This window comes from Streptomyces sp. NPDC037401 (genome assembly GCF_055602345.1).
The window spans coordinates 1-57,671 of the sequence record NZ_JBVJWO010000040.1; the positions used below are offsets into that span (position 1 = coordinate 1).

Sequence of the window (57,671 nt, forward strand, 5' to 3'; positions counted from 1 at the left end):
CCCCCCCCCCCCCCCCCCCCCCCCCCCCCCCCCCCCCCCCCCCCCCCCCCCCCCCCCCCCCCCCCCCCCCCCCCCCCCCCCCCCCCCCCCCCACGGCGCCGGCGCGCATTCCTCCGCCCGGCTCTGTTTATCCCGCAAGTGCGGGTCGCTAGCATCGAATTCATGCTCGGCAGCGGCTTTTCCGTCCGCTGCGCCGATAGCTCCCTCAATCGCCATGGCTCATCCGGTTTGCGGCTGCGTTGAGGCAAAAAATCATCTGTAAAAGAAAGGCGGAGGCGCCATGTACGACGTGATTGTCATCGGTGCCCGTTGTGCGGGCTCGCCGACGGCCATGCTATTCGCGCAGCAGGGTTACCGCGTTCTGCTCCTGGAAAAGGCGCGGTTCCCCCAGGACACGCTGTCCTCGCACTACCTCCACATGGAGGGCGTCGCGCTGCTCAACCGCTGGGGGCTGCTCGACAAGCTCCGTGACGCGGGCTGCAAGCCGATCACCAAGCAGGTCTACGAGGGTCCCGGCGTCCGCATCGAGGGCTTCTCCCTCCCGATCGACGGCCTGACGGCCACGTACGCGCCGCGGCGCTTCGTGCTCGACCCGATCCTCGCCGAGGGCGCCGTCGAGGCCGGCGTCGACTTCCGCGAGGGCTGCGCCGTCAACGACCTGCTGTGGGAGGACGACCGGGTCGTCGGCGTGCGCTACACGCTGCCCGGCGGAGCCGAGGCGACGGAACGGGCGCGCCTGGTCGTCGGCGCGGACGGCATGCGCTCGCTGGTGGCGCGCAAGGTCGGCGCCGAGAACGTCATCGAGCACCCGCGGCTGACCTGCACGTACTACAGCTACTGGGCCGGCGTTCCCTCGGACTTCGAGCTGTACGAGCAGCCGGGCCACTGGATCGGCGTCATCCCCACCAACAACGACCTCACGCTGCTCATGGCCTACTTCCCGCAGGCCGACTTCGGCCAGGTCCGCAAGGCCGTCGAGCCCGCCTACCTCGAGGCCTTCCGCACGACGTCTCCCGAGCTGTGGGAGCGCATGCAGGCGGGCGAGCGCGTGGAGCAGCTGTACGGCACCGGCCACCAGGACAACTACTTCCGCAAGGCCCACGGCCCCGGGTGGGCGCTGGTCGGCGACGCGGTCAACCACAAGGACTCCATCACCGCCCGCGGCATCACGGAGGCCTTCGTCCAGGCCCGGAACCTCACCGAGTTCATCGGGGACGGTCTGCACGACGACGCCAAGCTCCGCTCGGCGCTGCGGCGCTACGAGAGCGAACTGAGCAACGACGCCCTCAGCCACTACCAGGGCGCGCTCAACGTCGCCGAGCTCAAGCCCGAGGGCCGGGTCGACATGCTGAAGAAGCTGGTCGGCCACCAGGAGCACATCGACCGCTACTTCTCGACCCTGTCGGGAGCGTGCTCCATCGACGACTTCTACAACGACGAACTCCTGACCCTGCTCGACCAGAGCTGAGTCACAGCCCACCCCGCTCCCTGGTTTGCCGATTTTGGAGAAACAATGATCCCGTTGTCGTTCGCCCAGCGTCGGCTGTGGTTCGTGGACCGGTTCGAAGGCCCTTCGCCGACCTACAACGGCGCTTTCGCCCTGCGGCTGACCGGTGAGCTGAACGTGGGTGCGCTGGAGACGGCGCTCCGCGACGTCGTCGACAGGCACGAAGTCCTCCGTACGGTGATCGTCGAGGACGAACACGGCGTCCCGCACCAGCAGGTGCTGGACTCCGGTGAGAAGACGGTCGGCCTGCCGGTCATCGAGGTCGCCCCGCAGGAGCGGGCGGCCGCGGTCGACCGGGCGGCCAAGGAGACCTTCGACCTGGCCGCCGACGCGCCGATCCGCGCCACGCTGCTGCGCACCGCACCGACCGAGCACACCCTCGTGCTCGTGGTGCACCACATCGCCCTGGACGGCGAGTCCCTCGGGCCGCTGCTCCGCGACCTCACCGAGGCGTACGAGGCGCGCCGGGACGGGAACTCCCCGGTGTGGGAGCCGCTCCCGGTGCAGTACGCGGACTACACGCTGTGGCAGCAGGACGTGCTCGGCGACGAGTCCGACCCGGACAGTCTCGCCGCCCGCCAGCTGGCGTACTGGCGCGAGGCCCTGGCCGACATGGCGCAGCCGCTGGCCCTGCCGACGGACCGCCCGCGCCCGCAGCGCACGAGCTCCGCCGGCGACCTGGTCCAGTTCCCGATCGGCGCCGAGCTGCTCGCGGCCGTGGAGGAGCTGGCCGCGGAGCAGGACATCACCGTCTCCATGGTCATGCAGTCGGCACTGGCGGTGCTCCTGCACCACCTCGGGTGCGGCGACGACATACCGCTCGGCGCGCCGATCGCGGGCCGCACCGACGAGGAACTGCGGGACCTCGTCGGCTTCTTCGTCAACACCTGGGTGCTGCGCGTCGACCTCTCCGGCAACCCGACCTTCCTCCAGCTCCTCGACCGGGTGCGGGACCGCGCGCTCGCCGCGTACGACAACCAGGACATGCCGTTCGAGCGGCTCGTGGAGCTGCTGAACCCGGACCGGTCCATCGCCTACCACCCGTTCTTCCAGGTGATGCTCGCCTGGCAGGAGCCGGTGGGGACCCTGCCGTTCGCCGGCCTCGAGGTCGAGTCCGAGACCCTCGAGACCGGCACGGCCAAGTTCGACCTGTTCTTCAACATGATCCCGGACACCGCGGGCGGCGCGGGTGTCCGTCTGGAGTACGCCACCGACCTGTTCGAGAAGGACACGGTCGAGGCCCTCGGCAGCCGGTTCGTGCGCGTACTGAGCGAGCTGGTGGCCGACTCGGGCCGCACCATCGGCGGGATCGACGTGCTCGACGACGCCGAGCGGGACCGGCTGCTCACCGAGTTCAACGGCACCACCGCGACGGTGTCCGAGCTGACGGTCCCCGAGCTGTTCGAAGCCCAGGCGGCCCGGACGCCGGACGCCCAGGCGATCGTGTGCGACGGCCGGACCCTGACCTACCGGGAGCTCGACGACCGGGCGAACGCCGTCGCGTGGGAGCTGGTCCGGCGCGGCGCCGGCCCGGAGGACCTGGTGGTCCTCGCGCTGCCGCGCACCGAGGACCTCGTGGTCGGCCTGCTCGGCATCCTCAAGTCCGGCGCCGGCTACGTGCCGATGGACCCGCAGTACATCGCCGGACGCGCGGAGACCGTGCTGTCCGAGGCACGCCCGCGTTTCGTGGTCACCGACACCGCCACGGCGCAGGAGCTGCCGCAGAACGACATGTCGAGCGTCAACCTCGACCTGCGCGCCGAGTGGGAGACGCCCGCGGGGGCGCCGGACAACTCCGGCCGCACCTCGCCGCTGGGTCCGGACAACCTGGCGTACGTGATGTACACCTCCGGCTCCACGGGCAAGCCGAAGGGCGCGGCGATCACCCACCGCAGCGTCGTCAACGGCGTGCAGGAGCTGGTGCGCGTCCTCGACGCGCCGGCCGGGTGGAAGATGCTCGCCGGCACCTCCGTGAACTTCGACGTCTCCGTCTTCGAGCTGCTGACCACCCTGTCCACCGGCGGCACGGCCGAGGTCGTGCCGAACGCCCTGGCGCTCGCCGAGCGGGACGCCTGGGACGGCCAGGTCATCAGCGGCGTCCCGTCGGTCCTCGGCGAACTGGCCGGTCACCTGGAGAAGGCGACCGACGTGCGCACGGTCGTGTTCGCGGGCGACGTGCTCCCGGGCCGGCTGGTGCGCCAGGTCCGCGAGGCCCTGCCGGGCGTGCAGATCGTCAACTCCTACGGCCAGAGCGAGAGCTTCTACGCCACCACCTTCTCCCTCGCGGGCTCCGCGGAGTGGGCGGAGGGCGACGTCGCACCCATCGGCACACCGCTGGGCAACATGCGCGCCTACGTGCTGGGCCCGGGCCTGACCCCGGTGCCGCAGGGCGTGATCGGCGAGCTGTACGTGGTCGGCACCTGCCTCGGCCGCGGCTACCACGGCCGTCCGGGCCTGACCTCCGAGCGCTACGTGGCGAACCCGTTCGGCACCGGCGAGCGGATGTACCGCACGGGCGACCTCGCCCGCTGGAACGCTCAGGGCGAGCTGGAGTGCGTCGGCCGCGGCGACGGCCAGGTGAAGGTCCGCGGCTTCCGCATCGAGACGGCCGAGGTCGAGGCGGCGCTCACCGCGCACCCCGGCATCACCGAGGCCGTGGTGATCAGCCGCGACGTGCCCTCGGGCGGCAAGCGGCTCGTCGCCTACGTCGTCCACGTCGGCGAGGGCGCCGTCGGCGACGACGGCGCCGGCGGTATCGGCGACGTCGACGTGCAGGCCGGCGCTTCGGCCGCCGAGCTGCGCAAGTTCGTCGCGGCGCGGCTGCCCGACTACATGGTCCCGTCCGCCTTCGTGGCCATCGGCAAGCTGCCGCTCGGCCCGACCGGCAAGCTCGACCGCTCGGCCCTGCCCGAGCCGGAGTACCTGGGCGAGGCGTACCGCGAGCCGCGCACCGAGGCCGAGAAGATCATCACCGCGGCGTACGCGGACGTGCTCGGCGTGGACCGCGTCGGCGTCGACGACGACTTCTTCGCCGTGGGCGGCGACAGCCTGCGCTCGATCCAGGTCGTGGCGCGCACCCGCTCCCGGGGCCTGAACGTCACCACGCGCGAGATCTTCGAGTGCCGTACGGCGGCCCGGCTGGCCGAGGTGGCCGCCGACCGCCGGGACGAGGTGCCCGCGCTCGTGGAGCTCGAGGGCGGCGGCGTCGGCCCGATGGCGCTGCAGCCGGTGGCGCAGCACGTGTTCGAGCACGGCGGCGGGATCAACCGCTTCGCCATGTCGATGGTGCTGGAGCTGCCCACGGGCATCGACGAGACCCGGCTGGCCGCGACGCTGGACGCCGTGCTCGACCGGCACGACCTCCTGCGCGCGCAGCTGGTGCGCGGCCCGGAGTCCTCCGTCGTCGTGCGTCCGCAGGGCGCCGTGCGGGCGGCGGACCTGATCCGCCGCGTTCCCGTCGCCGGCGGGTGGGACGACCCCGCCGCGCTGGAGACGGCGAAGGCGGAGCTGGAAGCCGCGGCCGACCGGCTCGACCCGGAGGCCGGCACCGTCGCCGACTTCGTCTGGTTCGCCGCGGACTCGGGCGCCGGCAGGCTGCTCGTGGTGCTGCACCACCTGGTGGTGGACGGCGTCTCCTGGCGCATCCTCATGTCGGACTTCGCCGAGGCGTGGCAGCAGGTCCGATCCGGCGGGACCCCCGAGCTGCCCGAGGTCGGCACGTCGGCCCGCCGCTGGGCGGCGGCGCTGGAGTCCGAGGCCCTCTCCCCGGAGCGGGAAGACGAGCTCGACTACTGGCGCGACGTGCTCGAGTCGCCCAACCTCCCCCTGGGCGAGCGGGCGTTCGACCCGGCCGTGGACGTGATGTCCACCCTCGACACCGTGCGCGTGCAGCTGCCCGCCGACGTCACCGAGGCCGTGCTGACCAGGCTTCCCGCCGCGTTCAAGGGCACCGGCACCGACGTGCTGCTCGCCGCGCTCGCCCTCGCGGTGAACCGCTGGCGCGGTGACGACCGCTCGACGCTGGTCCGGCTCGAAGGACACGGCCGCGAGGAGGACGCCGTCCCCGGCGCCGACCTCTCCCGCACCGTCGGATGGTTCACCAGCATGTACCCGGCCAAGGTCGCGGTGCAGGGCGTGGACCTGGCCGACGTGCTGGCCGGCGGCCCCGCGGCCGCGAAGGCGGTCAAGCTGGTCAAGGAGCAGCTGCGCGGGGTCCCGGACAAGGGCCTCGGGTACGGCCTCCTGCGCTGGCTGAACCCGGAGACCGCGCCGCAGCTCGAGGAGTACGCGGCGCCGCAGATCGGCTTCAACTACCTCGGCCGGATCTCCGACGCCGATGTGCCCGAGCACCTGCGCGCCGAGGGATGGGTCCCGGCGGACTGGTCCTCGGAGCTGATCCCGATGCCCGACCCGGACCTGCCCGCGCTGTCCGCGCTGGAGGTCAACTCGGTCGTCACGGACACCGCTGACGGCGGGCGGCTGCAGGCGGTCTTCATGTTCCCCACCGGGGTCCTCTCCCGCGAGCGGACCGCCGAACTGGCCGAGCTGTGGGTCGAGGTGCTGCACGGCATGGCCGCGTACGCCGCACGCCCCGACGCCGGCGGGCTCACCCCCTCGGACGCCCCGCTCGTCACGGTGAACCAGGACGAGATCGACGACTGGGAGGAGCGCTACGGCCGCCTGGTCCAGGTGTGGCCGCAGGCCCCCGGCCAGTCCGGCATCCAGTTCCAGGCCGCACTCGCCGACGGCACCTTCGACGTCTACCACATGCAGTTCCTGATGCACCTGACCGGGCACGTGGACCCGGCGCGGATGCGGGCGGCCGGGCAGGCGCTCCTCGAGCGGTACCCGAACCTGCGCTCCGCGTTCGTGACCGGCGCCGACGGCGACCCGGTCCAGATCGTGGCGGAAGACGTCGCCGTGCCGTGGCAGCACATCGACCTCACCCACCTCGGCGAGGCCGAGCAGGACGCGGCGGTCGACAAGGCCCTGGCCGACGACCGGACCGAGCAGCTCGACCCCTCCCGGCCGCCGCTGTTCCGCCTGGCCCTGCTCACCTGCGGGCCGCAGAAGGCCAAGCTCATCATCACGGCGCACCACACCCTGTTCGACGGCTGGTCGTCACCGCTGGTGATCAAGGACCTGGTCCGGCTGTACGCCGCCACCGAGGAGCTCGCCCCGGTCCGCAGCTACGGCGACTACCTGGGCTGGCTGTCCAAGCAGGACCGGGACGCGTCGGCCGCCCGCTGGAAGGACGAGCTCGACGGCTTCGAGCAGCCCACCCTCATCGCCGCGGACCTCCCCGAGAAGGGCGAGGCGTCCCGCCTCGGCCGCGTCGAGGTCCCGCTGTCGATCGACAAGGGGCGCGAACTCGCCCGGCGCGCCGCGGAACTCGGCGTCACCCTGAACACGCTCCTCCAGGGCGCGTGGGCGGTCCTGCTCTCGAAGCTGACCGGACAGGACGACGTGGTCTTCGGCGCCGCCGTCAACGGCCGCCCGGCCGACCTGGTCGGCTCGGACGAGATGGTCGGCCTGTTCATCAACACCCTGCCGACCCGGGTGCGCTGCCGGCCGGACCAGACCGCGGGCGAGGTCATCACCGACCTGCAGGACCGGCAGATCTCCCTGCTGGACCACCACTACTACGGCCTGGCCGACATCCAGCGCGGCGTCGGTCTGCCCTCCCTCTTCGACACCATCGTCGTGTTCGAGAACTACCCGATCGACCGCGAGGGCATGGTCGAGGCGAACGACTCGGCCGGCTTCACGATCGACGCCATCCGGCCGTTCGCCGGCTCGCACTACCCGCTCACCCTCAACTCCGCCGACCCGTACCTGCGGCTCTCCCTCGACTACCAGACCAACCTCTACGAGCGCGACGCGGCCGAGGAGATCGCCGCCCGGCTCGTCCGGGTGCTGGAGCAGGTGCTCGAGGACCCGCAGACGCCGGTCGGTGCCCTGGAGGTGCTGGCGGCGGACGAGCGGGACTGGCTGCTCAAGGGGATCAACGACACGGCGCGTCCCGTGGCGGCGGACACCCTGCCGGATGCCTTCGAGGCGCAGGCGGAGCGCGAGCCCGACCGCGTGGCGCTGATCGGCGAGCACGAGACCCTGACCTACGGCGAGTTCAACCGGCGCGCCAACCGCCTGGCCCACTGGCTGGTCGAGCAGGGCGCGGGCCCCGAGCGGCTGGTCGCCGTGAAGATCCCGCGCTCCGTGGACCTGATGGTGGCGATCTACGCGGTCGTCAAGGCCGGTGCGGCCTACGTGCCCATCGACACCGAGCTGCCCGAGGACCGGGTACGGCTCGTCCTGGACAGCGCGAAGCCGCTGCTGGTGCTCGACGCCGACCTGCCGGACGTCTCCGGGTACCCGGAGACCAACCCCGAGCGGGCGCTGACGCCGGACAACGCCGCGTACGTCATCTTCACCTCCGGCTCCACCGGCCGCCCCAAGGGCGTGCAGGTGGCCCACCGGTCGATCTCGAACCGCCTGAAGTGGGGCCTGTCGCACTTCGACGTCGGCGTCGACGACCGGGTGCTGCTGAGCACGACGGCGAGCTTCGACGTGTCGGTGCCCGAGATCTTCGCGCCGCTCCAGGTCGGTGCCGCCGTGGTCATCGCCCGTCCGGACGGGCGCCGTGACCCCGCCTACCTCGCCGACCTGATCCGGCGCGAGGGTGTGACCGGCGCGGACTTCGTGCCCTCCCTGCTGGAGGCGTTCGTCAACGAGCCCCTGGCCAAGGAGTGCAGCAGCCTGCGCTGGATCGAGGTCGCCGGCGAGGCGTTCCCGCCGGCCCTGGCCAACAGGACCGCCGAGCTCCTGCCTGACCTCGGGGTGCACAACCTCTACGGCCCCACCGAGGCGTCCGTCGAGGTCACCGCGTACCAGCACGTGCCGGGCGCGGACCGGGTGCCGATCGGCGCCCCGGTGTGGAACACCCAGGTGTACGTGCTCGACGCGGCGCTGCGCCCGGTCGCCCCCGGGGTGTCCGGCGAGCTGTACCTGGCCGGCACCGGGCTCGCCCGGGGCTACCTCAACCAGCCCGGCCTGACCTCGGACCGCTTCGTGGCCTGCCCGTTCGGCGAGCCGGGGACCCGGATGTACCGCACCGGCGACGTCGTGCGCTGGAACCGGGACGGCCAGGTCGAGTACATCGGCCGGTCCGACTTCCAGGTCAAGCTCCGCGGCTTCCGCATCGAGCTCGGCGACATCGAGCAGGCGATCGCCGCGCACCCGGACGTCGACAGCGCCGTGGCCCTGGTGCGCGAGGACCGCCCCGGCGACCAGCGCCTGGTCGCCTACGTCGTGCCGGCGGGCGGCAAGGCCCCGGCCCAGCTGGACCTGACGGCCCTGACGGACCTGGCCCGGGAGAACCTGCCGGAGTACATGGTCCCCTCGGCGATCGTGCCGCTCGCCGAGCTCCCCTCGACGCCGAGCGGGAAGCTCGACCGCAAGGCGCTCCCCGCACCGGACCTCCAGACGGAGGCCGCGGCGGCCGGACGAGAGCCGCGCAACCACAACGAGGAAGTCCTCTGCCGGCTGTTCGCCGAGCTGCTGGGTCTGCCGGAGGTCGGCATCGACGCCGACTTCTTCGACCACGGCGGGCACTCGCTGCTCGCGACCCGGCTGACCGGCCGCATCCGCAACGAGCTCAAGGTCGACGTGAAGGTCACCACCGTGTTCCGCAGCCCGACGGTCGCCCAGCTGGCCGAACAGCTCGAGAAGACGGGCACGTCGAACCGCCCCCAGCTGCGCCCGATGCTGCGCCCCATGAACGTGTAGGTAGGAGTACCTCGATGATCCCGTTGTCCTTCGCACAGCGCCGGCTGTGGTTCCTCCACCGACTGGAAGGCCCGTCCGCGACCTACAACATCCCGTTCGTCCTGCGCCTGGAAGGGCCGCTGGACACGGCGGCCCTGGCCGCGGCCGTGACGGACGTCGTCACCCGGCACGAGAGTCTGCGCACCCTCGTCGTCGAGAACGAGGACGGCACCCCGGAGCAGAAGGTCCTGCCCCCGCAGGAGGCGGCCCTCCAGTTCCGGGTGGTCGACGTGGCCCCGGACGCGGTGGACTCCGCCGTGCACGAGGCCGGGTGCGAAGGCTTCGACCTGGACACCGAACTGCCCCTGCGGACCACGGTCCTCCGTGTCTCCGAGCAGGAGCACGTGCTGGTGTTCGTGTTCCACCACATCGCCGCGGACGGGGCGTCGATGGCGCCCTTCATGCGGGACTTCCTGTCCGCGTACTCGGCCCGCAGCCAGGGCGGTGCGCCGGACTGGACCCCGCTTCCGATCCAGTACAAGGACTACACGCTGTGGCAGCGCGAGGTCCTCGGCGACGAGGAGGACCCCGAGAGCGTCGCCGCGGCGCAGCTGGACTACTGGCGCCGCGAACTGGCCGAGGTCCCGCAGCCGGTCCAGCTCCCGCTGGACCGGCCGCGGCCGACCGCGGCGAGCCACGACGGCGGCTTCGTCGACTTCGAGCTGGACGCCGACCTGCTGGCCGGCGTCCAGAAGCTGGCCTCCGGGCGCGGGGCCACGGCGCCGATGCTCGCCCAGAGCGTCCTCGCGGTGCTGCTGCACCACCTCGGGGCCGGCAACGACCTGACCATCGGCAGCCCCATCGAGGGGCGCGCCGACGAGCAGCTCGACGACCTGATCGGGTTCTTCGCCAACACCTGGGTGCTGCGCGTCGACCTGTCGGGCAACCCCACGTTCGGCGACCTGCTGGAGCAGGTCCGCGACCGGGCGCTCGCCGCGTACGACAACCAGGACGTTCCCTTCGAGCGCCTGGTGGAGCTGCTGAGCCCGGACCGCACCACCGCGTACCAGCCGCTGTTCCAGGTCATGCTGGCCTGGCAGTTCGAGTGGTCGCAGATCGAGACCCCGGGACTGCGGATCACCCCCGTCCCGGCGGGCACCGGCACCGCGAAGTTCGACCTGTTCTTCAACATCGTCCCGTCCCCGGCCGGCGGTGCGATCGGGCGCCTGGAGTACGCGGCCGAGCTGTTCGACCACACCACGGCCGAGAGCCTCGTCGACCGCTACGTGCGCGTGCTGCGCCAGGTCGTCGCCGACTCCGGCACGCGGCTCGGCGCGGTGGACGTGCTCACCGACGCCGAACACGAGCTGCTGGCCAAGGTCAACGAGACCACGGTGCCCGTGCCCGCGGCGACGGTGCCGGAGCTCGTCGCCGCCCAGGCGGCGCGCACCCCGGACGCCACCGCCGTGGTGTCCGGCGGCACCGAGCTGTCGTACCGGGACCTCGACGCCCGCGCCGGCCGGCTGGCCGCGGTCCTGCGGGACCACGGCGTCGGGCCGGACGTCCTGGTCGCCGTGGCCCTGCCGCGCTCCGCGGACCTGGCGGTCGCACTGCTGGCCGTGCTCAAGGCCGGCGGCGCCTACCTGCCGATCGACCCGGGCTACCCGTCCTCGCGCATCGGCCTCCTGCTGGAGACCGCCGGGCCGGCGCTCGTGCTCACCGACCGCGAGGCGGCGGCAACCGTCGCGGGCGCCCGGCCGCCGGTCCTCCACCTCGACGGCCTGGACCTCGACGGCCCGGACCTCGACGGCCCCGCGGCCCCGGACGCCGGCATCACGCCGGACAACCTGGCCTACGTGATGTTCACGTCGGGCTCCACCGGCACGCCCAAGGGCGTCGCCATCACCCACGCCGGCGTCGTCAACGGCGTACGGGACCTGCGGCAGACCGTGCAGGTCGAGGCGGGCTCCCGGATGCTCGCCGCGACCTCCGTGAACTTCGACGTGTCCGTCTTCGAGATCTTCACCGCGCTCACCGCCGGTGCGACCGTCGAGATCGTCCGCGACGCCCTCGAACTCGGCGAGCGCGGCAGCTGGTCGGGCACGACCATCAGCGCCGTGCCCGCGGTGTTCTCCGCGCTGCTCGACCAACTCACCGACGGTACCGACGGTTCCGACGGCCTGCAGCTCGACGTGGACACCGTCGTCTTCGCCGGCGAGGCGCTCTCGGCCGACCTCGTCGGCAAGGTCCGCCGGGCCCTGCCCGCCACGCGCGTCGTCAACGCGTACGGGCAGACCGAAAGCTTCTACGCCACCACGTACACCGTCCCCGAGGACGTGGCCGGCACCGGTGCGATCCCGGTCGGGCAGCCCCTCGCCAACATGCGCGCCTACGTACTCGGGCCCGAGCTCACCCCGGTCGCACCCGGCGTGATCGGCGAGCTGTACGTCGGCGGCCTGGTCGCCCGCGGCTACCACCGCAACGGCGCCGTCACCGCCGAGCGCTTCGTCGCCTCCCCCTTCGGTCCCGCCGGCGCGCGCATGTACCGCACCGGCGACCTGGCCCAGTGGGACGAGAACGGCCTGCTGAAGTACGCGGGACGCGCCGACACCCAGGTCAAGGTGAACGGCATCCGCGTCGAGCCGACCGAGATCGAGACCGTCCTCGCCCAGCACCCCGGGATCGGCCAGGCCGTCGTCACGGTGTGCGAGGACCCCGGCGGCACCGCGCGGCTCGTCGGCTACGTGGCGCCCGCGGGCGCCACGGAAGGCGGCGCCGGCCCGGACGCGGCCGTCTCGGCGACCGAGCTCCAGCGGTTCGCGGCCAAGCGGCTGCCGGACTACATGGTGCCCGCCGTCTTCGTGGTGCTGGACCGGCTGCCGCTGAACGCGAACGGCAAGCTGGACCGGGCCGCGCTGCCCGCGCCGGAGTTCGCGAGCGCCGAGTACCGCGCACCGCGCAACGAGGCCGAGCGGGTCCTCGCCGAGGTGTACGCGGACGTGCTCGGCGCCGAGCGGGTCGGCATCGACGACGACTTCTTCACCAGCGGCGGCGACAGCATCCGCTCGATCCAGGTCGTCGCGCGCGCCAAGACGCGCGGCGTCGTGGTCACCACCCGGGAGATCTTCGAGCAGCGCACCGTCGCCCGCCTCGCCGAACTGGTCGAGGGCCGGGAGGAAGAGGAGCCGGTCGTCCTGGCCGAGCTGCCGGGCGGCGGCGTGGGCTGGTCCCCGCTGCCCCCGACGGGCGCACACGTGCTCGCGCTGGGCGGCGGCATCGGCCGGTTCTGCATGTCCGCGCTGCTCACCCTGCCCGAGGACATCGACCGCACCGGGCTGCTCGCCACCCTCCAGGCCGTGCTGGACCGGCACGACGTGCTGCGCTCCCGGCTCGACCGGGAGAAGCCGGGCCTGCAGATGCAGCCCGCCGGAAGCGTGGACGCCGGCGCGCTGGTGCGCGAGGTGCGCTACGCCGACGCCGACCCGAAGGCCGAACTGGACGCGGCCGCGGACCGGCTCGACCCGGACGCGGGCGTCATGGCCCAATTCGTGTGGTTCACCTCCGACACGGAGGCCGACCGCCTGCTGATCGTGCTGAACCACCTGGTCGTCGACGGCGTGTCCTGGCGCATCCTGGTGCCGGACCTGGCCGCCGCGTGGAAGCGGGTCCGCGAGGGCCTCGCCCCGGAAACGGCGCCGCAGGGCACCTCGCTGCGCCGGTGGATGCACGCCCTGGCCGACGAGGCGGCCACCCCGGAGCGGGTGGCGGAACTGCCCCTGTGGCAGGGGATCCTGGGCGGCGAGGAGCCCGTGCTCGGAGCACGGGAGGTGGACCCGGCGCGCGATGTCACGTCCACCGTGGACACGCTGCGCATCCAGGTGCCGGCCGACGTCACCGCGGCCCTGCTGAACACGGTGCCCGCGGTGTTCCGCGGCGGCGCCGACGACGGTCTGCTGACCGGTCTGGCGCTGGCGCTGGCGCAGTGGCGCCGCAGCCGCGGCGTCTCCGGGGACTCGACGCTGGTCCGCCTCGAAGGACACGGCCGCGAGGACCACCTCGTGCCCGGCGCCGACCTGTCGGGCACCATCGGCTGGTTCACCGCCATGTACCCGGTGCAGCTGGACCTGGCGGGCATCGACATCGCCGACGCGTTCGCCGGCGGCCCCGCCGCCGGCCGGGCGGTCAAGGCCGTCAAGGAACAGCTGCGCGCCGTGCCCGACAACGGCATGGGCTACGGCCTGCTGCGCCACCTCAACCCGGAGACCGCCGAGGCGCTCGCCGGCCGCCGGGAGCCGCAGATCGGCTTCAACTACCTGGGCCGGGCCTCCAGCGCGGACATCCCCGAGGAGCTGCGCGGCCTGGGCTGGGCGCCCGACACCACGCACCAGGACCTCATCGCCGCTCCCGACGCGGACATGCCGGTGCTCTCGGCGCTGGAGATCAACGCCGTGGCCACCCCCGGCGCCGGCGGGGAGGAGCTCACCGCCTACTTCGGCTTCCCGGCCGGCGTGCTCTCGCGCGACGAGGTCACCGAGCTGGCCGGACTGTGGGTCGAGGCGCTGACCGCCCTGGCCCGGCACGCCGCGACCCCGGACGCCGGCGGTCTCACCCCGAGCGACGCACCCCTGGTCACGGTGGGCCAGCAGGAGATCGACACCTGGGAGGCCGGGTTCGGCAAGCTGGCCGCCGTATGGCCGACCACCCCGGTGCAGGCCGGGATGCTCTTCCACACGATGCTGGCCACGTCGTCGTTCGACGCGTACCACATGCAGCTGGTGTTCCACCTGTCCGGCGAGGTCGACCCGGAGCGCATGCACCGGGCCGCGCAGGCACTGCTCGCGCGGCACGCCAGCCTCCGCGCGGCGTTCGTCGACCGGGCGGACGGCGACGTGGTGCAGGTGGTGCCGGAGACGGTGTCCCTGCCGTGGCAGTACCTCGACCTGACCGCCTTCGGCGAGGCGGAGCGGACCGAGCGGTTCGAGCAGTTCCTCGCCGACGACCAGGGCGCCCACTTCGACGTCGCCGCCCCGCCGCTGATCAGGCTGGCGCTCGTCGTCCTCGAGCACGGCCGCGCCGAGCTCGTGATGACCGCCCACCACGTGCTGATCGACGGCTGGTCCATGCCCCTGCTCATGCAGGACCTGCTGCTGCTCTACGCGTCCGGCGGCGACCCGGCCGGGCTGTCCGCCCCCCGCGACTTCGGCGAGTTCCTGGCCTGGCGCGCCCGGCAGGACGAGGAGGAGACCGCCCGGGTGTGGGCCGCCGAGCTCGAGGGCGTCGAGGAGCCGACCCTGCTCGCCCCCGGCTCCGAGGGCGCGGGCGAGGGCGTCGGCCAGGTTGACGTAGCCCTCCCGGAAGACGAGGCCCGCATCCTGGGCCGGCGCGCCACCGAGCTGGGCGTCACCATCAACACCCTGGTGCAGAGCGCCTGGGCCCTCCTGCTCGGCCAGCTCACCGGCCGCCAGGACGTGGTGTTCGGCGCCACCGTCTCCGGGCGTCCGCCTGCCGTGACGGACGTCGACTCGATGGTCGGCATGTTCATCAACACCCTGCCCGTACGCGTCGAGTACGCGCCCGGCGACACCCTCGCCGAGGTGCTCACCCGCCTCCAGAGCCGGCAGGCCGGCCTCCTGGACCACCACTACCACGGGCTCACCGAGATCCAGCAGTCGGTCGGACTGAAGTCCCTCTTCGACACGCTGGTCGTCTTCGAGTCGTACCCGGTCGACGAGGAGGGCATCAGCGCCGCCTCCGACGCCGCGGACGGGATCACCTTCACCGGCCTGCGCGCGTCCACGGCCACCAACTACCCGATGACCCTGATGGCGGCCGCCGCCCCGCACCTGCAGCTGTTCCTCCAGTACACGCAGGGCGTCTTCGACCGGGACGCCGTGGAGGTGATCGCGGACCGCCTCGTGCGGATCCTGCGGCAGCTCGCGGCCACCCCCGCACTGAAGACCGCGGACGTCGACATCCTCGACCCGGCCGAACGCGACCGGCTGCTCGTCGAGTTCAACGACACCGCCGTCCCGGCGCCGGACGTCACCGTCAACGGGCTCGTCGAGGCCCAGGCCGCGCGGACCCCGGACGAGGTCGCCGTGGTCGCCGGGGACGAGCAGCTCACGTACCGCGAGCTGGACGCCCGGGCCGACCGCCTGGCGCACGCACTCGCCGGACGCGGGGTGGGCCCGGAGTCGGTCGTCGCGGTGTCGCTGCCGCGCTCGGCGGACCTGGTGGTCGCCCTGCTCGCGGTCCTGAAGGCGGGCGGTGCGTACCTGCCGGTCGACCCCAAGTACCCCAGCCACCGCCTCGCGGCCATCCTCGAGGAGGCGCAGCCGCGCCTCGTCCTGACGGACTCCGCGACGGTCGGGGTGCTGCCGGAGCACACCGCGCCGGACGTCTTCCTCGACACGCTCGACCTGTCCGGGGACGGCGCCGCCCCGGCGCTCGCGCCCGGCGCGGACCGGCTGGCGTACGTCATCTACACCTCCGGCTCCACGGGCAAGCCGAAGGGCGTCGCCATCACCCACGGCAACGTGGTCAACGGCGTCCTTCAGCTCGCGTCCCGCGTGGGCATGGAACCGGGCAAGCGCCTCCTCGCGGGCACCTCGGTCAACTTCGACGTCTCGGCGTTCGAGATCTTCACGACCCTCGCCTGCGGCGGCGTCGTCGAAGTGGTCCGGGACGTCCTGGTCCTGGGCGAGCGCAAGGAGGGCTGGAGCGGCGGCGTCATCTCCACCGTGCCGTCCGCCTTCGCCGAACTCGTCGACGAGATCTCCGGCCGCACCGGCGTGGAGACGGTCGTCTTCGCCGGCGAGGCCCTGCCCTCGTCGCTCGTCGAGAAGACGCGCAACGCCTTCCCCGGCGTACGGATCGTCAACGCCTACGGGCAGAGCGAGTCGTTCTACGCCACCACCTTCACCATCGCCGGCGACACGCAGGACGGGGCGGGCAGCGCACCCGTCGGCACCCCGCTCGGCAACATGCGCGCCTACGTCCTCGGCCCCGGCCTGGCCCCGCTGCCGCAGGGCGCGGTCGGCGAGCTGTACGTCGGCGGAAACGTCGGCCGCGGCTACCAGGGCCGCGCCGAACTGACCGCCGAGCGCTTCGTCGCCGACCCGTTCGGCCCGCCCGGCGCGCGCATGTACCGCACCGGTGACCTGGCGCGCTGGAACGCCGACGGCCGGCTCGAGTACGCGGGCCGCGGAGACGCACAGGTCAAGGTGCGCGGCTTCCGCGTCGAGCCCGGCGAGGTCGAGGCCGCGCTCACCGCGCACCCCGGCGTCGCGCAGGCCGCCGTCATCGCCTGCGACGGGCGCGGCGGCAGCGCGAGCAAGCTCCTGGTCGCGTACGTCGTGCCCGCCGACGGCGACGGCAGCGCCCTGACGACGAAGGACCTGAACGGCTTCGTCTCGGAACGGCTGCCGGACTTCATGGTCCCGTCCGCGTTCATGCTCCTCGACCGGCTGCCGCTCACCCCGAACGGCAAGCTGGACCGGGCCGCGCTGCCCGAGCCGGAGTTCACCGGCGCCGAGTACCGGGCGCCGCGCACTCCCCGCGAGGAGACCCTGGCCGCGCTGTTCGCCGAGGTGCTCGGTGTGGACCGGGTCGGCATCGACGACGGTTTCTTCGAACTCGGCGGCCACTCCCTGCTCGCCACCCGCCTGATCAGCCGGGCCCGCGCCGAGATGGGGATCGAGATACCCATCCGGAAGATCTTCGACCTGCCGACGGTGGCCGAGCTGGCCGCCTGGGCGCAGGAATCTGCTGCTCCCCGTCGTCCCAGCCTGCGCCAGATGGTCGTAAAGGACTGAACTGATGATGATTCCGCTGTCATTCGCACAACGCCGCTACTGGCTCCTGCACCAACTGGAGGGCGGGGAGACCTGGAACATGTCCTCGGCCCTGCGGCTGACCGGACCGCTGGACCAGGAGGCCCTGGCCGCCGCGCTCCACGACGTGGTCGACCGTCACGAGATCCTGCGCACCACTTACGTGGCGGATGACAGCGGTGAGCCCCATCAGCGGATCCTGCCGACGGCAGAGGCACTGGTGCAGCTGCCGCTGCCGGTGGTCGACGCGTCACCCGAGGGCGTCCACGCCGCGATCGACGCGGCCGTCGCGCACACGTTCGACCTGGCGGCCGAGGTCCCGATCCGGGCGACCCTGCTGCGCGTCGCGCCCGAGGAGCACGTCCTGGTCCTGGTGATCCACCACATCGCCACGGACGGCAGCTCGGGTGCGCCGCAGGCCCGCGACCTGGCCGCCGCCTACGCCGCCCGCAAGGACGGCCGGGCGCCGGCCTGGGAGCCCCTGCCGGCGCAGTACAAGGACTACACGCTCTGGCAGCGGGAGGTGCTCGGCGACTTCGCGGACCCGGGCAGCATCGGCGGGCAGCAGGTCGCGTACTGGCGTGACGAGCTCGCCGGCGTGCCGCAGCCGCTGCCCCTGCCGCTGGACCGCCCGCGGTCCGAGGAAGTCAGCACGGACGGCGACACGGTCCGCTTCGAGGTGAAGCCCGAGGTGGCGACCGGGCTGGAGAAGCTGGCCGCCGACCGCGGCGCGACCATGTCGATGGTCGTGCAGTCCGCGCTGGCCGTGCTGCTGTCCAAGCTCGGCGGCGGGGACGACGTGCCGATCGGCTCCCCGATCGCCGGGCGGACCGACGAGGCCCTGGCCGACCTGATCGGCTGCTTCGTCAACAACCTGGTCCTGCGCGTGGACCTCTCCGGCGCCCCGTCCTTCGCCGACCTGCTCACGCAGGTCCGGAACAAGGCGCTGGCCTCCTACGAGAACCAGGACGTGCCCTTCGACGTCCTGGTCGAGGAGCTCAACCCCGAGCGGTCCACGGCGTACCGCCCGCTGTTCCAGGTGATGTGCGGCTGGCAGAACTTCGCCAAGCCGACCTTCGACTTCGCCGGCCTCGACGCAGAGTTCGTGCAGGCCCTCACCTCGAAGGCCATGGTCGACCTGTTCTTCAGCATGACCATGGACGACGCCTCGGGGACGCTGTACGGCGACATCCAGTACGGGACCAAGCTGTTCGACCGGGACACCGTCGAGGACATGGGCGAGCGGTTCGCCCGCGTCCTGGAACAGGTCGCGGCCGACCCGGCGCTGTCCGTCGGGGACATCGACGTACTCGGCGCGCAGGAGCGCGAGCGGCTGCTGGTCGAGGTGAACGACACCGCCGAGCCGACCCTGGAGCAGGGCCTGCTGGCGGCGGTGCACGCACAGGTGCAGGAGAGGCCCGACGCCCTCGCCGTCATCGGCGAGGAGGACTCCCTCACCTACCGCGAGCTGGACGCACGCTCGAACCGGCTGGCCCACTGGCTCGTCGGCCGGGGCGTGGGACCCGAGTCGCTGGTCGCCGTGGCCCTGCCCCGGACCGTGAACCTGATCGTGGCGCTGTTCGCCGTGCTGAAGGCCGGCGGGGCCTACGTGCCGATCGACCCCGAACACCCCCGCTCACGCATCGACTTCGTCCTGGAGCAGGCCGACCCGGTGCTGGTGCTCGACGCCGACACCCTGGCCGCCGCGGACTGGTCGGCGTACCCCGACACGGCGCCGGACGTTGCCGTCCACCCGGACAACACCCAGTACGTGATCTACACGTCCGGCTCGACGGGCACCCCCAAGGGGGTCGCCATCCCGCGCGGCGCGCTCGCGAACTTCATCGCCTCGGTGCAGAAGCGGTTCCCGCTGTCGCCGGCCGACCGGATGCTGTTCAGCACGACCGTGTCGTTCGACATGGCCAACACCGAGCTGTACCTGCCGTTCGTCTCCGGCGCGACCATGGTCCTGGCGAAGAAGGAAACCGTCACCGAGCCGTCGGCCGTGCTGGAGCTGATCGGGCGCCACGGGGTCACCGTCGTCCAGGCCACGCCCGGTTTCTGGCAGATGCTGCTCACGCACGAGCCGGACGCCGCGAAGGGCCTGCGGATCATCACCGGCGCGGAGGCCGTGCCGGTACGCCTCGCCGAGACCCTCGCCGAGCAGGCCGCCGAGGTCGGCAACTGGTACGGCCCGACCGAGACCACCACCTGGTCGACCATGGCGCCCATCGAGGAGGGCGAGGGCGTGGTGATCGGGTCGCCGGTCGGGAACACCCGGGTCTACGTGCTCGACGCGCGCCTGCGCCCCGTCCCGCGCGGCGTCCAGGGCGAGCTGTACATCGCCGGCGACGGCCTGGCCCGCGGGTACCAGGGCCGGCCGGACCTGACCGCCGAGCGGTTCGTGCCCTGCCCGTTCGGCCCGGCCGGCGCCCGGATGTACCGCACCGGCGACCTGGTCCGGTGGGACCGCAAGGGCGCTCTGGAGTACGTCGCGCGCACCGACTTCCAGGTGAAGGTCCGGGGTTTCCGGATCGAGCTGGGCGAGATCGAGCACGTGCTGAGCGGGCATCCCGGTGTGGCGCAGGCGGCGGTCGTGGTCCGCGAGGGCCGCGAGGGCGACAAGCGCATCGTCGGCTACGTCGTGCCCAAGTCCGACGACGCGGCGGCCGCGGCACCGGACGCCCCGCTGTTCGCCGAGCTGAACGTGTACCTGCGTGCGCGCCTGCCGGAGTACATGGTCCCGTCCGCGGTGGTTCCGCTCACCGAGATCCCGCTGACCCCGAACGGCAAGCTCGACCGCCGGGCCCTGCCCTCGGAGGACACGAACGTCCTGGTCGGGCGCGAGCCGCGGAACGCCCACGAGCGGAAGCTGTGCGCGCTGTACGCCGAACTGCTCGGCCGCGAGAAGGTCGGCATCGACGACGGCTTCTTCTCGCTCGGCGGCCACTCGCTGCTGGCCACCCAGCTCAGCGCCCGCATCCGCCGGGAGTTCGACGTCGTCATCCCCCTCAGAACGATCATCAGGTTCCCGTCGGTGGCAGAGCTGGCCGCGCTGCTCTCCGGCGCCACCCACGGCGGTGACCACGCCGACCCGTTCGACATCGTGCTGCCGCTCAACGCCGACCCCGGCACGGGCAAGGAGCCGGTGTGGTTCTTCCACGGCGGCGGCGGCCTGGGCTGGGCGTACTACAGCTTCGTGCCGTTCGTGCAGAACCGGGCGGCCTACGCCCTGCAGTCCCGCGGCTCCAACGGCGTGGACCCGCTGGCCGGCTCCGTGCAGGAGATGGTCGAGGACTACGTCTCCGAGATGCTGAAGATCCAGCCGGAGGGCCCCTTCCACCTCGTCGGCTGGTCCTACGGCGGCACCGTCGTACAGGCCGTCGCGGACCGGCTCGACCGGCTCGGGCACGAGATCGCCTTCGTGGCCATCCTGGACTCCCAGCCCGGCGGCCACGGCTTCACGGCGATCCACCAAGGCAAACAGCTGTCGGAGTACCGGGCCGAGCTCGACGACTACTTCGGCCGGTACATCGGCGTCGACAACCAGGAGGAGTTCCTGGACCGCATGGCGCGGGTGCTGGCCAACAACATGGGCCGGATGATGGCGTTCGAGTCCCCGGTCTACCGCGGCGACGTGCTGTTCTTCAGCGCGACCGAGCAGGAGGAGCAGTACGACCACCTGTGGCGGCCGTACGTTCAAGGCAACCTCGAGGTCCACGAGGTCCGCGCCGTGCACCATGAGATGAACATGCCCGGACCCGTGGCCGAGGTCTTCGAGGTCCTGAACCGGAAGCTGGCGTAGCGACCGTAGGCCCGTCTGCCGTTCCCGGTCCGTGCGCACCGGAATCTTTCAACAAACGATCCAATGGATGATTGGGGTTGGTCGGGGTGTCAGAACCCGGCGTGTCCGCCGAACTCGGGGACCGGACCACGCTGCTGTGCGTGCCGTTCGCGGGAGCAGGTCCGTCGTTCTTCCACCCGTGGCGGGACCTGTCCGCCGGACGCTGGCGCGTCACGTCGGTCGAGCTGCCCGGCAGGGAGCGGCGGATCCTCGAGGAGCCGTACCGGAACGTCATCGAGGCGGCCAAGGGCTCGCTCGACGACATCGTCGCGGACCTCGGCGAAGGGGCGCGGGTCGTGCTGTTCGGGCACAGCCTGGGCGCGGTGCTCGCGTACGAGCTGGTCCACCTGCTGACCGCGCGCGGCGTGCACGTCGAGCGGCTGGTCGTCAGCGGTTCGCCGGGCCCGTGGACCCAGCGCGAGCGCCGCGCGTCGGGGCTCGAGGACGAGGAGTTCCTCGCCAGGGTCGAGGAGTTCGCGGGCTTCCGCCACGAGGCCCTCGACCACCCGGAGATGCGCGAGCTGATCCTCCCCGTGCTGCAGGCCGACTGCGAGATGCACGAGAACTACGTGCCGAGCACCGACGACCCGGTCACGGTGCCCATCACCTCGCTGCGCGGCGCCGTCGACGGCCTGGTCACCGCGGAAGAGGGCCGGCAGTGGCAGGCGGCGACCACCGGCGAGTTCACCTACGTGGAGTTCCCGGGCGACCACATGTACCTGGTCGATCTCGGCCGGGAGGTTCTGGACGTGATCGAAGCGGAGTCCGCCGGCAGCCGCTAGCGCGGTGGTTGGCGACGGATCGAACGGTCCTCTGACCAGGGCGTGGCTTGAGCGCCGTGTCAGGGATGCGACAGGTGCGTAACAGGCCCGGAGAGGAAAGTGGAGGCATGAGAAGTTCAGCGATTGCAGTTTCAGGGCTGCGCAAGGCATATGGCGACAAGGTCGTGCTCGACGGCATCGACTTCGATGTCGCCGCGGGTTCGGTCTTCTCCCTGCTCGGCCCGAACGGGGCGGGCAAGACGACGACGGTCAACATCCTGACGACGCTGATGAAGCCCGACGCCGGCACGGTGCGGGTCGCCGGGCACGACGTGGCGACCGCGACCAAGCAGGCGCGCGCGGCCATCGGCGTGACCGGTCAGTTCGCTGCGGTCGACGACCTGCTCTCGGGCCGGGAGAACCTGCAGCTGATGGCGGACCTGAAGCGTGTGCGGGGCGGCGACAAGCTGGTCACGAGCCTGCTGGAGCGCTTCGACCTGGTGGAGTCGGCGGACAAGCTGTCGGCGACCTACTCCGGCGGTATGCGCCGCAAGCTGGACCTGGCGATGACGCTGGTCGGCGACCCGGAGATCATCTTCCTGGACGAGCCGACGACGGGTCTCGACCCGCGCAGCCGGCGCACCCTGTGGGGCATCGTCCGCGAGCTCGTCGCCGACGGCACCACCATCTTCCTCACCACCCAGTACCTCGAGGAAGCCGACCAGCTCGCCGACCAGATCGCGGTGCTCAACCAGGGCCGCCTGGCCGCCCAGGGCACCCCCGACGAGCTCAAGCGCCAGATCCCCGGCACCCACGTGCAGTTCCGCTTCGCCGACCACTACGAACTCGACGCGGCGGCCCGGATCCTGGTCGAGGCCACGCGGGACGACGACGAGCTCATGCTGCGCGTGCCGAGCGACGGCGAGACCAGGTCGTTGCGGGCCCTGCTGGACCGGCTCGACGCCCACTCGATCGACGCCCAGGAGTTCTCGGTGCACCGGCCGGACCTGGACGACGTCTTCCTCGCCCTCACCGACAACTCGAGCACCGAGCACAAGAGCAAGGAGGCGATCGCACAGTGAGCACTGTCTCGACGCCGTTGGCCGATGCGGCGATCATGCTGCGCCGCAACATCAAGCACAACGTGCGCAACCCCATCACGATGTTCAACGCCGTCCTGGTCCCCATCGTGATCATGCTGATGTTCGTCAAGGTCTTCGGCGGCGCGTTCAGCGTCGGCACCGACTACATCGACTACGTGACGCCGGGTCTGCTCGTGATGGCCATCAGCTACGGGCTCTCGGCCACCTCCACGGCCGTGAACTCCGACATGACCAAGGGCGTCATCAACCGCTTCAAGGTCATGGACGTCTCCCGCAGCGCCATGCTGACCGGCCACGTCGTCATCACGACGGTGCGCGCCCTGGCGGGCTCCGCGGCCATCGTCGCCGTGGCCTTCGCGATGGGCTTCAGCCCGGAAGCGAGCGCTGCCGACTGGCTCGGCGTGATCGGTGTCATCGTGCTCGTCAGCATCGCGACCGGCTGGCTCACCGTGGCCATGGGGCTTGCCGCGAAGACCGCGGAGTCGGCCGGCATGGGCGCCGTGCCGCTGATCATGCTGCCGTTCCTCAGCACCGCGTTCGTCCCCGCGGAGTCGATGGGGGCCGGCGTGCGCCAGTTCGCGGAGTACCAGCCCTTCACCCCGATCATCGAGACGCTGCGCGGGCTGCTCGAGGGAAACCCGTCGAGCGGCGACGCGACCGCGGCCGTCGCCTGGTGCGTCGGGTTCACCGTCATCGGGTACGCGTGGGCGGTCTCCACGTTCAAGAAGCGGGCGTGACCACACCCGGTTCGAGGCAGCCCCCACCAGCTCGGGCCAGGTCGGCCCGACCGGTCGGGGCCCCGTCCACCACAGCCGCCCCGGCGAAGTCGCCGGGGCGGCTTCGTGCGTTCCGCCGCCCGGCCCCGTACGACGACGACGGCGGCGGCCGCCGGGACCGTGGTGGTCCCGGCGGCCGCCGTCGTCGTCGTGTGCCCCGGCCGGCCCGCGGCCTCCCGCGGGCCGGCCGTTGCCGCAGGCGCCTCAGCCCTGCCGGGCCGGACCGAACCAGGTGGTGAGCGCGGTCCGCAGCTCGGCGGCGTCGAGGGCCTCGCCGGCGTCGGCCGCCCAGGCGACATGGCCGTCGGGGCGGATCAGGACCGCGGCGGGAGCGGGGATCTCGCCGATGCCCGGTACGGGCCACTCGTCGTCCTCGCTGCGCGCCTCGACGAAGTCGACGCGATCGGCCCAGCCCCCGGCGACCGCCGCCAGCTCGGCGCTGCCGCTCAGGTCGAGCAGGACCGCGTGGCCGTCGTGCAGCAGCTCGTAGACGCAGCCGGCGCCGTCGGACGTCTTGATGTCGGCGTCGGGGACCCGGCGGCCCGCCAGCTGGTGGTGGCCGTCGACCGGGTAGCGCAGGTCCAGCGCGTTCAGCATGTGGCGCAGACGCGTGTTGACCTCGTCGAACACCATGAGCTCGCTGAAGACGTCGCGCAGCGCGTCCGTCTGGGCGCCCGGCCGGGCCAGGGCCGCCTGCGCGCGGGTGTTGTGCAGCACGCGCTCCCCCACGGGGTGGCGCTCGGCGTGATAGGTGTCCAGGAGGCTCTCCGGCGCCTTGCCGAGCACCACCGACGCGAGCTTCCAGCCGAGGTTGACCGCGTCCTGCACGCCCATGTTCAGGCCCTGCCCGCCGGCCGGGAAGTGGATGTGCGCCGCGTCGCCCGCGAGCAGCACCCGGCCCTGCCGGTACTGCGCGGCCTGCCGCGCGGCGTCGTTGAAGCGGGAGATCCACCGCGGGCTGTGCATGCCGAAGTCCGTGCCCGCCAGCCGGATCAGCGCCTCCCGGAGCTGCTCGAACGTCGTGGGCTCGTCGCGGTCCACGACGCGGTCGTACTCCGAGGTGATGACCCGGAACCAGCCCGAGCCCGGTTCGAAGGAGACCGCCGAGTAGTCGCCGCCCGCGACGCGCCGCACCCAGATGTAGTCCTCGGTCAGACCGGGGAGTTCGACGTCGCCGATCAGCGAGGTCATCGTCGGCGCGGTGCCGGGGAAGTCGATGCCCGCCGCCTTGCGCACGGTGCTGCGCCCGCCGTCACAGCCCACCAGGTAGCGGGCGCGCAGCGTCGGCGCGTCCGGCGCCGCACCCAGCTCGACGGTGACGCCGTCCTCGTCCTGGTGCAGCCCGGTCACCTCGGAGGACCTGAGCATCCGCACGCCGAGCTCGCCGGCCCGCTCCTCGAGCAGTTCCTCGATGGCGGACTGCAGGATCATCAGCGGGTAGGGGTGCCTCGACTCCGACTCGTCGAAGTCTAGAAAGAGAGCGGAGAAGTGGCCCACCGGCTGCAGTTCGCCGACCTCGAGGAAGCGGTCCAGGATTCCGCGCTGGTCCAGCACCTCCAGGGTGCGGGAGTGGATCCCGCCGGCCCGGGACTCGCCCGTCCGCTCCGGGAGCCGGTCGGCCACGACCACGTCGACGCCCGCCAGCCGCAGCTCGCAGGCGAGCATCAGGCCCGTCGGCCCGGCGCCCGCGATCACCACGTCAGCATCGATGTCCCTGTTTCCCACGTCGTTCCCCTCATTCCACTGCGCCTCTAACGTCGTTGAATCACCTTCACGTTCACTGAACGTGAATCAGCCGGTCAATAAACGCCGTGCCAGGACGAGGCAAGCCGCTGTCGAACTTGCCCTGTCCCGCCGGCGGGACGGTCCTGGGGAGCGCCGCCGGGGAGGCCGGCCGGTGCACTCTCAACCCCATCGGCCGACGGGCACCGGACACCACGAGCACCGGTGTGATCGGACGCGAATTCACGCGAGACTCGGTCCGGCCGTTCAAAGAATTCTGTCTCGCCGGCGGGACAGTGCAGCAAAAGGCCCCGGTGGCCGTAATGCCGGTGACGGCCCGGAAACAGGGCCGGAAATGACGCGAGCGGGCACTCCCGGTCGGTGGAGAAAGGGAAGACTGGCAATGGAATCGGTGTCGCTGGCGCAGGAAATCGCCGGTATATGGAGCGAGTACCTCAACTCCGGCCAGGTCGGGGTGGAAGACGACTTCTTCGTGCTCGGCGGCAATTCGCTGACCGGCATCAAGATCATCGAGCGGGTGTCGCAGGACTACGGCGTCCAGCTGTCCGTGCGCGACTTCTACCTCGCGCAGACCCCGGCCCGCGTCGCCGAGCTGATCGAGCAGGGGAGGGCGGCGGCGTGAGGCTGACGCCCGGTCCCGCACGCGACGTCGACCTCGCCAGCCTCGACCTGTTCGACCTGGACCTCTACACGACGGGCGATCCGCACCCGATCTGGGACGTGATGCGCGCCAAGGCGCCGCTGCACCACCAGGTCCTGCCGGACGGCCGCGAGTTCTGGTCGGTGACCCGCTACGAGGACGTCCGCCGCGTGCTCAGCGACCACCGGGAGTTCACCTCCGAGCGCGGTACGGTCCCCACCCACCTGGGGACGGACGACCCCGCGGCCGGCGTGCTGATGACGTCCACCGACCCGCCGCGGCACACCGAGGTCCGCCGGCCGCTCGGCACCAAGCTCACGGCGCGCGCGGTGAAGTCCTGGGAGGACAAGATCCGCGCCACCATCGTGCGCTTCCTCGAGCCGGCGCTCGACGGCGAGGTCTTCGACCTGGCCGAGAAGGCGCTCCTGCTCCCGGCGATGGTCACCGGCCCCCTCCTGGGCCTCCCGGAGAAGGACTGGGAAGAGCTCGTCCAGCTGACCGCGATGGTGACGGCTCCCTCGGACCCGCACTTCCAGCTGGGCAACGAGGCCGCGACCCTGGCCATCTCGCACCACGAGCTCCTCACCTACGTCAGGGACTGGGTCAAGACGCGCCGGAACACCGGCGAAGAGGACGAGAGCCTGCTCCACCACCTCATGACCTTCCGCCCGGGCGGCGAGGCCCTGTCCGACGAGGAGATCGCCCTCGACGGCTACAGCATCCTCCTGGGCGCCAACGTGACCACGCCGCACACCGTCTCGGGCACCGTCGAGGCGCTCATCGAGCGCCCCGTGCAGTTCGACAAGGCGGCGGCCGACCTGACGCTGGTCCCGAACCTCGTCGAGGAAGGCCTGCGCTGGACGTCGGCCGCGTGCAACTTCATGCGGTACGCCGTCGACGACGTCGAGATCGGCGGGGGCACGATCCCCGCCGGCGGGGCGGTCGTGGCGTGGATCGGGTCGGCCAACCGGGACGAGACCCTCTTCCCCGACCCGCACACGTTCGACATCACCCGCGAGGGCGCCAAGCGCCAGGCCGCGTTCGGGTTCGGGACGCACTTCTGCATCGGCGCCCCGCTGGCCCGGATGACGCTGCGCATCTTCTTCGAGGAACTGCTCACGCGGTTCGAGTCGCTCGAGCTCGCCGGCGAACCGCAGCACCTGCGGTCGTACTTCATCGCCGGCATGACCCACCTCCCCATCGTCGGCAAGAAACGGCAGACGCCATGACAACCGGCTCCACCACCGCCCCCTCGCCGTGGTTCGTCCGGCCGCAGTCCGCCGAGCACCCCGCCCGGATCTTCTGCTTCCCCTTCTCCGGGTCCGGGGCGTCGGCCTTCAGCGCCTGGCCGGCCGCCATCGACGACGTCGAGGTCAGCCCGGTGCAGTTCCCCGGCCGCGAGAACCGGCTCGGGCACCCGCACTACGGCTCCTACGAGAACCTGGCCGACAGCCTGGTCGACCCGCTGGAGCCCCTGCTGGACCGGCCGTACGCGTTCTTCGCGCACTGTGCGGGCGCGATGCCCGCGTACGAGACCGTGCTCCGGCTCGCCGCACGCGGCCTGCCCGGCCCCGACTGCCTCTTCGTGTCGGGCCAGCCGGCCCCGCACGACGCCTCGCGCGACCGGATGCTCGCCATGACCGAGCCCGAGCTGCGCGCCGAGCTGGAGGCGTTCATCCGCAGCCGCGGGATCGAGCCGCGGCCGGACATGATCGAGCTGGGCATGCTCGTGCTGCTCCGCGACCACGCCGCCGCGGGTGCGTACCGGCGGCTGGAGCCCGCCAAGGTCGACTGCCCGATCGTCGTCCTGCACTGGAGCGACGACGCCGACGTCACCCTCGAAGAACTCCAGGGATGGCGCCAGTACTCGGACTCGGTCGAATTCCGGGTCGTCGACGGCGGCCACTACGACTTCATGGACGCGCCGGACGAGCTGTTGAAGCTGATGACCAGTTGGCGGTGAGAGCAGTGCCGCCCGCAAGAGCCATATGCCGAGGGAACCGGAAGGAATTCGTATGAGTGGCGCAGCCGCCGATATTGCCGTGATCGGGATGTCGTGCCGGTTCCCCGGTGTGCAGAACCTGCGTGAGTTCTGGCAGCTGCTGGTCGACGGGGAATCGACCGTGGGGAAGTTCCCCGAGCACCGTGCGGCCGGATCGAAGTACACCTCGCATCCGGATGCGGACACCCTGGGCTCGGGTTCGTTCCTCGACTCCATCGACGGGTTCGACGCGGAGTTCTTCGGCACGGGTCCGGCGGAGGCGGCCGCCATGGACCCCGTGCAGCGGCTGGGCCTCGAGCTCGCCTGGGAGGCCGTCGAGGACGCCCGTATCCCGGCATCCGCCCTCGCGGGCCGCGAGGTCGACGTCGTGGTGGGCACCGCGCCCTCCGGGTACGACGCGCTGCGCAAGCTGACCGGCAGCGACCGGGACGACCACTACGCCGCGCTCGGCGCCAACGGCGCGATGATCGCGAACCGCATCTCGAGCCGGTTCGACGTCCGCGGCATGAGCTTCTGCGCGGACTCCGGCCAGTCCTCCTCGCTGGTGTCGCTCGCGCTGACGTGCGACCGGATCCGCAGCGGCGCGGTCGACATGGCGATCACGGGCGGCGTGCACCTGATCGTCGACCCGGAGGCGGGAGCGGGCCTGGCGAACATGGGCGCCCTGTCGCCCGACGGCCGCTGCTTCACCTTCGACGACCGGGCCAGCGGTTTCGCCCGCGGCGAGGGCGGGGCCTTCGTCGTGCTCAAGCGGCTCGACCTCGCCGTCGCCGACGGCGACCACATCTACGCGGTGGTGCGCGGCTGGGGCGTCGGCAGCGGCGGCGCGACCACCCGGATGCCGGACCCCAGCCCCGTCGGGCAGGCGGCGGCCGTGCGGACCGCCCTCGAGCGCGCCGGCGTCGACTTCGACAGCGTCGACTACGTCGAGGCCCACGGCACCGGCACCCGCATGGGCGACCCGGCCGAGGCCGCCGGTCTGCGCGAGGTGTTCCGGGAGACCGGCCGCAGCCGCCCGCTGGCGATCGGCTCGGTGAAGACGAACGTCGGGCACCTGGAGCCGGCCGCCGGAATCGCCGGCTTCGTCAAGGCCGCGCTCTGCGTGGACCGCGCCCAGCTGGTCCCCAGCCTGAACTTCCGCTCCCCGAACCCCGCCATCACGGACTTCCACGAGGACTTCGAGGTCCTGCGGGCCGCGCGGCCCTGGCCGGGCGGGCCCGGCCGGCCGCGGCGCGCCGGGGTCTCGGCGTTCGGCATGGGCGGCACCAACGCCCACGTGATCCTCGAACAGGCCCCCGAGGCAGGCACGCACGCCGCTGCCGCAGGCCGGGACACGGCCTCCGCGGGCGCGTCCGGCGTGCTGCCCTGGGTGCTGTCGGCGCGGTCGGAGCCCGCCCTGCGCGAGCAGGCGGCCCGGCTGCGGGACCTGGTGGCCGCGGACTCCTCGCTGTCGGCGTCCGACATCGGCCACTCGCTGGTGACGACGCGCTCGCAGTTCGACCACCGGGCCGTCGTGCTCGGCGGCAGCCGCGAGGAGGCGCTCGCCGGTCTCGACCTGGTGGCGGCGGGCGGCGACTCGGCGCACGCGGTCCGCGGGGTCGCCACCGGTCCGACCGGTCCCGTCGTCTTCGTCTTCCCCGGCCAGGGATCGCAGTGGCTGGGCATGGGCAGGCAGCTGTACGCCGAGTCGGAGGCTTTCGCGCGCTCGGTCGACGAGTGCGAGCGGGCCCTGGCGCCGTACGTCGACTGGTCGCTGGTGGACGTGCTGACCGGTGCGGACTCGGCCGCGTCGCTGGACCGCGTGGACGTCGTCCAGCCGGCGCTGTTCGCGATGGCGGTGTCGCTGGCCCAGGTGTGGCGCTCGCTGGGAGTGGTCCCCGACGCCGTGGTGGGCCACTCGCAGGGCGAGATCGCCGCGGCGTGCGTCTCGGGCGCGCTGTCGCTCGAGGACGCGGCGCGGATCAGCGCCCTGCGCAGCCGGGCCCTGATCGACCTGTCGGACCTCGGCGGCGGGATGAGCGCGGTCGCCGCGTCCGGTGCCTGGGTCGAGGAGCGCCTGGCGCAGTGGTCCGGGCGGATCTCCGTGGCCGCCGTCAACGGCCCCGCGTCGGTCGTGATCGCCGGTGACGGCGAGGCACTGGACGAGTTCGCCGAGCAGGCGGCCGGCGAGGGCGTCCGGGTGCGGCGGGTCAAGGTCGACTACGCCTCGCACTGCCACCACGTCGAGCGCATCCGCGAACGCGTCGTCGAGGACAGCGAGGGCGTCCTGCCGAGGGAAACGGCGGTGAAGTTCCACTCCACCGTCACCGGCGGGCTGCTCGACACCCGCGAGCTCTCCGGCACGTACTGGTACGACAACCTCCGCTCGATGGTGCGTTTCGGCGAGGTCGTCGGAGACCTGATGCGCGACCACGGCGGGGTGTTCGTGGAGGTCAGCCCGCACCCCCTGCTCCAGGTGGCGATGGAGGAGGCCGCAGATGCGCTGGCGTCCCCGCCGGTGCTGGCGAGCACGCTGCACAAGCGCGACGGGAGCGCGCGCCAGATCCTGGCGTCGCTGGCCGGGCTGCACGTGCGCGGTGTGCCGGTGAACTGGAAGCCGGTGTTCGCCGGCGGCCGGCCGCACCGGATCGGCCTGCCGACCTACGCCTTCCAGCGGCAGCGGTACTGGCTGAAGGCATCCGACAGCACCGCCACCGCCGCCGCGCCCGCCGGGCAGGCGGACGGACCGGGCCCCGGTGCCAGGGCGGCCGGACTGCGCTCGGAACCGGATGTCCTCACGCTCGTGTGCGAGGAGACGGCGGCGCTGATGAGCGCGAAGGACGCCAAGCTGACGGGCGCCGTTCTCGAGGCGCGGTCCGCCGAGACGTTCAAGGTCCTGGGCTTCGACTCCTCGATGGCCGTGGCACTGCGCAACCGGCTCGCCGCAGTGGCCGGAGTACGGCTCCCGGCCACCGTCGCGTTCAGCTACCCCAGTCCTCAGGCGCTCGCCGCCCACGTCTTCTCGCTCCTCGAGCCACAGGCGCCGGTCGCCCCGGAAACGGTGGAGGAAGCGGTCCTGGAAAGCGGTACTGATGATGATTTGTATGCATTGATCGACCGCGGATACCTGTAACAACACCGTTCGTGTAAGCAACTGTTGGGGGAGGCCCTGGTGGAGGATGTCGAGAAGCTCCGGTCCTACTTGCGACGCGCCGTCGGCGACGCGCAGGACCTGCGCGAGCAGGTGCGAGAGCTCGAGGAGTCCGCTCGCGAGCCCATCGCGGTCGTGGGTGCGGGGTGTCGCTTCCCGGGTGGTGTGACCTCCCCCGAAGGGCTGTGGGGAGTCGTGTCCGGCGGTGTGGACGCGATGAGCGAATTCCCGCTCGACCGCGGCTGGGACGTGGAGGCGCTGTACGACGCCGATCCCGAGGCGCCCGGCAAGACGTACACCCGCTCGGGCGGGTTCCTGCACGACCTCGCGGAGTTCGACGCGCCGTTCTTCGGCATCAGCCCGCGCGAGGCGCTGGCGATGGACCCCCAGCAGCGGCTGATGCTGGAGACCTCGTGGGAGGCCCTGGAGCGGGCCGGCATCGACCCGGCCGCCCTGCGGGGCTCGCAGACCGGTGTGTTCACCGGGCTCTACGCGACCGACTACGGCCCGCGGATGGGCGGCGGGGCGGCCGGCGAGGTCGAGGGCTACGCGATGACGGGCCTGTACAACAGCGTGGCCTCGGGCCGCGTGTCGTACACGCTCGGCCTGGAGGGCCCGGCGCTCTCCACCGACACCGCCTGCTCGTCCTCGCTCGTCGCCGTCCACCAGGCCGTACGCTCCCTGCGCTCCGGAGAGACCACGCTGGCGCTGGCCGGCGGCGTGACCACCATGCCCACCGCGGGCATGTTCGTCGAGATGGCCCGCCAGCGCGGCCTGTCGGCCGACGGCCGGTGCAAGGCCTTCGCGGATGCCGCGGACGGCACCGGCTTCTCCGAGGGCGCGGGCGTGCTGGTCCTCGAGAAGCTCTCGGACGCACGGCGCAACGGCCGCCGGATCCTGGCCGTGATCCGCGGTTCCGCGGTCAACCAGGACGGGGCCTCCAACGGCCTGAGCGCGCCCAACGAACTCGCGCAGCGGCGCGTCATCCGGGCCGCCCTCGCCGACGCCGGCCTGGGGACCGGCGACGTGGACGTGGTCGAGGCGCACGGCACCGGCACCAAGCTCGGCGACCCCCTGGAGGCGGAAGCCCTCCTGGCCACCTACGGGCAGGACCGCGACCCGGGCAGCCCGCTGTGGCTGGGGTCGCTGAAGTCCAACATCGGCCACACCCAGGCGGCCGCGGGCGTCGGCGGCATCATCAAGATGATCATGGCGATGCAGCACGGCGTACTGCCCAGGACGCTGCACGTCGACCGCCCGTCCACCCACGTCGACTGGTCCACCGGCGCGGTCGAGCTGCTCACCGAGGCCCGGCAGTGGACCACCGCACCGGACCGCCCCCGGCGCGCCGGCATCTCCAGCTTCGGCATCAGCGGCACCAACGCCCACCTGATCCTCGAGCAGGCCCCCGAGCAGGTACCGGCCCGTCCGGCCGCGGATTCCGCCGCCCCCGGGGCCGTGCCCTGGGCGCTGTCGGCACGGTCGCCCGAGGCGCTGCGCGAGCAGGCCCTGCGGCTGCACGACGCCCTCGCCGCCGACGCGGACCTGCCGCTCGACGGCGTGGGCCACGCGCTGGTGACCACCCGCTCGCTCTTCGACCACCGTCAGGTGGTCATCGGCACCGGCCGCGACGAACTGCTCGCCGCCCTGGCCGCCGCTGCCGCCGGCGACGACGGCGGCCCCGGCCGCGTCGTGTCCGGGGTCGCGAAGCCCGTGGGCAAGACCGTGTTCGTCTTCCCCGGCCAGGGCTCCCAGTGGGCCGGCATGGGCCGGGAACTGTGGCAGTCCTCCCCGGTGTTCGCGCGCCGGATGCAGGAGTGCGCCGACGCGCTCGCGCCCCATGTCGACTGGTCCCTCCACGACGTGCTCGCGGACGCGGACGCACTGGAGCGGGTGGACGTCGTCCAGCCCGCGCTGTGGGCCGTGATGGTCTCCCTGGCCGAGGTCTGGCGCTCGTACGGCGTGCAGCCCGCGGCCGTCGTGGGCCACTCGCAGGGCGAGATCGCCGCCGCCGCCGTCGCGGGCGCCCTGTCGCTCGAGGACGCCGCCAAGGTCGTGGCCCTGCGGTCGCGGGCGATCCTCGCCCTGTCCGGACACGGCGCCATGGCGTCGGTCTCCCTCCCCGTGGAGGACGTGCAGGAGCGTCTGACGGACGGACTGTCGGTCGCCGTGGTCAACGGCCCCAAGTCCGTCGTCGTGTCGGGCGACCTCGCCGAGGTGGAGGCCTTCCTGGCCGCCTGCGAGGCCGACGAGGTACGGGCCCGCCGCGTCCCGGTGGACTACGCCTCGCACTGCAGGCACGTCGAGCCGATCCGCGAAGAGCTGCACCGGGTGCTCGCGGGACTGGAGCCGCGCACCTCCGAGATCCCGTTCTTCTCGACCGTGACCGCCGACTGGCTCGACACGACCGTGATGGACGGCGAGTACTGGTACACCAACCTGCGCCAGACCGTCCGCTTCGAAGAGGCGACCCGCGCGCTGGCCGCCCAGGGCTTCCGCTTCTTCGCCGAGGCGTCCCCGCACCCCGTCCTGACGATTGGTATCGAACAGACCCTCGACAGCGCGGGGGTCGAGGCCACCGCCGTGGGCACGCTGCGCCGCGGCGACGACAGCCTCGCGCGCCTGCACCAGTCGGCGGCCGAGGCCTTCGTGGCCGGCGCCGCCGTGGCGTGGGAGAAGACGTTCCCGGGCTGGGACGGCCCGTGGGTCGAGCTGCCCACGTACGCCTTCCAGCGCCAGCGCTACTGGCTGAACACGCCCGGCGAGACCACCGCCGAGAACACGTCGGACCACCCGCTGCTCGACGCCGTGATCGACCTGCCCGACGACGGGGAGAACGGCGGCCTGGTGGCCGGCGGGCGCCTGTCGCTCGAGCGCCAGCCGTGGCTCGCCGACCACGTCGTCCACGGCGCCGTACTGGTGCCGGCCACGGCACTGCTGGAGATCGCGGTCTGGGCCGCGCACAAGGCCGGATGCGACGTCGTCGACGAACTCACCCTCGAGACGCCGCTCGTGCTGTCCCGTACCGGCGACCGGGAGATCCGCGTCGTCGTCGACGGCAAGAACGTCGTCAGCGTGCACTCCCGCGGCGAGGGCGAATCCGACTGGACGCGCAACGCCGTCGGCGTCGTCGGGTCCGGCACCGGCCAGACCCCCGCCGAGGACGGCCTCGGCGCGTGGCCCCCCGCGGGCGCGGCCGCCGTACCGTTCGAGGACGAGTACGCCCGGCTGTCGGCCCTCGGGTTCGGCCACGGGCCCCTCTTCCGCGGCCTGCAGAAGGTGTGGCGCCGCGACGACGCCCTCTTCGCGGAGGTGGAGCTGCCCGCCGCCGACGGCGCGGGCGGCCGGTACCGCATCCACCCGGCGCTGCTCCACGCCGCGCTGCTCCCGGTCGGCCTGGGGCAGATCGTCGACGCCTCCCGGCCCGAGGGCTGGCTGCCGTACCGCTGGACGGGCATCCGCGTGAACTCCGCCCGGCCGACCGCGCTGCGCGTGCGCCTGGCCCCCGCCGGCGAGAACACCCTCTCCGTGACGATCGCGGACGGGAACGGATCCCCCGTCGGCGGCGTCGCCTCCCTGACGCTGCGGCCCGCGGACGTCGAGAAGCTGACCGAGCTGAGCTTCGACCACCAGGACTCGCTGTTCCAGGTGGACTGGGCCGCGCTCACGGCCCCGTCCGGTCGGGCCACCGGCCGGTACGCGGTGCTGGGAGCGCCCGACACCGTCGCCGCAGCCCTGGGACAGGGCGCGGAGGTCTTCGCCGACCTCGCCGACCTCGCCGAACTCGCCGCCTCCGGCGGGGAGGTGCCCCCCGTCGTCATCGCCGGCCTCGACCGGCCGGACACGGACGCCGGCGACACGCCCGCCGCCGTCGAGCGCACCCTCCACCGGGTGCTGCGCTGGACGCAGGACTGGCTCGCCGACGACCGGTTCTCCGACTCGCGCCTGGTCATCGTGACGCACGACGCGATCCACGACGAGCAGGTCTCCCGCCCCGACCCCGCGCAGACCGCGGTCTGGGGATTCGTGCGCACCGCGCAGACCGAGAATCCGGGCCGGTTCGCCCTCGTGGACACCGACGGCCGGCCCGTATCCCTGGCCGCCATCCCGGCAGCCGCCGCAACCGGCGAACTCCAGCTCAAGATCCGGGCCGGCGCGGTCACCGCTCCGCACCTGGCACGCGCCGCCGGCGGGACCACCGCCGGGGCGGAAGGCCTGCCCGCCCTCGGATCCGGCACGGTGCTGATCACGGGAGGCACCAGCGGACTCGGCGCCATGCTGGCCCGGCACCTCGTGGAGCGCCACGGCGTGCGCCGGCTGGTGCTGAGCAGCAGGCGCGGCCCGGCGGCCCCGGCGGCTGCCGGACTGCGGGACGAACTGACCGGTGCGGGAGCGCAGGTCGAGATCGTGGCCTGCGACGTCACGAGCCGGGAGTCCGTCGCCGCGCTCATCGCCGCGGTGCCGTCCGAGCACCCGCTGACGGCGGTGATCCACTGCGCGGGCGCGCTGGCCGACGGAGTCGTCGAGGCGCTGACCGAGGAGCGCGTGAACACCGTCCTCGCACCGAAGGTGCACGGTGCCTGGCACCTGCACGAGCTGACCCGGCACCTGGACCTGTCCGCGTTCGTGCTGTTCTCCTCGATCGCGAGCGTGCTCGGGACGGCGGGACAGGCCAACTACGCAGCGGCCAACGCCTTCCTCAACGGCCTCGCGGAGGTCCGCCGGGCCGACGGCCTGCAGGCCACCGCGCTGTGCTGGGGCTTCTGGGCCGAGCGCAGCGAGATGGTCGCCGACCTCGTCGACGCGGACGTCGTACGCCTGCAGCGGCAAGGCGTGCAGCCGATGGCGTCGCAGCAGGGGCTCGCGCTCTTCGACGCGGCGCTCTCGCTGGACGCGCCGGTGCTGGTGCCCGCACGGCTGAACCCCGCGGCCCCGGGGGCGGCCTCGCCGCTCCTGCGCGGTCTGACCGGGACGCCCGGCGGACCCGGCGGCCCCGCGGGCCGCGAGTCCGCCGGCGTCTCGCTCGCGCAGCAGCTGGAGTCGCTGTCGCCGGCCGACGCGGAGGCGGTGCTGCTCGACGCCATCCGGGCGCAGACCGCGCTCGTCCTCGGCCACCCGGACACCGCCAAGGTCGGTCCCGGCGCGACGTTCAAGAAGCTGGGCATCGACTCGCTCACGGCGCTGGAGCTGCGGAACAAGCTCTCGGCGCTGACCGGCCTGAAGCTGCCCGCCACGCTCGTGTTCGACCACCCGAACCCGAGCGCCCTCGCGCAGTTCCTGAGCGCGAGCATCACACCCGACTCCGCAGCGCCGCAGTCCCCGGCCGGTCACCTGGCCAAGGAGATCGAGGGACTGGGCGCCCGCCTGGAGGACGCGTTCCTCCAGCTCGCGCAAGAGGAGCAGGACACCATTTCCACGCTGCTCGGCGAACTCCAGGGCCGAGTCCGTTCGCTGGTGGGCGCCGGAGCACCCGTCGGCATCGCCGACCAGATCAGTTCGGCCTCGGCGGGAGACCTTCTCGCGCTTCTGGACAAAGAGCTCGGCTAGGGGAGAGCAATGACGAACGACAACAACGCCGATGTTCTTGACTACCTCAAGCGGACATCGATCGAGCTGCTCGAGACGCGCAAGCGCCTCAAGGAGGTGACGGAGGCCGCCACCGAGCCCATCGCGGTGGTGGGCGTCGCCTGCCGCTTCCCGGGCGGGGCGACCTCCCCGGAGGCACTGTGGGACCTGGTCCGGTCCGGCGCGGACGTCGTGTCGGACTTCCCGGAGGACCGCAACTGGGGCATCGAGGGCCAGGCCGGCCAGGACCCGGACCGGCCGGGCGCGATCTCCACGCGATCCGGCGGCTTCCTGTACGACGCGGGCGACTTCGACGCCGAGTTCTTCGAGATCAACCCGCGCGAGGCGCTCGCCGCCGACCCGCAGCACCGGCTGCTCCTCGAGACCTCGTGGGAGTCCCTGGAACGGGCCGGCATCGACCCGCAGACCCTGCGCGGCAGCAGCACCGGCGTCTTCGCCGGCATCGCCTACTTCGGCTACGGCAACCACCTCCACACCCCCGAGGCCATCTCGGGCTACGGGCAGACCGGCTCCCTGCTGAGCGTGGCGTCCGGCCGCGTGTCGTACGCCCTGGGCCTGGAGGGCCCGGCCGTGTCGACCGACACCGCGTGCTCCTCCTCGCTGGTGGCGGTGCACCAGGCGGCCCAGTCGCTGCGGCAGGGCGAATGCACCCTCGCCCTCGCCGGCGGCGTCACCGTCATGGCGACGACGCAGGTCCTGCGCGAGATGTCGCGGCTGGGCGGCCTGTCGGAGGACGGCCGCTGCAAGGCGTTCGCCGACGCGGCGGACGGCACCGGCTTCGCCGAGGGCGTCGGCATGCTCGTCCTCGAGAAGCTCTCGGACGCCCAGCGCAACGGCCGCCGCATCTGGGGCGTGATCCGCGGCTCCGCGATCAACCAGGACGGGGCCTCCAACGGCCTGACCGCGCCGAGCGGTCCCGCGCAGCAGCGCGTCATCCGGGCGGCGCTGGCGAACGCCCGCGTCCAGGCGGGCGACGTCGACGTGGTCGAGGCGCACGGCACCGGCACGACCCTGGGCGACCCCATCGAGGCGCAGGCGCTGCTGGCCACGTACGGGAAGGACCGGGACCAGGACAGCCCGCTGTGGCTGGGGTCGCTGAAGTCCAACATCGGCCACACCCAGGCGGCCGCGGGCGTCGGCGGCATCATCAAGATGATCATGGCGATGCAGCACGGCGTACTGCCCAGGACGCTGCACGTCGACCGCCCGTCCACGCACGTCGACTGGTCGGCGGGCGCGGTCGAGCTGCTCACCGAGGCCCGCGAGTGGACCACCGCACCGGGCCGCCCCCGGCGCGCCGGCATCTCCAGCTTCGGCGCCAGCGGCACCAACGCCCACGTGATCCTCGAGCAGGCCCCCGAGCAGGCGCCCGAGACGGCGCCCGACGCCGCCGATCCGGCGCCGGCCGGCATCGACGGCCTGCTGCCGTGGGCGCTGTCGGCGCGGTCCGAGCAGGCGCTGCGGGCACAGGCGGCCAGGCTGCGCGAGTTCGTCGCCGCCGATCCGCAGGCGGACCTCGCCGCCGTCGGCGCGTCCCTGGTGTCGAGCCGGTCGCGCTTCGAGCACCGTGCGGTGGTGCTCGGCCGCGGCCGGGACGAGCTGCTGGGCGCCCTGGCGTCGCTGAGCGAGGGCGCCGAGTCGCCCGCCGTGGTGCGCGGCACCGCCGCAGAGCCAGGCCGCAGCGTCTTCATGTTCCCGGGCCAGGGCGCGAAGTGGACCGGCGTCGCCTCACAGCTGTACGACGCCTTCCCCGTCTTCGCCCAGAGCCTCGACGAGGTCTGCGCACGCTTCGACGCGCACCTCCCCTTCGCCCTGAAGCCGCTGCTCCTCGCCGACGAGCCCGAAGGAAGCCAGCGCACCGACGTCATGCAGCCGGCGCTGTTCGCCCTGCAGGTCGCCCTGTACCGGCTCATGACGCAGTACGTCCCGCAGCCGAACCTGCTGATCGGCCACTCCGTCGGCGAGATCGCCGCCTCCCACGTCTCCGGAGTCCTCGACCTGGACACCGCGACCCGGCTCGTGGCCGCTCGCGGACGGGTCATGCAGACCGTCACCGAGCCCGGCGCCATGCTGGCGGTACGCGCCTCCGAAGCCGACGTGAACCCCCTGCTCGGCCAGTACGCCCGCGTCGGCATCGCCGCCGTCAACGGCCCCGAGTCGGTGGTGGTCTCGGGCCTGCGCGACGAGGTCCACGACCTGCGCGACCGGCTCGTCGCCGACGGCCGGTCGGCGAAGCTGCTGCCGGTCGACCACGCGTTCCACTCCCCGCTCATGGACCCGGTCCTGGACGAGTTCGCGGCAGCGCTCGGCACGCTCCCCGCGGACGGCGAGCTGTCGATCCCGATCGTCTCGACGCGGCTGGGCCGCGAGGCCACGCTCCAGGAGCTGACGTCCGTCGAGCACTGGGTCGGCCACGTCCGCGAGCCCGTGCGCTTCCACGACGCCGTGGAGCGCGCCCGCGGCGCCGGTGCGAACGTCTTCCTCGAAGTGGGGCCGGGAGCCACGCTCGCGGGCATCGTCAAGGACGCCTTCGCCGGCGAGGGCGTGACCGACGCCGTCGTCGTGTCGTCCTCGCGGCGCGACCGCGGCGCTGCGCAGGCGCTGGCCGCCGCGCTGGCCCAGCTGCACGCCGGGGGCGCGTCCGTCGACTGGGACGCCCTGTTCGGGGCCCGCCGCCGGGTGGACCTCCCGACGTACGCCTTCCAGCGCCAGCGCTTCTGGCTGGACTTCCTGGCCGGCACGGAGTCGGCGGACGTGGCCTCCGCCGGTCTGTCCGCCTCCGGGCACCCGCTGCTGGGCGCCGTCGTGGACCACCCCGGCACCGACGAGGTCGTCTTCACCGACCTGTGGTCCCTGCGCACCCACGACTGGATCGCCGACCACGCCGTGTTCGACTCCGTCGTCGTCCCGGCGACCGCCTACATGGACCTGGCGCTGTCGGTGGGCGACCACCTCGGGTGCGCCGTGGTCGAGGAACTCTCCCTGGAAGTCCCCCTGATCCTTCCCGACACGGGCGACGTACAGGTACGCCTCGTCGCCGGCGCGGCGGACGAGACGGGACGCCGCTCCCTGGACGTGTACTCGCGTCCCGCCGAGGACGGCGCGGCGCCCGGCGGCTGGACCCGTCACGCGATGGGCACCCTCGCACCGGCCGCCCCGCAGCCGGCCGACTGGGCCGACGACACGCGCGCGCTCGCTGCCTGGCCCCCGGCCGGGGCCAGGCAGCTCCCCTTCGACGGCCTCTACGACTCCCTCGCGGACGGGGGCTTCGACTACGGCCCGACGTTCCGCGGGCTGCGCGAGGTCTGGCAGCAGGGCGACGACCTGTTCGCCCTCGCCACCCTGCCGGAAGGCGCCGGAGGCGGGTTCGCCCTGCACCCGGCGCTCATCGACACCGTGCTGCACGCCGTGGTCGTCGGCGGCGTCATCACGGTGACGGGCGAGCAGGGCTGGATGCCTTTCTCCTGGTCCGGCGTGCACCTCGCCGCGGAGTGCGGCCCGACCGTCAGGGTCCGGCTCACCCCGGCCGGCGAAGGCGTCGTATCGGTGGCGATCGCCGACGAGCACGGCCGCAAGCTCGCTCACGTCGATGCCCTGACGTTCCGGCCGGCCAGCGCCGAGCAGGTGCGCGCGGCGCGCGGCGGCCAGGAGCAGTCGCTGTACGAACTGGACTGGCGACCGGCCCAGGCGCCCGCGCAGGAAACCGCCCGCGGGCCGTGGGCCGTTCTCGGTGCGCGGGGCGGCCAGGCCTCCCTGCTCGCCGGCGCGGCCGACGGGAGCGTCGCGGTCCACGCGTCGCTGGACGAGGTCCTCGCCGGGGACGCACCCCGCCACCTCGTCCTGTGCCTGGACGACTTCGCGGCCCCCGGGCCCGACCTGCTCACCACGGTCGGCGACGCGGACAAGCACGTGCTGGCCGTGCTCCAGCAGTTCCTCGCGCAGGAGCGGCTCGCCGGCTCCACGCTGGTGGTGCTCACCCGCCTGGCCCTCGCCACCGGAGCGGGGGAGAGCGTCGAAAGCCTTCCCGGCGCGTCCGTGTGGGGCCTGATCCGCTCCGCCCAGACGGAGCACCCCGGCCGTTTCCGGCTGGTCGACACCGACGGCGACGCAGCCTCCTGGGCCCGCGTCGCGGACGCCCTCGCCCTCGACGAGGACCAGCTGGCGCTGCGCGACGGCGCGTACCTCGTGCCCCGCATGGCGCCGGTCCCGCCCGCGGACCAGCGGCTCGAGCCCCCGGCGGACGGTGCGTACCGGCTGGGCATCCCGAAGAAGGGCACGCTGGAGAACCTGACCTGGGTTCCGTGCCCCGAGGTCGATGCGCCCCTGGCGAGCGGGCAGGTCCGCATCGCCGTCCAGGCCGCCGGCCTCAACTTCCGCGACGTCACGATCGCCCTCGGGCTCATCGACCGTACGGCCTTCGACGCCGGACTCGGCAGCGAGGGCTCCGGTGTCGTGCTGGAGGTCGCCGACGACGTGACCGGCTTCGCCCCGGGCGACCGGGTGACCGGCATCTTCAACGGCTCCTTCGGACGCGTGGCCGTGGCGGACCACCGCCTGCTGGCGCCCGTCCCCGACGGGTGGAGCCACGCCGAGGCGGCGTCCATGCCGAGCACCTTCCTCACCGCGTACTACGCGCTCTTCCACGTGATGCAGCTGAAGAAGGGGCAGCGGATCCTCATCCACGCCGCGGCGGGCGGCGTCGGAACGGCCGCCGTCCAGCTGGCGCAGCACGTCGGTGCCGAGGTCTACGCCACCGCGAGCCCGGCCAAGTGGCCCGCCCTGCGCGGCATGGGCCTCGACGACGCGCACCTGGCGTCGTCGCGCGACCTGGAGTTCGTGGAGAAGTTCCTCGGCGCCACGGGCGGCCGCGGTGTGGACGTCGTCCTGAACTCCCTCGCGCACACGTTCGTCGACGCCTCGCTGAAGCTGCTGCCGGGCGGCGGAAACTTCATCGAGATGGGCAAGACGGACATCCGTGACCCCCGCCAGGTGGCGGCCGACCACCCCGGGGTCGACTACGAGGCCTTCGACCTCTACGGCACGGCGGGCCCGGACACCATCCGCGAGATGTTCCGCGACGTCATGGAGCTGTTCGCCGACGGACGGGTGGAGCTGAGCCCGATCTCCGTCCGCAACATCCGCGACGCGCGCACGACCTTCCGCGAGATGAGCCAGGGCCGCCACATCGGCAAGCTGGTCTTCGACCTCGGCGACGGCTTCGGCGGCGGCACCGTGCTCGTCACCGGCGGTACCGGCGGCGTGGGTTCGCTGGTGGCACGGCACCTCGTCGCCGAACGCGGCGTGCGGAGCCTGGTCCTGGCGAGCCGCCGGGGAACTGACGCCGACGGCGTGCCCGGGCTGGTCTCCGAACTGGAGGCCGCCGGCGCTGCCGTCCGCGTCGTGGCCTGCGACGTCGCGGACCGGGACGCCGTGGCCGGCCTGCTCGCGGACATGCCCCCGCAGTACCCGCTGACGGCGGTCGTGCACGCGGCGGGCGTCCTGGCGGACGGCACCGTCGAGTCGCTGACCGCGGAGAGCCTCGACCACGTGATGCGCGCCAAGGTCGGCGGTGCGGTCAACCTGCACGAGCTGACCCGGGACCACCCCCTGTCGGCGTTCGTGCAGTTCTCCGCCCTCGCCGGCACGATCGGCACGGGCGGACAGGCGAACTACGCCGCCGCGAACGGCTTCCTGGACGGCCTCGCAGCGCAGCGCAGGGCGGCCGGCCTGGTCGGCACCTCGCTGTGCTGGGGCTGGTGGGAGCAGAGCAGCGGCATGACCGAGGGCCTGGACCAGGCCGACCTCTCCCGGCTCCGCCGGATGGGCATCGCCGCGATGCCCACCGACGAGGCGCTGGCACTGTTCGACGCGGCGTCCGCCAGCGGCAAGGCGGTCCTCATCCCGGCGCGGGTGGACCTCGCCGGGCTGCGGAACAAGTCCGCCGACGAGCTGCCGCTGCTCCTGCGCGGCCTCGCCGAGAGCGGTCGCCCCCGCCGCAGCAAGGCGGGTACGGCCAAGGACGACGCCTCGACCACAGTGGCCGCGAGGCTGGTCACCCTGCCGGCGGACGAGGCGCAGGAAGCCGCCCTGGAGTGGGTCCGCGACCAGGCCGCCGTCGTACTCGGGCACCCGTCCGGCGCGGCCGTCGACGCCGACCAGGCGTTCACCCAGCTCGGATTCGACTCGCTGACCGCGGTCGAACTCTGCAACCGCCTGGCGTCCTCGACCGGACTGCGCCTGCCGTCCACCCTCGTCTTCAGCTACCCCACGCCGCGCGAGCTGAGCCTGCACCTGCTCGGCCTGCTGCGCCCCGAGCAGGACGCGAGTGCGGCTGAGGACACTGAGATCCGCGAAGTGCTGCGGACCGTCTCGATCGAAAGCCTGCGGAGCGCGGGCCTCCTGGATCTGATCCTGGCGTGCGCCGCCCCCGCCCTGCCGGGCGGCGACGGGGACGGCGCGGACGCGGACTCCGGTGCGGACGGACTGTCGGAGATGGACCTGGACGCGCTGCTCGACCTGGCTCTGGATGAGAAGAGGTAAGTGACATGACCAACTCCGCGGATCAGACGGCGGAGGGTGCGGACCGGGTCCAGCGGGCGCTCCGTACGCTCCTGGAGGAGCGCGACCGCCTCCGTCAGGAGAACGACGCGCTGAAGTCCGGCCGCGGCGAGCCGATCGCCGTGGTGTCCATGGCGTGCCGCTACCCCGGAGGCGTGTCCACGCCCGAGGACCTGTGGGACATCGTCCGCAGCGGCAAGGACGTCGTGGGCGACTTCCCGGACGACCGCGGGTGGCGGGACGTGTACGACGCGGACCCCGACACCGTCGGCAGCACGTACACCCGCCAGGCCGGGTTCCTGAAGGACGTCGCGGCCTTCGACGCCGAGTTCTTCGGGATCAGTCCGCGCGAGGCCCTGGCGACCGACCCGCAGCAGCGCCTGCTGCTGGAGACGTCGTGGGAGGCCTTCGAGCGGGCCGGCATCGTCCCCGCCGACGTCCGCGGGTCCGACGTCGGCGTCTTCTCCGGGATCAGCTCGACCGAGTACGGCTGGCGCTTCCTGGAGGCGGCCCAGAGCGAGCTGGAGGGCTACCTGCTCTACGGCAGCTCGCTGAGCGTCGCGTCCGGCCGCGTCTCGTACGAACTGGGCCTGACCGGGCCGTCGGTGTCCCTGGACACGGCGTGCTCGTCCTCGCTGGTCGCGCTGCACCTGGCGGTGCAGTCGCTGCGTGCGGGCGAGTGCTCCCTCGCGCTGGCGGGCGGGGCCCTGGTGCTGTCGACCCCCGCGGCCCTCGTGGAGTTCGCCCGCCAGGGCGCGCTGTCGCCCGACGGCCGGTGCAAGGCATTCTCGGACGCGGCCGACGGAACCGGCTGGGCCGAGGGCGTGGGCGTGCTGCTCCTCGAGCGGCTGTCCGACGCCCGCCGCAACGGCCACCCCGTGCTCGCCGTCGTCCGCGGTTCCGCGGTCAACCAGGACGGGGCCAGCAACGGCCTCACCGCCCCCAACGGCCGCGCCCAGGAGAAGGTGATCCGCAGCGCGCTGGCGAACGCCGGCGTCGCGGCCTCCGACGTGGACCTCGTCGAGGCCCACGGCACCGGGACGAAGCTGGGCGACCCCATCGAGGCGGGCGCCCTGCTGGCGACCTACGGCAAGGACCGCGCCGAGGACCGGCCGCTGTGGCTGGGCTCCCTGAAGTCGAACATCGGCCACTCCCAGGCCGCCGCCGGCGTCGGCGGCGTCATCAAGGCCGTGATGGCCATGCGCCACGGCTACCTGCCCAAGACCCTGCACGTGGACGCTCCCTCGCGGCACGTGGACTGGTCGTCCGGCGGGATCGAGCTCCTGACCGAGGGCCGCGAGTGGACCCGTGCGGACGGCCCGCGGCGGGCCGGCGTCTCGTCCTTCGGCGTCAGCGGCACCAACGCGCACGTCATCCTCGAAGAGGCCCCGCAGCCGGAGCAGCCGGGTGAGGCAGCCGCCCCGGCCCCGGGCGTCGTCGGCGGAGTGGTGCCGTGGGTGCTGTCGGGCAAGAGCGCGGCCGTCGTGGAACGGCAGGCGGCCAAGCTGCGCGAGTTCGTCGCCGCCGATCCGCAGGCCGACCTCGCCGCCGTCGGCGCGTCCCTGCTGTCGAGCCGGTCGCGGTTCCCGCACCGTGCGGTGGTGCTGGGGCGCGGCCGTGACGAGCTGCTGAGCGGCCTGGCGTCGCTGAGCGAGGGCGCGGAGTCCACCGCGGTGGTGCGCGGCGCCGTCACCGGGCAGCTCGGCGGTCCCGTCTTCGTGTTCCCCGGGCAGGGCTCGCAGTGGGTCGGCATGGGCCGCAGGCTGTACGAGGAGTTCCCCGCCTTCGCGCAGAGCATGGACGAGTGCGCGGCCGCACTGTCCGAGTGGATCGACTGGTCGGTGCTCGACGTGGTGCACGGCGTGGAGGGTGCGCCGTCCCTGGACCGGGTGGAGGTGATCCAGCCGACGCTGTTCTCGGTGATGGTGTCCATGGCCGCCCTGTGGCGGTCCTGGGGTGTGGAGCCCGCCGCGGTGGTGGGACACAGCCAGGGCGAGGTGGCCGCCGCGTACGTGTCCGGTGCGCTGTCGCTGCGGGACGCGGCCAGGACCGTGGCGCTGCGCTGCAAGGTCATGATGGACCTGCTCGGCCACGGCGCGATGGCGCTGGTCGGGGAGTCCGCGGACGTCGTGGAGGAACAGCTCGCCCCGTGGAGCGGACTGCTGAGCATCGGCGTGGTCAACGGACCCCGCTCGGTGGCGGTCTCCGGGGATCCGGGCGCGATCGACGAGTTCGTCGAGAAGATGAAGGCCGACGACGTCCAGGTGCGCAAGCTCCAGGCCGCGTACGCCTCCCACTCGCACTACGTGACCCCGTACCGCGAACGGCTGCTCGACGCGCTGGCCGAGGTGACCCCGAAGGCCTCGGCGGTGCCGTTCTACTCGACCGTGTACGGCGAGGCCATCGACAGCACCCGGCTGGACGCCGAGTACTGGTACAGCAACCTGCGCGAAAAGGTCCTCTTCGAATCCACCGTCCGCCGACTGGCGCAGGACGGCGTCCGGGTGTTCATCGAGATGAGCCCGCACCCCGTGCTGACGGCCCCGGTGCAGGAGATCGTCGAGGACCTGGACGACGCGGTGGTCCTGTCGTCGACGCGGCGCGACCGGGAGGAAGTGGAGACCGTGCTCGGCTCGCTGGCCCAGCTCCACACCCGGGGCGGAACCGTGGACTGGGACGCCCTGATCGGGACGCGCCGGCGGGTGGACCTCCCGACGTACGCGTTCCGGCGGCAGCGGTACTGGCTGAACTCCCTGCACACGACCGCGGCGGCGGAGGTGCCCGCGGCGGAGCCGTCCGCGGACGAGGACCGCCTCGTGGCGCTGCCGGACAGGCTCGCCGCCGCCTCCGGCGACGAAGCGCAGGCACTCGTCCTCGACCACGTCCTCGAGAAGGTCGCCCTCGTGCTCGGGCACCCCTCCAGTGCGTCGATCGACCCCGACCAGCAGTTCAAGGAAATCGGATTCGATTCGCTGCTTTCGGTGGAACTGAGCAAGCGCCTGACCGCGTCGACCGGCCACAAAATGAGGGCGAACCTGGTGCTGAAGCACCCGTCGCCGCGTCTGATCGCCGGGCACATCACGTCCTTGATGGTCAAGGCCGGAGCCTAGTGATTCCACCGGGTTCCGAGCGGTTCTCCGCTCGTTTCCCGGCCCGATAGGAACGTCCCGCCGGCGGGACAATGCAAGCGAAAAGCTGCTTGTCCCGCCGCGGTACCAGTTGTCTTGACCCGCTTGTTCCCCTTCCGTGAAGGTGGGGTGATCTGCGAATTCCTCCGATTCTCGGACCTGTTTTCTTAGGGGTTGATCCGTGTGCGTTCGTTTGGTGCGTCGCCTGCGCATAAAGGGCTGTGGCTGGCGGAGGCTGTATCCGCCGACACGCTGAACCATGCGCTGACCATGTGGGATGTGGACGGTGCACTGGACACGGCGCTCATGGAGACCGTGTTCCTGCACGTCCTGGGTGAGGCGGAAGTCCTGCGCGTCACCTTCGACGACGACGGCAGCGGGCTGCGGCAGATCCCCCGGGAACTCGGCGACTGGCAGCCGTTCTTCCTGGACTTCAGCGCCGAGTCCGACCCCGAGGAAGCGGCGCGCGAAGCGCTGGCCGACCTGCTGCGCAAGCCGTTCGACCTGAAGCAGGACCTGCTGTTCCGCATGGGCGTGGTCACGCTCTCGGCGGACCGCTCCCTCGTGGTGATGGCCTACCACCACCTCATCTCGGACGGGTTCGGCACCGGCGGCCTGCTGTCGCGCCGCTTCGCCGAGGTCTACACGGCGCTGGCGCGCGGCGAGAAGGTCCCGGAGCTGCCGCACCCGTGGGACGTCGAGCCGGTCGCGGCCGAGTCCGAGCAGTACCTCGCCTCCCCGCAGTTCACCGCCGACAAGGAGTTCTGGCGCGAGTACCTGGCGGATGCGCCGGCGCCCGCGCAGGTCCCGGGCGTCGTCCTGTCCGAGGCCGAACAGGCCGCGCTCTCCGAGCCCATGAACAGCGCCGACCGCTGGGGCGAGCTGACCGAGCCCATCGGCATGGTCAGCCGCACGCTGACCGTTCCGCGCGCCGAGGCGGACGCGTGGACCGAGACGGCGAAGTCCATGGGCGTGTGGATGTCCCAGCTGCTGTCCGCAGCCGCGGCCGTGTACTTCCGGCACCGCTGCGACCGCCCCGAATTCCTCATCTCGCTGGCCGTCGGCAACCGGATCGGCGTGGCCAGCCGGACGCCCGGTCTCGCGGTGAACGTGGCGCCGGTGCGGGTGAAGGTCCCGCTCGGCTCGACCTTCTCCGAGATCGCCGACGCGATGGTCGACGAGACGTACGACCTCTTCGACCACACCGCCTGCCACTACTCGGACATCCAGCGCGCCGGCGGCACCGTCCTGAGCGAGCGCGCCAGCTTCGGCGCCGTCATGAACGTCGTCGACTTCGTGGAGCAGCTCCAGTTCGGCGACAGCACGGCCCGCTACCTCGGCGGTACGACCGGCGCCTTCGACGAGCTGGCGATCGGCGTCTACAACGACGGCACCCCCGACAGCGACCTGTTCATCCGCCTCGACGCCCCCGCGGAGCTGTACTCCCGCTCCGAGCTGCGCTTCATCGGCGAAGAGCTGATCACCCACATCCGCGCCCTGGTCGCCGACGGCGACAAGCCGGTCGGCTCGCTGGACGTGCTCGGCGGCGCCGGGCGGGACCGGGTGCTGACGGCGCCGAACGGCACCGACGCGCCCCTGCCGGGCCTGACGGTCCCGGAGCTGTTCGCCCGCCGCGTGGAGCAGACCCCCGACGCCGTCGCGCTGGTGTCCGGCGACGCGCAGGTCACCTACCGCGAGCTGGCGGAGCGCTCGGACCGGGTCGCCGACGCCCTGCGCCGGCGCAACACCGCCCCCGAGACCGTCGTGGCAGTGGCCCTGCCGCGCTCGGTGGACCTGGCCGTCGCCCTGCTGGGCGTGGTGAAGGCCGGCGGCGCGTACCTGCCGGTCGACCCGGCCTTCCCGGCGGAGAAGATCACTTCCGTGGTCCGCGACGCCTCGGCGCGCACCCTGCTCACCGATGCGGCGACGGCCGACGCGCTCTCCACCGCCCTGGACGTCCCGGCGATCGTCTTCGACGACCTCCTGTCGAGCACGGACACGGACGCCGGCACCGGCGCCGAGCCGCAGACCCCGGTCCCGGCGCACCAGGACAGCCTGCTGGCCGTCGCGTACGGCACCGGCGACGCCGGCGCGGCCACCGCCGTCGCGGTGACGCACCGCAACCTGGAACGCTTCGTCCTGGACCGCCAGTGGCAGCAGGCCGGCCACGGCACCGTGCTGTGGCACGCGCCGCACCCCTCCGACGCCCTCGCGCTCGCCCTCGAACTGTGGGTCCCGCTGCTGAACGGCGGCCGCGTGGTCGTGGCCCCCGCGGGCGGCCTGGACACCGACGCACTGGCCGGGCTGCGCGCGGCCCACGGCATCTCCGCCCTCTGGCTGCCCGCCGACCGGTTCGCCGCGATCGCCGCGGAACGCCCCGAGAGCCTCGCCGGGCTGCGCGAAGTGTGGACCGGCGGCGACCGCGTGCCCGCGGCAGCGGTCCGCCGCGTGCAGGAGGCATGCCCCGGACTGGCCGTCGTCCACGGCCACGGTCCGGCGGAGACGGCCGGCTTCGCCGCGTCCCACCGTACGGCCGCCGACACGGCCGGCCACGCCGTCGCGGTCGGCAGCCCGGCGGACAACACCGCCCTCTACGTCCTGGGACCGGGCCTCGCGCCGGTTCCCGCGGGCGTGACCGGAGAGCTGTACGTGGCCGGACCCGGCGTGGCGCGCGGCTACGCCGGCCGCCCCGGGCAGACCGCCGAGCGTTTCGTGCCCTCCCCCTTCGGCCCGGCCGGCTCGCTCCTGTACCGCACCGGCGACCGCGTGCGCTGGGGTGCCGACGGCCGTCTCGAGTACGTGGGCGGGCCCGGCACCCAGACCGACGTGCGCGGCGTCCGCGTCGAGCTGGCCGAGGTCGAGGAGGCGCTGGCCGAGCACACCGGGCTGGCGCAGGCGGCCGCCGCGGTCCGGGAGGACGGATCCGGGCAGCAGAAGCTCGTGGCCTACGTGGTCGCGGCAGGCGGCCGGGCCGTGGACCTCGAGGAGCTGCGCCGGTTCGCCTCCGGGCGGCTGCCGGAGTCCCTGCTCCCGTCGGTCTTCACGGTGCTGGAGAGCCTGCCGGTGACGGCCGGCGGGCGCCTGGACCGGGCGTCGCTGCCGGAGCCGGAGTTCGACGACCGCAAGTACCAGGCACCGCGCAACGACACCGAGCGGGTGCTGGCCGGTCTGTTCGCCGACGTGCTCGAGCTGGACCGGGTCGGCATCGACGAGGACTTCTTCGACCTCGGCGGCAACTCGCTGCGCGCGATCAGGCTCGTCGGCCTGATCCGCACGGAGCTCAAGCAGGAGGTCTCGATCCGCCGGCTGTTCGCGGCGCGCACGATCATCGGCCTGTCGGACATGTGGAAGGACCTCGCCAAGTCCAGCCGGCCGAGCCTGAAGCGCAGGACGAAGGAAGGCGCGGTTCTCTAGGCGCCGTCGTTTCGCCCGACCGCGGAGTTCGCTGGTCCGTCCAGTAAGCAGCGGTTTTTGTTTGTGTCTCCATTGACCTGCCGTGTCGCACGATTCTGTGGCCACTGCAAAGGAAAGGGAATCATGGATTCTTTGACAGAAGCCCTGCTCGCTGGGGCCGGCCCGGAAGAGATAGGGAGCCACGAACTCCCGTCGGAATACGAGGCCGCGCACATCCTGGCCTCGGACGTCGGAATGTTCGACGGCGTCGAGGACAAGGACGTCCGCAAGTCGCTGCACGTCGGCCGCGTCCCGATGCCGGAAATCGCTCCGGACGAGGTGGTGGTCGCCGTCATGGCGAGTTCCATCAACTACAACACGGTCTGGTCGGCGACCTTCGAGCCGGTGCCCACGTTCGCCTTCCTCAAGCGCAATGCCCGGGAAGGCGGATACGCCGCCCGGCACGACCTGCCGCACCACGTGGTGGGGTCGGACGCGTCCGGCATCGTCGTGCGCGTCGGGGCCGGGGTGCGCCACTGGAAGGTGGGCGACCACGTCGTCGCCAGCTGCGTCCAGGTCGACGAGCAGGAGCCGGCGACGCACGCCGACGCGATGCTCGGCACGGGGCAGCGGATCTGGGGCTACGAGACGAACTTCGGTGGGCTCGCCCACTACTCCGTGGTGCGCGCGAGCCAGCTGCTGCCCAAGCCGGCCCACCTGACCTGGGAAGAGTCGGCGGGCGTGCTGCTGACCGCGGCGACGTCGTACCGCATGCTCGTCGGTGCCAACGGCGCGCGGATCAAGCAGGGCGACATCGTGCTCATCTGGGGCGCGACGGGCGGCCTGGGCGCGTTCGCGGTGCAGATGGTGAAGAACGCGGGCGGCATCGCCGTCGGCGTGGTCAGCTCCGAGAGCAAGGCCGAGGTGCTGCGCCGGCTCGGCTGCGACGTGGTGATCAACCGCAACGAGATCGGCATGGGCGGGGACGCCCCGCTCACCCCGGAGCGGACCATCGAGCTCGGCAAGCGGCTCGGGCGGGAGATCCGGCGCCAGGTCGGCGAGGACCCGCACGTCGTGTTCGACTACGTCGGGCGGGCGACGTTCGGCATCTCGGTGTTCGTCGTCCGCAAGGGCGGCGTGGTCGTCACCTGCGGGTCGAGCACCGGCTACGACCACCACTTCGACAACCGCTACCTCTGGATGAACCTCAAGAAGATCATCGGCAGCCACGCGGCGAACCTCCAGGAGCAGGCGGAGTGCAACCGCCTCTTCCAGCTGGGACACCTCTCGCCGATCCTCTCCGAGGTGTTCCCGCTGAAGGAGGTCGGCGAGGCCGCACGGCTGGTCCAGCTCAACCGGCACACCGGAAAGGTCGGCGTGCTCTGCCTCGCGCCCGAGGAAGGGCTCGGCGTCACCGACCCCGCCCTGCGCGAGAAGATCGGGGCGGCGCGGCTCAACCCGCTGCGCGACTCCGCCGCCCCCGACGTCGCAAAGGTGTCCTGACGTGGGGATCGGCATACTCTCCACCGGCTCCTACCTGCCCAAGAACGAAGTGGGCAACGAGGAAGTCGCCGAGCGCGTCGGCGTCACCGCCGAGTGGATCGAACGCAAGACGCAGATCCGGTCGCGGCGCTACGCCGCCCCGCACGAGGCGACGTCCGACCTGGCCGTGAAGGCCGCCGAACGGGCCCTGGCGCAGGCGCGGCTGACCGCGGAGCAGATCGACTACATCATCGTCTCGACCTCCACCGGGGACTTCCCGCAGCCGCCCACCTCGCATCTGGTGCAGCACGGGCTCGGCGCCTACGGTGCGGCCTGCTTCGACATCAACGTCGTCTGCAGCGGCTTCGTCTACGCGCTGTCGCTGGCCCACAGCCTGGTGACCGTACGGCCGGACGCCCGGGTGCTGGTGATCGGCGCGGACGTGTACTCGCGCATCCTGGACTTCACGGACCGCAAGACGGCGATCCTCTTCGCCGACGGCGCCGGCGCCGCGGTCGTCGGGGCGGTGCCGGAGCCCTACGGGATCATCGCGACCGACCTGGCCAGCCGCGGGGACGCGCACCACCTGATCCGCGTCGAGGCAGGCGGCAGCCGCAATCCCGCGTCGGCCGAGACCGTCGCCGAGGGCGGCCACTTCTTCAAGATGGACGGCCGCGGAGTACGGGACTTCGTCGCCGAGCACGTGCCGCCGGCCCTGCTCGCCCTGGCGGACAAGGCCGGGGTGGACATCGGCGATGTCGACCACTTCGTACCGCACCAGGCCAACGGCGTCATGCTCGGCGAGGTCGTCGAACGCACCGGGCTGGGCGCCGCGCAGACGCACCGCACGCTGATCCGGTACGGCAACGTCGGCAGCGCCTCCGTGCCCGTCGCACTCGACGAGGCCAACCGCACGGGAGCGCTGAAGCCGGGGGACCTGGTGCTGCTCGCGGGATTCGGCGGGGGCATGTCGATCGGCGCATCACTTCTGACCTGGGGGGACCGGACATGACCACGACCACGGCCACGACCGAGCAGAGAGCCGGTGCCGGCATCGAGCGGGTGGGTGTCGTCGGCAGCGGCATCATGGGCACCGGCATCGCGGAACTGTGCGCGAAGGCCGGGCTGAACGTCAAGGTCGCGGTGTTCTCCGAATCGTCGCTGGTGACGGCGCCGCAGCGGCTGGCCGCCTCCCTCGACCGCGGGGTCGCCAAGGGCAAGCTGACCGCCGGGGAGCGCGACGCGGCGCTCGGCCGGGTCTCCTTCACGCGCGACCTCGGCGATCTGGCGGACCGCCAGCTGGTGGTCGAGGCGGTCAAGGAGGACGAGCAGCTCAAGCTGGAGGTGTTCGCCACCCTCGACAAGACCGTCGAGGACCCGGACGCGATCCTGGCGACCAACACGTCCTCGATCCCGGTCGCCCGGATCGCCGCCGCAACCGGGCGCCCGGGCCAGGTCCTCGGCCTGCACTTCTTCAACCCCGTCCCGGCGCTGCCGCTCGTCGAGGTCGTCGCCTCCGTGCTGACGGACGAGGCCGTGGCCGAGCGGTCGCTGGTCTTCGTCCGCGACGTCCTCGGCAAGAAGCCCATCGCCTCGCCGGACCGCGCGGGCTTCCTCGTCAACGCGCTGCTGTTCCCGTACCTGCTCTCCGCGATCCGGATGGTCGAATCGGGCCTGGCCACGGCCGAGGTCGTCGACCAGGGCATGGTGCAGGGCTGTTCGCACCCGATGGGGCCGCTGCGGCTCGCCGACCTGATCGGTCTGGACACCACCGTCTCCATCGCGCAGGCCATGTACGAGGAGTTCAAGGAGCCGCTGTACACGCCTCCGCCGCTGCTGCTGCGGATGGTCGAGAGCGGCCTGCTGGGCAAGAAGTCCGGCCGCGGCTTCTACGCGTACGCGTAGGCCGGCGGTTCGGCGGAGGGGGCGGACGCGAGGGCGTCGAGCCGTGGGGCGTGCGGGTCCCACGGCTCGGCGCCCTTCGGCGTGTGACCAGCCCATTAGAGAGAAACCGCCCGAGCGGTTTGTTATAGTCGCCTCTGGATCGGGCAGCTCTCCGGCCTGCCGTCCGGCACGCGGGTGACCCGCCCCGGAGCGACGGAGCAGTCGATGGCGAAGCAGGAACGCGCGGTGCGTACGCGTGAATCCCTGATCCGGTCCGCGGCCGAGGTCTTCGACCGCGAGGGCCTCCCGACCGCGTCGCTCGCCTCGATCAGTGCGCTGGCCGGGGTGAGCAACGGGGCGCTGCACTTCCACTTCGCGAGCAAGGCGGCCCTGGCGGATGCCGTCGAGGAGGCGGCGCTGGGCCGGCTGTGGGCCGTCACGGACGGCGCGCCCCCGCCCGGGGCGAGCCGCCATCTCCAGCTCCTGATCGACGTCACCCACGGGCTCGCGGGTGCGCAGCGCACCGACGTGGTGCTGCGGGCCGGGTTCTCGCTGGGCGACGAACCGTCCCGCCCCCGCCGCGGGCGCCTGAGGGAGCGCTGGGGTTCCTGGGTCGCGCAGACGCTGCAGCGGGCCGAGGCGGCGGGCGAGTTGCGCCCCGGGGTGGCGGTGCGGGACGTGGAGACCGCCGTGGTGGCTGCGACCGTGGGCCTCGAGGTGCTCGGGGGCCGGGACGCCGTCTGGCTCTCGGCGTCGACGGTCACCCGGTTCTGGCGGCTGCTGCTGCCGACGCTCGTGCCGGCGGCCCGTCTCGCCGGCCTCGAAGCCGCGGGAACCCGGCACCAGTAGAGGCCAAGTGGAGACCACCCGGTTTGTTTACTCGTGGTCTGACCTCGCCCCGGAAGGGGGTCAGGTGGTGGACGGGTGTCCGGTTTCCGTTGTGTGGAGATCATTCCGAACAGATCGGTGCAGGTCAGAGCCGTTTCCGACGGAGGGGTCCCAAAATTAAACAGCACGGTCGGTCGGTTTCACATTGACAAACCGCCGGTCCTGTTTTTTACTGACGGAGGCTCATCCACGGACAGGGGAGTAGGCGTGGACATCGAAGTACTGGGCACACTGGCGGTGCGGGAGCACGGAGTCTCCATCGCGCCGACGGCCCCCAAGCCGCGACAGGTGCTGGCACTGCTGGCCCTCCATGCCGACCAGGTCGTCCCGGTCTCGGCACTGATCGAAGAACTGTGGGCGGGCGCACCGCCGCGCAGCGCACGCACCACACTGCAGACCTACGTACTGCAGCTGCGGGCCCTCATCGCCACCGCCCTGGAAAAGGGCGCGGCCGACGGCCAGGGCGCCGAGGGCGCCGCGGAACAGCGCACCGCCAAGGACGTGCTCGTCACGCTCCCCGGCGGCTACCTGCTCAACAGCGGCGGCGGCACCAGCGACGTCCGCGAGTTCGACCGGCTCGCCGGCATGGGCTACCGGGCCATGGACGGGGGTGACTTCCCGGGCGCGGCCCGGCTGCTGCGCGAAGCGCTTTCCCTGTGGTCCGGACCCGCCTTCGCCGACGTGCAGGGCGGCATCCAGCTGGACATGGAGACCCGGCGCCTCGAGGAAACCCGGCTCTGCGCGCTCGACCAGCGCATCGAGGCCGACATGCGGATCGGGCGGCACCGCGAGCTGCTCGCCGAACTGACCGTACTGGCCAGCCGGTACCGCACCCACGAGAACCTGCACGGCCAGTTCATGCTGGCTCTGCACCGCTCCGGCCGCCGGGGCGAGGCCCTCGACGTCTACCAGCGGCTGCGCGCCACCCTGGTGCGCGAACTCGGCCTCGAGCCCTCGGCCGCCCTGCGCCGGCTGCAGCGCTCGATCCTCATGGCCAGCCCCGAGACCCCGGCGGTGGCGGAGACGAACAACGAGCAGCTCGTGCGCGTGGCGTGACACCGCCGTGCACCAGACAAGGAACGCGGCTGCGACCGGCTCACCGGGCCGGACGCGCGCCCGGACCACGGGCCGAGGAGGCAGGGCGATGCAGGACAGGTCGGAGCGGACCCGCAGGAAGCTCGTGCATGCGGGAGCCGCGATGTTCCACCGCCACGGCTACGCCAATGCGACGCTCGGGGAGATCGTCGCATTCGCCGGAGTGACCAAGGGAGCGCTGTACTTCCACTTCTCCTCCAAGGACGAACTGGCAGAAGCGGTCCGGCAGCGCGGCAGCGAGCTGCTGCACGAGGCGGTGCGCGCACGGCGCGCCTCCGGCATCTCCCCGCTCCAGACCCTGATCGACACGACCCACTGGCTCGCACGCAGCCTGCGCGAAGAGCCGGCGATCCCGGCCGGCTTCCGCCTCGCCACCGAGTGCGCCGGACTCCCCGCGCTCACCACCGACTTCCAGCGGATCTGGCTCGCCCAGGTGTGCGAGCTGCTGCGCGAGGCCCGGGACGCGGGCGAACTCCGCGCCGAGGGCCGCTGGGAGAGCATCGAATCGCTGGTCGCCGCCGCGTCCTGCGGCATCGAGGTGCTGTCCGCCGCCGGCCTGCCGCACGCCGAGCTTCAGCGCCGGGTGTCCGGGCTGTGGTCGCTGCTGCTGCCGAGCCTGGTGCCCGAGGGCGCGGAGAAGGACTTCCGGACCGGGATGCCGGGCACCGACCCCGCCCCCGGCCTCGTGGGCGACGCCTTGGACGACCCCGCTGACGACCGGCCCCGGCCGGTGCTCTCGGGCAGCACGGCGTGACCGTGTGCCACCGACGGCTTGGAGGAGCCTGCGATGACGAATGACCGTCCTGCGGACGTACTGACGGACCTCATCGGGGTGCTCGGCGACGTCCTGCGGGTCAAGCCGGAGAAGATCGACCCCGAGCAGACCTTCCAGTCCATGGGGCTCGACTCCCTGCTGGTCGTGGAGTTCGTCGCCGTCGTCAACTCCCGGTACGGACTGCGGGTACTGGCGACCGACCTGTACGACTTCCCCACGCCGGCGTCCTTCGCGCGCGAGGTCGCGCGGGCGGCGAGCAGCACGGCTGCCGTCTCCGCCCCCGCCTCCGCACCGTCGCCGGCCGCCGCCTTCGCCCCCGCCTTCCCGGTGCCGTCCCCGGGTCCCGACCCGCACGCCGCCCCCGCGCGGCAGGTGCCGGCGGCCGCCGCGGCGACCCGGATCGCGGAGGTGCTGCGCGAACAGCTCGCGGGCATCCTGAGCTGCGACCCCTGGGACATCAACCCCACCGCCGCGTTCAACGTGCTGGGCGTCGACTCCATCGTGGGCGCGGAGTTCATCGCGGTCGTCAACCGCACCTTCGGTCTCCAGGAGCGCTCGGTACTGCTGTACGAGCACCCCAACCTCGCCGCCATGGCCGCCTACGTCGCGGCGCGCACGGGCGGCGCCGCCCAGGACCTCGCCCCTGCCGCGGCCGCCGCCGGGAGCCCCGCTCCCCAGCCGCCGCAGCCGCAGCCGCAGCCGCAGTTCCGCCCGGCCGCCCGGCAGGCGCCCCCCGCCCCCGCCCCCTCGACCGCTCCCGCCCCTGCCGCACGTCCGCTCCCGGGCGGCGACCTCGACGTCCTGCTCGACGCGATCGCCGACGACCGGCTCACCGTGGACGAGGCACTCGTGCTGCTCGCCCGACGCGGCTGACGCTGTTTCCACCCTGAGAAGGAGCACGTCCAGATGGACGAGAAGGAAGTCCTGACCCGGTTCAAGAACGGCCATCTGGACCGGGCCCAGGTGGCCGAGCTGCTGACCGGCGCCGCCGGCGCCGCCGGCCCCCGCCCCGGGAGCGGCCCGGACCCCGTGGTCTTCCGGTTGCCGGACGTCTGGCCGGAGCAGGACGCGCACGAGCAGCACCCCGCGGCAGCACGCCCGGCCGCCGGCCGCGGCGCGGACCCCGCGCCCGCAGCCCCCGCCACGCTCCCCGCCCCCGCCGCCCCGGACGCCGGCCCCGTCGCCGTGGTCGGAATGGCCGGCCGCTACCCGGGCGCACCCGACCTCGCCTCCTTCTGGCGGCTGGCGCGCGGCGGGCACGACAGCGCCTCCCGGCCGCCGTCCGGCCGCCCCGGCGACGAGCGCGGCCACTACCTGGAGCGCGTACAGGACTTCGACCCGGAGTTCTTCGGGATCGACGCACACGAGGCCGCCCTGATCGACCCCCAGGAGCGGCTGTTCCTGGAGACCGCATGGGAGGCCCTCGAGGACGCCGGCTGCACCGGCGGCCGCCTGGACGCCCTGACCGCCCCCGACGGCACCCCGCGCAGCGTCGGCGTCTTCACCGGCGCCGGGACCGGCGACTACGTGCTGCTCGCGGCCCGGACCTGGCGGCGCGAACAGCCCCTGACGATGCCCCGGCGCGGCCAGTGGAGCCTGCCCAACCGGCTCTCGGCCCTGCTCGGCCTCACCGGCCCGAGCCAGGCCGTCGACACCGCCGAGTCGTCCGTGCTCGTCGCGCTCCACCTCGCCGTCGCCGCCCTGCACCGCGGCGAGTGCGCCGCCGCGCTCGTCGGCGGCGTCCGGCTGCTGCTGCACCCCTCCAGCCGGCACCCCGGCG

Annotated in this window: 23 protein-coding genes and 1 pseudogene (1 of these 24 running past the window's edge); 23 read left to right on the forward strand and 1 reads right to left on the reverse strand. The window is 72.7% G+C overall.

The window, feature by feature from the left end:
• Positions 1 to 280 precede the first annotated feature (280 nt).
• The 7 genes from ACZ7H1_RS31620 (at position 281) to ACZ7H1_RS31650 (ending at position 23,548) form a co-directional block, all read left to right on the forward strand.
• Positions 281 to 1,468, forward strand: a complete 1,188-nt coding sequence (locus tag ACZ7H1_RS31620; protein ID WP_470791264.1) for an NAD(P)/FAD-dependent oxidoreductase — start codon at positions 281 to 283, stop codon at positions 1,466 to 1,468.
• A 45-nt stretch (positions 1,469 to 1,513) separates the two neighbouring features.
• Positions 1,514 to 9,292 (forward strand): amino acid adenylation domain-containing protein, encoded by a 7,779-nt coding sequence (locus ACZ7H1_RS31625; protein ID WP_470791265.1) that lies wholly within the window; start codon positions 1,514 to 1,516, stop codon positions 9,290 to 9,292.
• A gap of 14 nt (positions 9,293 to 9,306) precedes the next feature.
• A complete protein-coding gene (locus ACZ7H1_RS31630; RefSeq protein WP_470791266.1) occupies positions 9,307 to 17,085 on the forward strand; it encodes an amino acid adenylation domain-containing protein in 7,779 nt (2,592 codons plus the stop codon).
• A 4-nt stretch (positions 17,086 to 17,089) separates the two neighbouring features.
• Complete coding sequence (locus ACZ7H1_RS31635) at positions 17,090 to 20,908, forward strand: non-ribosomal peptide synthetase (protein ID WP_470791267.1); 3,819 nt, start codon at positions 17,090 to 17,092, stop codon at positions 20,906 to 20,908.
• Positions 20,909 to 21,009: 101 nt separating this feature from the next.
• Positions 21,010 to 21,729, forward strand: a complete 720-nt coding sequence (locus ACZ7H1_RS31640) for a thioesterase II family protein (protein ID WP_470791269.1) — start codon at positions 21,010 to 21,012, stop codon at positions 21,727 to 21,729.
• Between the two features lie 107 nt (positions 21,730 to 21,836).
• On the forward strand, positions 21,837 to 22,790 hold the full coding sequence (locus tag ACZ7H1_RS31645) for an ATP-binding cassette domain-containing protein (RefSeq protein WP_470791271.1): 954 nt from the start codon (positions 21,837 to 21,839) through the stop codon (positions 22,788 to 22,790).
• Entirely contained in the window at positions 22,787 to 23,548 is a 762-nt protein-coding gene (locus tag ACZ7H1_RS31650; RefSeq protein WP_470791273.1) for an ABC transporter permease, read from the forward strand. Before ACZ7H1_RS31645 ends, ACZ7H1_RS31650 begins: the two co-directional genes overlap by 4 nt.
• 243 nt (positions 23,549 to 23,791) lie before the next feature.
• Here the strand turns inward: ACZ7H1_RS31650 and ACZ7H1_RS31655 are convergent, their stop codons facing one another.
• Complete coding sequence (locus tag ACZ7H1_RS31655; RefSeq protein ID WP_470791275.1) at positions 23,792 to 25,312, reverse strand: FAD-dependent monooxygenase; 1,521 nt, start codon at positions 25,310 to 25,312, stop codon at positions 23,792 to 23,794.
• A gap of 400 nt (positions 25,313 to 25,712) precedes the next feature.
• Between ACZ7H1_RS31655 and ACZ7H1_RS31660 the strand changes: the two genes are divergently transcribed.
• The 16 genes and pseudogenes from ACZ7H1_RS31660 to ACZ7H1_RS31735 form a co-directional block, all read left to right on the forward strand.
• The gene (locus ACZ7H1_RS31660; protein WP_470791276.1) at positions 25,713 to 25,952 is read left to right on the forward strand and encodes a phosphopantetheine-binding protein; all 240 of its coding nucleotides are present in this window, start codon (positions 25,713 to 25,715) and stop codon (positions 25,950 to 25,952) included.
• The gene (locus ACZ7H1_RS31665; RefSeq protein WP_470791278.1) at positions 25,949 to 27,199 is read left to right on the forward strand and encodes a cytochrome P450; all 1,251 of its coding nucleotides are present in this window, start codon (positions 25,949 to 25,951) and stop codon (positions 27,197 to 27,199) included. The genes ACZ7H1_RS31660 and ACZ7H1_RS31665 overlap by 4 nt, the downstream gene beginning before the upstream one ends.
• Positions 27,196 to 27,933: a thioesterase II family protein gene (locus ACZ7H1_RS31670; protein WP_470791279.1), complete on the forward strand. Its 738-nt coding sequence runs from the start codon at positions 27,196 to 27,198 to the stop codon at positions 27,931 to 27,933. The genes ACZ7H1_RS31665 and ACZ7H1_RS31670 overlap by 4 nt, the downstream gene beginning before the upstream one ends.
• Positions 27,934 to 27,985: 52 nt before the next feature.
• Positions 27,986 to 31,084 (forward strand): type I polyketide synthase, encoded by a 3,099-nt coding sequence (locus ACZ7H1_RS31675; protein WP_470791281.1) that lies wholly within the window; start codon positions 27,986 to 27,988, stop codon positions 31,082 to 31,084.
• A gap of 54 nt (positions 31,085 to 31,138) precedes the next feature.
• Positions 31,139 to 36,649 (forward strand): annotated as a pseudogene (locus ACZ7H1_RS31680) (type I polyketide synthase); the annotation flags it as partial.
• A gap of 9 nt (positions 36,650 to 36,658) precedes the next feature.
• Positions 36,659 to 43,228 (forward strand): type I polyketide synthase, encoded by a 6,570-nt coding sequence (locus ACZ7H1_RS31685; protein ID WP_470791282.1) that lies wholly within the window; start codon positions 36,659 to 36,661, stop codon positions 43,226 to 43,228.
• A 5-nt stretch (positions 43,229 to 43,233) separates the two neighbouring features.
• The gene (locus tag ACZ7H1_RS31690) at positions 43,234 to 46,356 is read left to right on the forward strand and encodes a type I polyketide synthase (RefSeq protein WP_470791284.1); all 3,123 of its coding nucleotides are present in this window, start codon (positions 43,234 to 43,236) and stop codon (positions 46,354 to 46,356) included.
• 201 nt (positions 46,357 to 46,557) lie between these two features.
• A complete protein-coding gene (locus ACZ7H1_RS31695) occupies positions 46,558 to 49,788 on the forward strand; it encodes a non-ribosomal peptide synthetase (protein ID WP_470791325.1) in 3,231 nt (1,076 codons plus the stop codon).
• A gap of 123 nt (positions 49,789 to 49,911) precedes the next feature.
• Entirely contained in the window at positions 49,912 to 51,270 is a 1,359-nt protein-coding gene (ccrA, locus tag ACZ7H1_RS31700; RefSeq protein ID WP_470791286.1) for a crotonyl-CoA carboxylase/reductase, read from the forward strand.
• A gap of 1 nt (position 51,271) precedes the next feature.
• Positions 51,272 to 52,261 carry a 3-oxoacyl-ACP synthase III family protein gene (locus tag ACZ7H1_RS31705; RefSeq protein WP_470791287.1) on the forward strand — a complete coding sequence of 330 codons (990 nt, stop codon included), beginning with the start codon at positions 51,272 to 51,274 and terminating at the stop codon, positions 52,259 to 52,261.
• Entirely contained in the window at positions 52,258 to 53,154 is an 897-nt protein-coding gene (locus tag ACZ7H1_RS31710; RefSeq protein ID WP_470791289.1) for a 3-hydroxybutyryl-CoA dehydrogenase, read from the forward strand. Before ACZ7H1_RS31705 ends, ACZ7H1_RS31710 begins: the two co-directional genes overlap by 4 nt.
• A gap of 204 nt (positions 53,155 to 53,358) precedes the next feature.
• Positions 53,359 to 53,982, forward strand: a complete 624-nt coding sequence (locus ACZ7H1_RS31715) for a ScbR family autoregulator-binding transcription factor (protein ID WP_470791290.1) — start codon at positions 53,359 to 53,361, stop codon at positions 53,980 to 53,982.
• Positions 53,983 to 54,228: 246 nt separating this feature from the next.
• Positions 54,229 to 55,077, forward strand: coding sequence for an AfsR/SARP family transcriptional regulator (locus tag ACZ7H1_RS31720; RefSeq protein WP_470791292.1), 849 nt, complete (start codon positions 54,229 to 54,231; stop codon positions 55,075 to 55,077).
• Positions 55,078 to 55,165: 88 nt separating this feature from the next.
• On the forward strand, positions 55,166 to 55,870 hold the full coding sequence (locus ACZ7H1_RS31725) for a ScbR family autoregulator-binding transcription factor (protein WP_470791294.1): 705 nt from the start codon (positions 55,166 to 55,168) through the stop codon (positions 55,868 to 55,870).
• 33 nt (positions 55,871 to 55,903) lie between these two features.
• Entirely contained in the window at positions 55,904 to 56,764 is an 861-nt protein-coding gene (locus tag ACZ7H1_RS31730; protein WP_470791296.1) for a phosphopantetheine-binding protein, read from the forward strand.
• A gap of 33 nt (positions 56,765 to 56,797) precedes the next feature.
• Positions 56,798 to 57,671: the 5' portion of a polyketide synthase gene (locus tag ACZ7H1_RS31735; protein ID WP_470791298.1), read on the forward strand. It continues 1,085 nt past the right edge of the window; only the first 874 of its 1,959 coding nucleotides appear in the window; it begins with the start codon at positions 56,798 to 56,800; its stop codon lies off the right edge, out of view.

Bases quoted from the DNA above. Each gene is read 5' to 3' on its own strand.
- ACZ7H1_RS31620 (WP_470791264.1), top strand. From the start codon at position 281: ATGTACGACGTGATTGTCATCGGTGCCCGTTGTGCGGGCTCGCCGACG.
- ACZ7H1_RS31625 (WP_470791265.1), top strand. From the start codon at position 1,514: ATGATCCCGTTGTCGTTCGCCCAGCGTCGGCTGTGGTTCGTGGACCGG.
- ACZ7H1_RS31630 (WP_470791266.1), top strand. From the start codon at position 9,307: ATGATCCCGTTGTCCTTCGCACAGCGCCGGCTGTGGTTCCTCCACCGA.
- ACZ7H1_RS31635 (WP_470791267.1), top strand. From the start codon at position 17,090: ATGATGATTCCGCTGTCATTCGCACAACGCCGCTACTGGCTCCTGCAC.
- ACZ7H1_RS31645 (WP_470791271.1), top strand. From the start codon at position 21,837: ATGAGAAGTTCAGCGATTGCAGTTTCAGGGCTGCGCAAGGCATATGGC.
- ACZ7H1_RS31660 (WP_470791276.1), top strand. From the start codon at position 25,713: ATGGAATCGGTGTCGCTGGCGCAGGAAATCGCCGGTATATGGAGCGAG.
- ACZ7H1_RS31670 (WP_470791279.1), top strand. From the start codon at position 27,196: ATGACAACCGGCTCCACCACCGCCCCCTCGCCGTGGTTCGTCCGGCCG.
- ACZ7H1_RS31675 (WP_470791281.1), top strand. From the start codon at position 27,986: ATGAGTGGCGCAGCCGCCGATATTGCCGTGATCGGGATGTCGTGCCGG.
- ACZ7H1_RS31685 (WP_470791282.1), top strand. From the start codon at position 36,659: ATGACGAACGACAACAACGCCGATGTTCTTGACTACCTCAAGCGGACA.
- ACZ7H1_RS31690 (WP_470791284.1), top strand. From the start codon at position 43,234: ATGACCAACTCCGCGGATCAGACGGCGGAGGGTGCGGACCGGGTCCAG.
- ccrA (WP_470791286.1), top strand. From the start codon at position 49,912: ATGGATTCTTTGACAGAAGCCCTGCTCGCTGGGGCCGGCCCGGAAGAG.
- ACZ7H1_RS31710 (WP_470791289.1), top strand. From the start codon at position 52,258: ATGACCACGACCACGGCCACGACCGAGCAGAGAGCCGGTGCCGGCATC.
- ACZ7H1_RS31715 (WP_470791290.1), top strand. From the start codon at position 53,359: ATGGCGAAGCAGGAACGCGCGGTGCGTACGCGTGAATCCCTGATCCGG.
- ACZ7H1_RS31725 (WP_470791294.1), top strand. From the start codon at position 55,166: ATGCAGGACAGGTCGGAGCGGACCCGCAGGAAGCTCGTGCATGCGGGA.
- ACZ7H1_RS31730 (WP_470791296.1), top strand. From the start codon at position 55,904: ATGACGAATGACCGTCCTGCGGACGTACTGACGGACCTCATCGGGGTG.